53 protein-coding genes (1 of these 53 cut by a window edge) are annotated in these 55,358 nt (G+C 65.4%); 20 read left to right on the plus strand and 33 right to left on the minus strand.

Annotated features, from left to right (window positions below; genetic code table 11):
- Both ACTUWL_RS23095 and ACTUWL_RS23100 read right to left on the minus strand, forming a co-directional pair.
- Positions 1–908: the 5' portion of an acyl-CoA dehydrogenase family protein gene (locus ACTUWL_RS23095; protein ID WP_021079733.1), read on the minus strand. Its footprint begins 238 nt before the window's first position; only the first 908 of its 1,146 coding nucleotides appear in the window; the start codon lies at positions 906–908; its stop codon lies off the left edge, out of view.
- 8 nt (positions 909–916) lie between these two features.
- Positions 917–1,705, minus strand: a complete 789-nt coding sequence (locus tag ACTUWL_RS23100) for an enoyl-CoA hydratase (RefSeq protein WP_448214193.1) — start codon at positions 1,703–1,705, stop codon at positions 917–919.
- A 224-nt stretch (positions 1,706–1,929) separates the two neighbouring features.
- On the opposite strand from ACTUWL_RS23100, the gene ACTUWL_RS23105 reads away from it, so the two are divergent.
- From ACTUWL_RS23105 to ACTUWL_RS23115, 3 genes are read left to right on the plus strand one after another with little or no spacing between them, the layout of a single operon-like run.
- Positions 1,930–2,550 carry a LemA family protein gene (locus tag ACTUWL_RS23105; protein ID WP_021079735.1) on the plus strand — a complete coding sequence of 207 codons (621 nt, stop codon included), beginning with the start codon at positions 1,930–1,932 and terminating at the stop codon, positions 2,548–2,550.
- A gap of 21 nt (positions 2,551–2,571) precedes the next feature.
- A complete protein-coding gene (locus ACTUWL_RS23110) occupies positions 2,572–3,465 on the plus strand; it encodes a TPM domain-containing protein (RefSeq protein WP_021079736.1) in 894 nt (297 codons plus the stop codon).
- A 4-nt stretch (positions 3,466–3,469) separates the two neighbouring features.
- A complete protein-coding gene (locus ACTUWL_RS23115) occupies positions 3,470–3,967 on the plus strand; it encodes a TPM domain-containing protein (protein ID WP_021079737.1) in 498 nt (165 codons plus the stop codon).
- Positions 3,968–4,382: 415 nt separating this feature from the next.
- Here ACTUWL_RS23115 and ACTUWL_RS23120 read toward each other — a convergent pair whose 3' ends face one another.
- From ACTUWL_RS23120 to ACTUWL_RS23130, 3 genes are all read right to left on the minus strand, one after another.
- Entirely contained in the window at positions 4,383–4,997 is a 615-nt protein-coding gene (locus ACTUWL_RS23120; protein ID WP_021079738.1) for a glutathione S-transferase family protein, read from the minus strand.
- Between the two features lie 84 nt (positions 4,998–5,081).
- Entirely contained in the window at positions 5,082–5,891 is an 810-nt protein-coding gene (locus ACTUWL_RS23125) for an MBL fold metallo-hydrolase (RefSeq protein ID WP_021079739.1), read from the minus strand.
- Positions 5,884–6,357, minus strand: coding sequence for a Crp/Fnr family transcriptional regulator (locus ACTUWL_RS23130; RefSeq protein WP_291732856.1), 474 nt, complete (start codon positions 6,355–6,357; stop codon positions 5,884–5,886). The genes ACTUWL_RS23125 and ACTUWL_RS23130 overlap by 8 nt, the downstream gene beginning before the upstream one ends.
- A gap of 108 nt (positions 6,358–6,465) precedes the next feature.
- On the opposite strand from ACTUWL_RS23130, the gene ACTUWL_RS23135 reads away from it, so the two are divergent.
- The 3 genes from ACTUWL_RS23135 to ACTUWL_RS23145 all read left to right on the plus strand — a co-directional run bounded on the left by ACTUWL_RS23135 (position 6,466) and on the right by ACTUWL_RS23145 (position 9,418).
- The gene (locus tag ACTUWL_RS23135) at positions 6,466–7,521 is read left to right on the plus strand and encodes a hypothetical protein (RefSeq protein WP_035651870.1); all 1,056 of its coding nucleotides are present in this window, start codon (positions 6,466–6,468) and stop codon (positions 7,519–7,521) included.
- Positions 7,522–7,612: 91 nt separating this feature from the next.
- Positions 7,613–9,160 (plus strand): hypothetical protein, encoded by a 1,548-nt coding sequence (locus tag ACTUWL_RS23140; RefSeq protein ID WP_021079742.1) that lies wholly within the window; start codon positions 7,613–7,615, stop codon positions 9,158–9,160.
- 93 nt (positions 9,161–9,253) lie between these two features.
- Positions 9,254–9,418, plus strand: a complete 165-nt coding sequence (locus ACTUWL_RS23145; protein ID WP_021079743.1) for a hypothetical protein — start codon at positions 9,254–9,256, stop codon at positions 9,416–9,418.
- A gap of 51 nt (positions 9,419–9,469) precedes the next feature.
- On the opposite strand, the gene ACTUWL_RS23150 is transcribed toward ACTUWL_RS23145, so the two are convergent.
- Together ACTUWL_RS23150 and putA are read right to left on the minus strand one after the other, a co-directional pair.
- Positions 9,470–10,675, minus strand: a complete 1,206-nt coding sequence (locus tag ACTUWL_RS23150; protein WP_035651874.1) for a CaiB/BaiF CoA transferase family protein — start codon at positions 10,673–10,675, stop codon at positions 9,470–9,472.
- 210 nt (positions 10,676–10,885) lie between these two features.
- Entirely contained in the window at positions 10,886–13,891 is a 3,006-nt protein-coding gene (putA, locus tag ACTUWL_RS23155; protein WP_021079745.1) for a bifunctional proline dehydrogenase/L-glutamate gamma-semialdehyde dehydrogenase PutA, read from the minus strand.
- Positions 13,892–14,016: 125 nt separating this feature from the next.
- Between putA and ACTUWL_RS23160 the strand changes: the two genes are divergently transcribed.
- Together ACTUWL_RS23160 and ACTUWL_RS23165 are read left to right on the plus strand one after the other, a co-directional pair.
- A complete protein-coding gene (locus tag ACTUWL_RS23160; RefSeq protein ID WP_021079746.1) occupies positions 14,017–14,481 on the plus strand; it encodes an Lrp/AsnC ligand binding domain-containing protein in 465 nt (154 codons plus the stop codon).
- Between the two features lie 80 nt (positions 14,482–14,561).
- Positions 14,562–15,212, plus strand: a complete 651-nt coding sequence (locus ACTUWL_RS23165) for a hypothetical protein (protein ID WP_021079747.1) — start codon at positions 14,562–14,564, stop codon at positions 15,210–15,212.
- Positions 15,213–15,626: 414 nt separating this feature from the next.
- Here the strand turns inward: ACTUWL_RS23165 and ACTUWL_RS23170 are convergent, their stop codons facing one another.
- From ACTUWL_RS23170 to ACTUWL_RS23190, 5 genes are all read right to left on the minus strand, one after another.
- On the minus strand, positions 15,627–15,827 hold the full coding sequence (locus ACTUWL_RS23170; RefSeq protein ID WP_021079749.1) for a cold-shock protein: 201 nt from the start codon (positions 15,825–15,827) through the stop codon (positions 15,627–15,629).
- Positions 15,828–16,110: 283 nt separating this feature from the next.
- On the minus strand, positions 16,111–16,422 hold the full coding sequence (sorB, locus tag ACTUWL_RS23175; RefSeq protein WP_021079750.1) for a SorB family sulfite dehydrogenase c-type cytochrome subunit: 312 nt from the start codon (positions 16,420–16,422) through the stop codon (positions 16,111–16,113).
- 11 nt (positions 16,423–16,433) lie between these two features.
- The gene (sorA, locus tag ACTUWL_RS23180) at positions 16,434–17,633 is read right to left on the minus strand and encodes a SorA family sulfite dehydrogenase catalytic subunit (protein ID WP_021079751.1); all 1,200 of its coding nucleotides are present in this window, start codon (positions 17,631–17,633) and stop codon (positions 16,434–16,436) included.
- A gap of 209 nt (positions 17,634–17,842) precedes the next feature.
- The gene (locus tag ACTUWL_RS23185; RefSeq protein ID WP_021079752.1) at positions 17,843–18,070 is read right to left on the minus strand and encodes a hypothetical protein; all 228 of its coding nucleotides are present in this window, start codon (positions 18,068–18,070) and stop codon (positions 17,843–17,845) included.
- Positions 18,071–18,230: 160 nt separating this feature from the next.
- Positions 18,231–19,967 carry an adenylate/guanylate cyclase domain-containing protein gene (locus ACTUWL_RS23190; RefSeq protein ID WP_035651876.1) on the minus strand — a complete coding sequence of 579 codons (1,737 nt, stop codon included), beginning with the start codon at positions 19,965–19,967 and terminating at the stop codon, positions 18,231–18,233.
- Positions 19,968–20,198: 231 nt separating this feature from the next.
- Here ACTUWL_RS23190 and ACTUWL_RS23195 point away from each other — a divergent pair, with 231 nt between their 5' ends.
- The gene (locus ACTUWL_RS23195) at positions 20,199–21,749 is read left to right on the plus strand and encodes a glycosyltransferase family 39 protein (protein ID WP_021079754.1); all 1,551 of its coding nucleotides are present in this window, start codon (positions 20,199–20,201) and stop codon (positions 21,747–21,749) included.
- 140 nt (positions 21,750–21,889) lie between these two features.
- On the opposite strand, the gene ACTUWL_RS23200 is transcribed toward ACTUWL_RS23195, so the two are convergent.
- Entirely contained in the window at positions 21,890–22,921 is a 1,032-nt protein-coding gene (locus tag ACTUWL_RS23200) for a YcjF family protein (protein ID WP_021079755.1), read from the minus strand.
- A complete protein-coding gene (locus tag ACTUWL_RS23205; protein ID WP_021079756.1) occupies positions 22,918–24,381 on the minus strand; it encodes a YcjX family GTP-binding protein in 1,464 nt (487 codons plus the stop codon). Before ACTUWL_RS23205 ends, ACTUWL_RS23200 begins: the two co-directional genes overlap by 4 nt.
- Before the next feature lie 176 nt (positions 24,382–24,557).
- Here ACTUWL_RS23205 and trhA point away from each other — a divergent pair, with 176 nt between their 5' ends.
- Positions 24,558–25,253 carry a PAQR family membrane homeostasis protein TrhA gene (gene trhA, locus ACTUWL_RS23210; RefSeq protein ID WP_021079757.1) on the plus strand — a complete coding sequence of 232 codons (696 nt, stop codon included), beginning with the start codon at positions 24,558–24,560 and terminating at the stop codon, positions 25,251–25,253.
- A 138-nt stretch (positions 25,254–25,391) separates the two neighbouring features.
- The gene (locus ACTUWL_RS23215; protein ID WP_021079758.1) at positions 25,392–26,186 is read left to right on the plus strand and encodes an SDR family oxidoreductase; all 795 of its coding nucleotides are present in this window, start codon (positions 25,392–25,394) and stop codon (positions 26,184–26,186) included.
- 129 nt (positions 26,187–26,315) lie between these two features.
- Here the strand turns inward: ACTUWL_RS23215 and mdlC are convergent, their stop codons facing one another.
- The 4 genes from mdlC to ACTUWL_RS23235 all read right to left on the minus strand — a co-directional run bounded on the left by mdlC (position 26,316) and on the right by ACTUWL_RS23235 (position 30,105).
- Positions 26,316–27,944, minus strand: coding sequence for a benzoylformate decarboxylase (gene mdlC / locus ACTUWL_RS23220; protein ID WP_021079759.1), 1,629 nt, complete (start codon positions 27,942–27,944; stop codon positions 26,316–26,318).
- Positions 27,945–28,088: 144 nt separating this feature from the next.
- On the minus strand, positions 28,089–28,976 hold the full coding sequence (gene blaBJP, locus ACTUWL_RS23225; RefSeq protein WP_021079760.1) for a BJP family subclass B3 metallo-beta-lactamase: 888 nt from the start codon (positions 28,974–28,976) through the stop codon (positions 28,089–28,091).
- A gap of 127 nt (positions 28,977–29,103) precedes the next feature.
- Positions 29,104–29,487 carry a tautomerase family protein gene (locus ACTUWL_RS23230; protein WP_021079761.1) on the minus strand — a complete coding sequence of 128 codons (384 nt, stop codon included), beginning with the start codon at positions 29,485–29,487 and terminating at the stop codon, positions 29,104–29,106.
- A 111-nt stretch (positions 29,488–29,598) separates the two neighbouring features.
- Positions 29,599–30,105, minus strand: a complete 507-nt coding sequence (locus tag ACTUWL_RS23235; RefSeq protein ID WP_021079762.1) for a winged helix-turn-helix transcriptional regulator — start codon at positions 30,103–30,105, stop codon at positions 29,599–29,601.
- Between the two features lie 113 nt (positions 30,106–30,218).
- Here ACTUWL_RS23235 and ACTUWL_RS23240 point away from each other — a divergent pair, with 113 nt between their 5' ends.
- Genes ACTUWL_RS23240 through ACTUWL_RS23255 form a run of 4 tightly spaced genes read left to right on the plus strand, consistent with a single transcriptional unit; the run spans position 30,219 to position 33,211 of the window.
- Positions 30,219–30,824 carry a VOC family protein gene (locus ACTUWL_RS23240; protein WP_021079763.1) on the plus strand — a complete coding sequence of 202 codons (606 nt, stop codon included), beginning with the start codon at positions 30,219–30,221 and terminating at the stop codon, positions 30,822–30,824.
- Between the two features lie 51 nt (positions 30,825–30,875).
- The gene (locus ACTUWL_RS23245; RefSeq protein ID WP_021079764.1) at positions 30,876–31,526 is read left to right on the plus strand and encodes an isochorismatase family cysteine hydrolase; all 651 of its coding nucleotides are present in this window, start codon (positions 30,876–30,878) and stop codon (positions 31,524–31,526) included.
- On the plus strand, positions 31,523–32,896 hold the full coding sequence (locus ACTUWL_RS23250) for an epoxide hydrolase family protein (RefSeq protein WP_021079765.1): 1,374 nt from the start codon (positions 31,523–31,525) through the stop codon (positions 32,894–32,896). Before ACTUWL_RS23245 ends, ACTUWL_RS23250 begins: the two co-directional genes overlap by 4 nt.
- Before the next feature lie 21 nt (positions 32,897–32,917).
- Positions 32,918–33,211: a putative quinol monooxygenase gene (locus ACTUWL_RS23255; RefSeq protein ID WP_021079766.1), complete on the plus strand. Its 294-nt coding sequence runs from the start codon at positions 32,918–32,920 to the stop codon at positions 33,209–33,211.
- A gap of 22 nt (positions 33,212–33,233) precedes the next feature.
- Here ACTUWL_RS23255 and hisC read toward each other — a convergent pair whose 3' ends face one another.
- The 5 genes from hisC to ACTUWL_RS23280 form a co-directional block, all read right to left on the minus strand.
- Positions 33,234–34,286: a histidinol-phosphate transaminase gene (gene hisC, locus ACTUWL_RS23260; RefSeq protein ID WP_021079767.1), complete on the minus strand. Its 1,053-nt coding sequence runs from the start codon at positions 34,284–34,286 to the stop codon at positions 33,234–33,236.
- A 152-nt stretch (positions 34,287–34,438) separates the two neighbouring features.
- On the minus strand, positions 34,439–36,349 hold the full coding sequence (locus ACTUWL_RS23265; RefSeq protein ID WP_021079768.1) for a potassium transporter Kup: 1,911 nt from the start codon (positions 36,347–36,349) through the stop codon (positions 34,439–34,441).
- A 229-nt stretch (positions 36,350–36,578) separates the two neighbouring features.
- Entirely contained in the window at positions 36,579–37,430 is an 852-nt protein-coding gene (locus ACTUWL_RS23270) for an FAS1-like dehydratase domain-containing protein (RefSeq protein ID WP_021079769.1), read from the minus strand.
- Between the two features lie 27 nt (positions 37,431–37,457).
- Complete coding sequence (locus tag ACTUWL_RS23275) at positions 37,458–38,558, minus strand: CaiB/BaiF CoA transferase family protein (RefSeq protein ID WP_021079770.1); 1,101 nt, start codon at positions 38,556–38,558, stop codon at positions 37,458–37,460.
- 11 nt (positions 38,559–38,569) lie between these two features.
- Positions 38,570–39,739 carry an acyl-CoA dehydrogenase family protein gene (locus ACTUWL_RS23280; RefSeq protein ID WP_021079771.1) on the minus strand — a complete coding sequence of 390 codons (1,170 nt, stop codon included), beginning with the start codon at positions 39,737–39,739 and terminating at the stop codon, positions 38,570–38,572.
- Positions 39,740–39,861: 122 nt separating this feature from the next.
- Between ACTUWL_RS23280 and ACTUWL_RS23285 the strand changes: the two genes are divergently transcribed.
- The gene (locus ACTUWL_RS23285; RefSeq protein ID WP_021079772.1) at positions 39,862–40,785 is read left to right on the plus strand and encodes a LysR family transcriptional regulator; all 924 of its coding nucleotides are present in this window, start codon (positions 39,862–39,864) and stop codon (positions 40,783–40,785) included.
- A gap of 13 nt (positions 40,786–40,798) precedes the next feature.
- Here the strand turns inward: ACTUWL_RS23285 and ACTUWL_RS23290 are convergent, their stop codons facing one another.
- From ACTUWL_RS23290 to ACTUWL_RS23315, 6 genes are all read right to left on the minus strand, one after another.
- On the minus strand, positions 40,799–41,392 hold the full coding sequence (locus tag ACTUWL_RS23290) for a thiamine pyrophosphate-dependent enzyme (RefSeq protein ID WP_021079773.1): 594 nt from the start codon (positions 41,390–41,392) through the stop codon (positions 40,799–40,801).
- On the minus strand, positions 41,392–41,952 hold the full coding sequence (locus ACTUWL_RS23295) for a thiamine pyrophosphate-binding protein (protein WP_106940091.1): 561 nt from the start codon (positions 41,950–41,952) through the stop codon (positions 41,392–41,394). The genes ACTUWL_RS23290 and ACTUWL_RS23295 overlap by 1 nt, the downstream gene beginning before the upstream one ends.
- A 150-nt stretch (positions 41,953–42,102) precedes the next feature.
- Entirely contained in the window at positions 42,103–43,944 is a 1,842-nt protein-coding gene (locus ACTUWL_RS23300) for a class I SAM-dependent methyltransferase (RefSeq protein ID WP_021079775.1), read from the minus strand.
- Positions 43,945–44,016: 72 nt separating this feature from the next.
- A complete protein-coding gene (locus tag ACTUWL_RS23305) occupies positions 44,017–45,291 on the minus strand; it encodes a cytochrome P450 (protein ID WP_021079776.1) in 1,275 nt (424 codons plus the stop codon).
- A gap of 222 nt (positions 45,292–45,513) precedes the next feature.
- Complete coding sequence (locus tag ACTUWL_RS23310) at positions 45,514–46,785, minus strand: cytochrome P450 (protein ID WP_021079777.1); 1,272 nt, start codon at positions 46,783–46,785, stop codon at positions 45,514–45,516.
- A gap of 241 nt (positions 46,786–47,026) precedes the next feature.
- Positions 47,027–47,386 (minus strand): hypothetical protein, encoded by a 360-nt coding sequence (locus ACTUWL_RS23315; protein WP_021079778.1) that lies wholly within the window; start codon positions 47,384–47,386, stop codon positions 47,027–47,029.
- A 244-nt stretch (positions 47,387–47,630) separates the two neighbouring features.
- Here ACTUWL_RS23315 and ACTUWL_RS23320 point away from each other — a divergent pair, with 244 nt between their 5' ends.
- The 3 genes from ACTUWL_RS23320 (at position 47,631) to ACTUWL_RS23330 (ending at position 50,265) form a co-directional block, all read left to right on the plus strand.
- Positions 47,631–48,770 (plus strand): DUF898 family protein, encoded by a 1,140-nt coding sequence (locus ACTUWL_RS23320; RefSeq protein WP_106940092.1) that lies wholly within the window; start codon positions 47,631–47,633, stop codon positions 48,768–48,770.
- A gap of 105 nt (positions 48,771–48,875) precedes the next feature.
- The gene (locus tag ACTUWL_RS23325) at positions 48,876–49,988 is read left to right on the plus strand and encodes a M48 family metallopeptidase (protein WP_021079780.1); all 1,113 of its coding nucleotides are present in this window, start codon (positions 48,876–48,878) and stop codon (positions 49,986–49,988) included.
- Positions 49,989–50,019: 31 nt separating this feature from the next.
- Positions 50,020–50,265 (plus strand): hypothetical protein, encoded by a 246-nt coding sequence (locus tag ACTUWL_RS23330; protein ID WP_021079781.1) that lies wholly within the window; start codon positions 50,020–50,022, stop codon positions 50,263–50,265.
- 15 nt (positions 50,266–50,280) lie between these two features.
- On the opposite strand, the gene ACTUWL_RS23335 is transcribed toward ACTUWL_RS23330, so the two are convergent.
- Entirely contained in the window at positions 50,281–51,429 is a 1,149-nt protein-coding gene (locus ACTUWL_RS23335) for an ABC transporter substrate-binding protein (protein WP_021079782.1), read from the minus strand.
- A gap of 363 nt (positions 51,430–51,792) precedes the next feature.
- On the opposite strand from ACTUWL_RS23335, the gene ACTUWL_RS23340 reads away from it, so the two are divergent.
- Positions 51,793–52,005, plus strand: a complete 213-nt coding sequence (locus ACTUWL_RS23340) for a hypothetical protein (RefSeq protein WP_021079784.1) — start codon at positions 51,793–51,795, stop codon at positions 52,003–52,005.
- 148 nt (positions 52,006–52,153) lie between these two features.
- Here ACTUWL_RS23340 and ACTUWL_RS23345 read toward each other — a convergent pair whose 3' ends face one another.
- From ACTUWL_RS23345 to ACTUWL_RS23355, 3 genes are all read right to left on the minus strand, one after another.
- Complete coding sequence (locus ACTUWL_RS23345) at positions 52,154–53,149, minus strand: LysR family transcriptional regulator (protein WP_021079785.1); 996 nt, start codon at positions 53,147–53,149, stop codon at positions 52,154–52,156.
- A gap of 87 nt (positions 53,150–53,236) precedes the next feature.
- Positions 53,237–54,268, minus strand: a complete 1,032-nt coding sequence (locus ACTUWL_RS23350) for a MerR family transcriptional regulator (protein WP_021079786.1) — start codon at positions 54,266–54,268, stop codon at positions 53,237–53,239.
- A gap of 227 nt (positions 54,269–54,495) precedes the next feature.
- Positions 54,496–55,293, minus strand: coding sequence for a DUF2927 domain-containing protein (locus ACTUWL_RS23355; protein WP_035651885.1), 798 nt, complete (start codon positions 55,291–55,293; stop codon positions 54,496–54,498).
- Between the last annotated feature and the right edge of the window lie 65 nt (positions 55,294–55,358).

Below are 55,358 nucleotides of genomic sequence, written 5' to 3' on the forward strand. Positions count from 1 at the left end.
ATCAGCGCCGCGCGGAGCGCCATCGAGCGCGCCTCGTCGACCTGCATCGCCACGTCGGCAAGGCGATGGCGGATCACCTGGTTGGCCGACAGCGGACGGCCGAACTGTTTTCGAATCTTGGTGTATTCGAGCGTGGTGTCGAGCAGCGTCTGCATGATGCCGACCGCCTCCGCGCCGAGCGCCGCCATCGCATGGTCGACCACGGTTTCGATCGCGGGCAGCGCGTCGCTGCCGTCGCCGAGCAACGCATCGGCGGGCAGTTGCACGTCCCTGAGATCGAGATTGCAGCCGCGCCCGCCGCCGAGCCGCGCATAGTCGCGCAGAGTGAGGCCGGGCGCACCGGTCGGCACCAGGAACAGGGCGAGCTTGCCGGATGCGCCATTGGCGTTGGCAACGCGGGCGGACACGATGATCTGGCCGGCGGCCGCGCCGTCGAGCACGGCGATCTTGCTGCCGTTCAGCCGCCAGCCGCCGGCGGTCTTGGTGGCTGTCGTGTCGACATGGGCGAGGTCGAAGCGCGCAGCGCGTTCCGAATGTGCAAAGGCGAGCGTCAGCGCACCTTCGGCGACCCTGGGCAGGATCGCCTGCTGCTGTGCCTCGGTGCCGCATTCGGCGACCAGGGCTGCGCCGATCACCACCGTGGAGAGGAACGGCTCGGACACGAGCCCGCGGCCGAACGCTTCCATCAACAGCCCGATCTCGATCGCGCCGCCGCCGAGCCCGCCATGGGCCTCGCTGATCGGCAGCGCCAGCCAGCCGAGCTCGGCGAATTGCTTCCAGATGTCGGGCGAATAGCCCAGCGGATCGTTCACCGCCTTCTTGCGATGCTCCGATGTGAAGGTTTCCGCCACGAAGCGGTCGGCACTTTCGCGCAGCAGGCGCTGCTCGTCACTGAGGGTGAGGTCCATCTGGCTTTCTACACGTTGGCGGTTTTCTTGACGGAGGGATGCAGACCCGCGGGGTCTACCACCATGCCGAATTCCTGAAGGTTGTGGGCGTGGCAGAGCTGATGCAGCGCGAAGGCCTGATCGATCGCGGCCGGCTGCCCCATGATGTCGATCGAGCGGTTCACCGCCTCCTTGCTCAGCTTCAGCGCAAAAGCGGGTTTTGCGGCGATCCTGCGCGCCAGCGCCAGCGTGAACGACGAGAGATCGCCGCGCGGCACCACATGGTTGACCATGCCGAGGCGATGTGCCTCGTCGGCGCTCCAGACATCGGCAGTGAACAGCATCTCCTTGGCCTTGCGCGCACCGAGTTCCCAGGGATGCACGAACCATTCGACGCCGCAGACGCCCATCGTCACAACGGGATCGCAGAACTCGGCGTCATGGCTCGCGACGATCAGGTCGCAGGCCCAGGCCAGCATCAGCCCGCCGGCAATGCACTTGCCGTGGATTTCCGCGATCGTCGGTTTTGCCAAATTGCGCCAGCGCCGTGTGATCTGCAGGTAGATCTCCTGCTCGCGCGCGAAACGGCCGTGGGCATTGGGTTCGGCGAAGCCGCCCCAATTTCCGACTGGCGGGAAATCGACGCCCGCCTCGTTCTTGCCGGCCGGCCGCAGATCGTGACCGGCCGAGAAATGCGGGCCATTGCCGGCGAGGATGATGACCTTGACCGCATCGTCCTGCACCGCCTTGTCGAAGGCGGCGTTGAGGTCGTAGGTCATCTGCAGGTTCTGGGCGTTGCGCGCCTCAGGGCGGTTCATCACGATCCGCGTAACCGCAGGGTCGGGCCGCTCGACAACGATCGTCTCGAATTGTTCAGATACCAATGGATCCTCCCGGGATCGATTTTTCCGCCATGATGAACGGCGCGGGGAGGGATAGGCAAGGGCCATCATCCGCAAAACAAGGCGCGAAATCCGCACCACGGGATTATCGGGCGAAAATCTGTTACCGTGTTGGGGAATCCACCGGGAGGACCATCTTCATGCGCAAGCTTTGGACCGTGCTGGCAGCGCTGGCGACCTTGAGCCTGACCAACTGCGGCTACAACGCGATCCAGACCAATGACGAGCAGGTCAAGTCGAGCTGGTCGGAAGTGGTGAATCAGTACCAGCGGCGTGCCGACCTGGTGCCGAACCTGGTCAACTCGGTGAAGGGTTTTGCGCAGCAGGAGAAGGACGTGCTGCTCGGCGTCACCAACGCGCGCGCCAAGGTCGGCAGCATCCAGGCCACGCCCGAGGTGCTCAACGACCCCGCGGCATTCCAGAAGTTCACGCAGGCGCAGGGCGAATTGACCAGCGCGCTGTCGCGGCTGCTGGTCGTCACCGAGAATTACCCGCAGCTGAAATCGGATGCGCTGTTCCGCGACCTGATGGCGCAGCTCGAGGGCACCGAGAACCGCATCACGGTGGCGCGCAATCGCTATATCAAGGCGGTGCAGGACTATAACGTCGGCATCCGCACCTTCCCGAACAATCTGACGGCGATGGCGTTCGGCTACAAGGAGAAGCCGAACTTCTCGGTCGAGAATGAGAAGGAGATTTCGACCGCGCCGAAGGTCGATTTCAATCCGCCGCCATCTCCCGCGGCTGCGCCGTCGAAATAGCGCCGTCGGGCGCCCGTCGCGATGATCGCCGCACGCGTCATCCTGTTCGCCTTCCTGCTGGGCATCATCTGCCCGGCATGGGCCGAGGTCGCGGTGCCTCAGCTCACGGGCCGCGTCGTCGACCAGACCGGCACGCTATCTGCAGGCGATATCGCGTCACTGAACGACAAACTCAGGGATCTGGAGACCCGCAAGGGCAGCCAGATCGCAGTGCTGATCGTGCCGACGACGGCTGAGGAGACCATCGAGCAGTTCTCGATCCGCGTCGCCGAGGCCTGGAAGATCGGGCGCAAGAAGGTCGACGATGGCGCGCTGTTCGTCGTCGCCAAGAACGACCGGCATTTGCGCATCGAGGTCGGCTACGGCCTCGAAGGCGTGCTGAGCGACGTCGTCACCCACCGCATCATCGACGAGGACATCACGCCGAAATTCAAGGCCGGCGATTTCGCCGCGGGCATCTCGGCCGGCGTCGACCGGATGATCCGCCTCGTCAATGGCGAGCAATTGCCGGCGCCGGAGCCCGAGCATTGGCAGGGGCCCAATCTCGTCGATCTCGCCAATCCGGTGACGATCTTCATCGTCATCATCGTGGCCAGCGTACTGCGCGCGATACTGGGGCGGCTGTTGGGCTCGGTCGCGACCGGCGGCATCGTCGGCGCGTTCGCCTGGATGGTTGCCGGCTCGCTCGCCACCGCGGTCGTCGTCGGGCTGTTCGCCGCCGTCGCGGCGCTGATCTTCGGCGGCTTGAACTTCGGCGGCCCCGCGGCGGGCTCGGGACCCTACCGGCGCGGCGGCGGTTATTCCGGCGGCTGGTCCGGCGGCGGTGGCTGGGGTGGCGGCGGCTCGAGTTCGAGCGGCGGCTTCAGCGGCGGAGGCGGCGGCTTCGGTGGCGGCGGCGCCTCGGGGAGCTGGTAGGGATATGGGCATCAAGCGTATCGGCAAGCATCTGCTCGAACATCGTTGGCGCGTTCGGCGCGAGTTTCCACCGCGCGTGCTCGACGCCATCGAGCAGGCGATCAAGGCCGGCGAGGCCACCCATTCCGGGCAGATCCGCTTCGTCGTCGAGGGCGCGCTCGACGGTGTGCCGTTGTTCCGCGATCAGCCGGCGCGGGAGCGGGCGCTCGACGTGTTCTCGCATTTGCGGATCTGGGACACCCATCACAACAATGGTGTGCTGATCTATCTGTTGCTCGCCGACCGCGACGTCGAGATCGTTGCTGACCGCGGTATCGACGCCAAGGTCGGCCAGGCCGGTTGGAGCGCGATCTGCCGCGCGATGGAAGCCGATTTTCGCGCAGGCCGGTTCGAGCAGGGCGTGGTCAACGGCATCGCCGCGGTGTCGCGCGAGCTGGCTAAGTATTTCCCGCATGCGGAGGGCGGCCCGAACGAGCTGCCTGACAAGCCGGTGGTGATTTAGCGCACTGCTCCTCTGGAGGGGCAGGGCAATCGCAGATGCAAAGTTCAGTGTCGTCCCGGCGAAGGCCGGGACCCATAACCACAGGGCCTTGTTGTTGAACAAGGCTGTGGCTCCAGCTCGCTTTTATCACCACGCCGTGTGGTTATGCGTCCCGGATCTGCGCTCCGCTTGTCCGGGACGACGAAGTTCTTGTGCCATATGCGATTCCCCTGTCCTGGAGGAGGCGCGCCGCACGCAATTTCCGAATAATAGAATTATGCCGCTGAGTTGCCCGACATGTCAAGAACCCCGTGTCGAATGCCGGCACGCCGCCGGCTACTTTGCATGGGGTTGTTTTCGATGTTTTGTCAGCGCGCCCCTCCGGGAGGCGGGCTATATGCGATAACCCTGCCCCCAAGGGAGGGTGAAGCTCGACCTACGCCTTCACCGACGGCCGCTCGCCGACGCGATTGAACCAGGCGACGATGTTGGCGTTCGATTGATCCAGCGGCTGGCCGACCTGGTTGCCGAAATCGATCCAGCAGTAGAGCAGCATGTCGGCCAGCGTGAAGCGTTCGCCGCAGATGTATTTGCGGCCGTCGGCCATCTGGTCATCGAGCCATTTGATGCGGTTGGCGGCGATCATCTTCAAGCCCGGCGAGGCTTCGGGCGCCACCGGAATCCGCTTCTCGAAGAATTTCAGCGCCTCGCCGAAGCGGTAGCCGTTGGCGAGCGGCTCGGCGATGTTGAGATCGACGCGGCGCGTCCACATCCGGCACTCCGCGCGCTCTTCGGGCGTGGTGCCGATCATCGCAGGCGAGGGGTGCTTCTCCTCGAGATATTCGCAGATCGCGGTGATCTCCGAGAGGTAGTTGCCGCAATCGAGCTCGAGCGCCGGCATCTGGCCGTGCGGATTGCGCCTCAGATGCGCCTCCTCGCGGTTCTCGCCCTTGCGCAGGTCGACGGTCTGCTTGGGGATCTCGATGCCCTTCTCGGCCATGAACATGCGCACGATGCGCGGATTGGGCCCGATCGAGTCGTAAAGCTTCATGGTCCTCTCTCCCTGTCTTCTTGCTTTGTTGTGACTGTTGAACAGGCCGCGAATGGATTTGTCAAATGTACGGGAGGGCGAAGATCAATCGTCGAGCTTGTTGAGGTCGCGCACCGACTGCATGATCGGCTCGAAGTTCGAGCGGGCATCGAGTGCGTCGAACAGCTGCGCGGTGTCCTCGAGCAGGGCGTGCGAGCGTTGCAGCGCGATCCGCACGTCGTCTTGCGGCGTATCGGACAGGCGGCCATGACCCGACAGCAGGATCTTGGAATTGAGGCCCTTCAGCCGTTCCAGCGACTGGATGTAATCGGCGATCGAGCCGGAGCCGAACACGCCGCCCATCACGCCACCCGGCATCAACGTGTCGGCGGCGAACAACAGGCCCTTGTCCTGATCGAACAGCGAGATGCAGGCCGAGGTGTGACCCGGCGTATACATCACGTTGAGGCGGAAATTGCCGAGGTCGATCAGATTGCCTTCCTCGAGCCAGATGTCGACGTCGATCGGCGCGTTCGGTTCGTTGAACATCTTGCGCAGCATCGAGAAGTCGTCGCGCAGCATGATCTTGTTGGCGGCGAGCCGGTGTGCGGCGATGTAAGCTGAGCCGTGGAAATGATAGGCCGCTCCGATGTGGTCGAGATGCTCGTGGCTCAGCACCACCATGTCGATCATCGCGGGCGTCACCCCGAGATGGTCGAGACAGGCGACGAGCGAGGGATAATTGGTCGACAGCCCGACGTCGATCATGATGGTCCGCTTGCTGCCGCGCACCAGATAGGCGTTCGCCGCGCGGTTCTTGAAGCGGATCTGGTAGACGTCGTCGGCTGCCTGGATCAGGGTGGCGACGTCGGCCTCGAACAGCGTTCTGAACGGGCTTGGTTTGCGCTCACTCATGTGCGGCCGCCGCCCGGTAAGTGACGGCGTTGGACGCGCGCAGGCGTTTCGAGAGCGCATCCATCACCATCAGCGCGAAGGCCGGCTGCTGGCTGACCAGGTAGACGAAGCGGGCGTGGTTGATCCGCATCACGCGCGTCGCGGGCGCGGAGGCGATGGCGGTTGCCGAGCGCGCCGAGCCGTCGATCACGGCCATCTCGCCGAAGAACTCGCCTTTGCCGAGGCTGACGATGACGGTCTTGTTTCCGCCATCGATCTTGGCGATGTCGACCGTGCCGTCGAGCACGACGAACAACTCGCGGCCGGTCGAGCCTTCCTCAAAAATGACGTCATCGACATCAAATTCCTTGATGCACTTCTCGATCGTCATGGCACTCCCCTGCCTTCTGGCTGGAAGATGGCGGTATGTTAATTGGGAAAGCGCCGCGCGCAAACGGAGCTGACGCAGATTGCCGCAGCGCCGCATCGCCCAAATCCGGCCCGGAAAACTCCCTAAAATTTAGGTAATGGCGCGACGGGGTAACCATTTCGCAAGCAATAAAAGTTACCGAATTGTCAACCTAGCCTGGAGACTTTGAACGTGAGTGAGCAGCAGAGCAAGCCGGTCAGCGGTCAGACCGGCGCCGAAATGGCGGCGAAGAGCGAGCCCGCAATGGCCGCGGCCGGTGTCGAGGCTCCGAGGCTCGCGCCCGAGCAGGAAGAGACGTCGCCAAAGGCCGACGCGCCCAGGATGGACGCGCCGAAGGTTGAATCCCCCAAGGTTGAGCCGTCCCGGCTCGATCCCATGATCGAGGCCAAGATCGACGCCAAGCTCGATGCCAAGATCGAGCCGACCAATATGGATGTGCCCAAGGTCGAGACCGGCAAGCGAGCAGAGCCGCGTTTCCCGGGCAAGCTGATGATCATGGCGCCCGGTGACCGGACCTGGGATCATGAGGCGACCGCCTCCAAGCCGGGCGCCGAGCAGGCTGCCAAACCGGCCGGCACCCGTCGGTTCGGGGCGATGGCCGCGGTGATCGCGCTGGCGACTGTGGCAGGCGCCATCGGTGGCGCGCTCGCGACCGCGGGCCTCGGCCATCTCACCAGCCCAGCCGCTGCCTCCGCCAAGGATACGGCTGCCAAGGAGACGGCCGCCAAGGACGCGCTCGACGCCTCGATCGCCAGGATCGATGGCGAAATCGCTGCCCTGAAGTCCAGCATCGACCAGACCGCCAGGAACGGGACCGTTCAGTTCAGCAAGGCCAGCGAGCGGATCGAGAAGGTCGAGAAGGCCCAGGCCGAGCCGATCGCCAGGCTCAACAAGCTCAGCGAGACCGTCGACAAGCTCCGCGCCCCGCAGACGACCGTCGCGGCGGCGACGCCCGCCCGCGAGGTCACGGGCTCGGTCACCCCGGCGGCTGCCGCGGCTGCACCGGCCGCGCCGAGGCCGGAGGTCGGCCGCCTGCCGGTGGTCGACGGCTGGGCGCTGCGCGACGTCGGCAATGGTGGCGCGCTGATCGAGGGCCGCGGCGGCATCTACGAGGTCTATGCTGGCGATCCCGTCCCAGGCCTTGGCCGCGTCGACGCCATCCGCAAGCAGGACGGCCGCTGGGTGGTGGTCACCAGCAAGGGTCTGATCGTTTCGCGTTGATTGCGGAAAGACGACGATACCAAGGCGCTTCACCGCGATGTGAAGCGCCTTTTTTCTTGAATAGGGTTTGCCGCGCGGTGTTAGTGGAGGCATGGGCCGCGCGCTGAAATGCCTCCTGATAATGTCCGTTCTGCTCGGTGCCGCCGTGCCTGCACGCGCCGCAGAGGATCGCGCGCTCGAGCGTGGCGTGGCGGTGATCGATCCCGCGATTCTGCGCGAGCTCGATCACAGCCGCTTCAGCCTCGGCCGGATGCTCGCGCCGGATCGCTCCGCCGACACGCCGTTGTCCAATCGCGACCTGTTCGCCTTGCCCGCTCTGGTGCCGGTGCGCGAGGCGCTCGACCACGAATTCGATCGATATGTATCGAAGCATCAGGCAAGCCTGCCGAACGAGAGCATCGGCGTCGGCGACGCTTTTGCGTTTCAGCTGTTCGACCGTGCGCTGCTGGGGTCACCTGATGTCCGCTTCGTGCTGGCTGGCATCGTCAACCGCATGGACCGCGCCTATGTGGCGCCGAAGGACTGCGGCGAGATCCGGCTGATCTATCGACTGACGCGCACCGATGTGCCGCTGATCGGCGAGAACGCGGTCTCGCAGCGGCTGCCGATGACGCTGAACCTGGTGCTGAAGGCGAAGGGCGACGGCAATGACGCGTCGCTCAGCTGCCGCGAGATCGCGCGGCGCTGGCTCGCGACCGCTAGCGCGCCGCCTGCGATGGATAAATTGTTCGGCAAGGACGGGCCGCTCGATTTGATCGATGCCCGGAATATCGATCGCATCGAGACCAATCTGCAGATTGCGCACGCGCCGAAATCCGCGGTGCGCGATTTCCGCACCGACTATCTGCTCAAGGTGTTCGACTATGACGGCGCGGCAAAACGCTTTGCCGAGGCGCCGCTGGAGAACCAGATCGATCGCGACCGCATCCTGGCAGACGAGGCGCTCAAGCGCGACTTCAAGGCCTGGCTGCTCGATCCCAAACATTTTGTCGAACTCGATCGCGGCACCTTGCTGATCCCGGATCGCTTCCTCGCAATCTCGGCGGTGGCGCCCACTCCGATCGGTTTCGATGTCAGCAACCTCGAGCCCGAATTCGGCCTGGTGCAGGGCGAGGGGACGTCCGGCGACGCGGTGTTCTCGGACAGCGATGTCGTCGGTGCCTTGCAGAAGGCCGCGTCGGACGGAACGCGGCTGCAAATCATCCAGTCGCTGGCCGGCTTCGAACGACGCCTCAACGACGTCACCTGCGCCGGTTGCCACCAGACCCGCGGCATCGGCGGTTTTCATTTCCCGGGCGTCGACTGGATGGCAGCAAAGCCGTCGAACTCCACCGTGGTGCCGGCCTCGCCGCACTTCTTCGGCGACCAGCCTCGCCGCCGCGATATCCTCTCAAGCTTCCGCGACGGCAAGACGCCGGATTTTTCCCGCGGCTTCTCCAACCGGCCGCAGCTGCGGGCCAGCGCCGAGCTTGCCGGCACTGAGTACAGCGACGGCTGGGGCGCGCATTGCTATCTGCCGGGCACCAAGCCGGCCGAGGCCGACCGCAGTTTCCGCGGCTGGACCTGTGCCGAGGGGCTAGCGTGCCAGGTCGCGGGGAAGACCTCGCGGATGGGGATGTGCTTCGTAAAGGGGAGGTAACTCCTCACTGGAACCGAAGCGTCTCCGCGTCATTATTTGATGCTACACTCGAGCTTGCCAAAGACCTGAAGCTCTTGACCGGAGACCGGCCTGATGAGTGCTTCCGAGGACAACAAGCAACGCAACCGCGAGATCGCGGCCAACGAGGCCGAGCGTCAGGCGGTCAGTGCCGTCCGCGTCAGCAGCTGGGCGATCGGGCTCGCGGTCATCATCGGCATCATCGTGGTAGCCATCGTCTGGGCCTGGATGAAACGTTGATCCCGGATTTCGTTTCGCTCCATCCGGGCCACTCACGACGTGGTCGATGTGCTATGCCACCGCGCCGGACGCACGCAGCTTCCGGATCGTGGCCTCGTCGTAGCCGGCCTGGCGCAGGATCTCGTCGGAATGCTCGCCGACCTCGGGCGGCTTGCGCGGCTGCACCTTCTTGGCGCCGTCGATGAAGATCGGGCTGTTGACGGTCAGCATGGTGTCGTTCTCGAAGCGCACCAGCACCTCGTTCTCGATCATCTGCTTGTCGTTCGGGATGTCGTCGAGGATGCCGACGACGCCGAACACCAGGCCGTTGCCGTCGAGGATCTTGCGCCATTCTGCGAGATCCTTGCTCGCGAACACCTCGTCGAAGATCTTGATCAGCTCGACCGAGCGCGCATGGCGGTCAGCTTTGGTCGCGAAGCGGGCATCGGCGACGAGGTCCTCGCGGCCCATGCAGCGCGCCAGCGTCGGCCATTGCCGGTCTTCGTTGAGCAGCGACAGGATCAGCCAGCGGCCGTCCCTGCACTTGTAGTGGTTGGTGACGGCGTTGAGCGCCTCTTCGCGCGGCTTGCGCTTCTTGAACTTGGCGCCGGCGAGCTTGGCCTGCGCCAGCACGCCATTGGCCCAGACGCCGTTGGCCATCAGATTGGTCGAGACGTGCGAGCCCTTGCCGGTCTTCTCGCGCTGGAACAGCGCGGTGACGATCGCGCCGTAGAACGCCATCGCGCAGGGGTGATCGCCCATGCCGGCGACCGAACGCGCCGGCGTGGTGTCCTCGTCGGCGCGCACCAGATCCATCAGGCCGGAGCGGGCCCAATAGGCGTTGGAATCGAAGCCGGGCTTGTTGGCCTCTTCACCCTTCTCGCCATAGCCGGTGAAGGACGCGTAGATCAGCCGGTCGTTGAGATGGCCGAGATGGTCGTGGGTGATGCCGAGCTTTTCGCGCACTTGCGGCGGCATGTTGGTGATGAACACGTCGGCCTCGGCGACGAGCTTGTAGAGCACCTCGCGCGCCTCGGGCTTGGTCAGATCGAGCGCGAGGCTCTTCTTGTTGCGGGCCTCCAGCATCCACGCGAAATTATGCTCGCTTGCGGGATAGCCGGGCAGATTGGGCAGGTTGCGGTAGGGATCGCCGGCGCCGGGCGGCTCGATCTTGATGACGTCGGCGCCGAAGTCGGACAGCACGGTGGCGGCCGCGGGCGCCGCGATGAAGCTCGCGCAGTCCAGGACCTTGAGCCCGTCAAAAATGCCTTTTTCCATCGTGCCCTCGCTCCCGTGGCGCTTGTTGGTGTTTTTCCGGTAGCTGGAATTATCGCGTGCGATCATTCCGATCGGATCGCCATTTGACCCATCTCGGGGGCACGATGCAACGGGTTGTTGGGGCGTCATTGCGAAAGGAGCGAAGCAATCCATACCTGACCTCGGGGATGGATTGCTTCGTGGCTTCGCTCCTCGCAATGACGCGTCCGACTACTCGACCCCTGCCATCAGCGCGGCGTTGCCGCCGGCGGCGGCGGTGTTGATCGTGATCGTCTGCTCGGTGGCGAACCGCGCAAGATAGTGCGGGCCGCCGGCCTTGGGGCCGGTGCCCGAGAGGCCACTGCCGCCGAACGGCTGCACGCCGACGACCGCGCCGATCATGTTGCGGTTGACATAGATGTTGCCGACCTGAAGGCGCTCGATCACGTGTTCGATGGTGTCGTCGATGCGGGAATGGATGCCGAGCGTCAGTCCGAAGCCGGTTGCCTCGATCGCGGCGAGCACCTCACCGAGCCGCTCGGCGCGATAGCGCACGACGTGCAGGATCGGGCCGAACACCTCTTCGCTGAGCTGGCTTGCCGACGACAGCTCGAAGATATGCGGCGCGACGAAATTGCCTAATGGCGCCTCGCCGGCGAGATGCACCCGCGCCTGCTGTTTCATCCGCGCGATATGCGCGTCGAGTCGTTGCTTGGCCTCAGCATCGATCACCGGTCCGACATGCGTCGATGGCTCGGAGGGATCGCCGATCTTCAATTCGCGCGCGGCGCCCGCGATCATCTCGATCATGCGGTCGGCGACGTCGTCCTGCACGAACAACAGTCTGAGCGCCGAGCAGCGCTGGCCGGCGGAACGGAACGCCGAGGTCACGACATCGTCGGCGACCTGCTCGGGCAGCGCGGTGGCATCGACGATCATGGCATTGATGCCGCCGGTCTCGGCGATCAGCGGTACGATCGGGCCGTCCTTGGCCGCGAGCGTCCGGTTGATCGAGCGCGCCACCTCCGTCGAGCCGGTGAAGACCACGCCGGCGATGGCGGGATGATTGACCAGCGCCGCGCCGGCCGCGCCGTCGCCTTGAACCAGATGCAGCGCCGACGTCGGCACGCCCGCCTGATGCAGCAGGGCGACGGCCTCGGCCGCAATGCGCGGCGTTTGCTCGGCCGGCTTTGCGATCACTGCATTGCCGGCCATCAGTGCCGCCGTCACCTGGCCGAGGAAGATCGCGAGCGGGAAATTCCATGGCGAGATCGCGACGAACGCGCCGCGGCCGTGCAACTCCAGCACGTTGCTCTCGCCGGTCGGCCCCGGCATCGTCTCGCCTTGCTCGAACAGCGTCCGGCCTTGTGCCGCATAGTAGCGGCAGAAGTCGATCGCCTCGCGCACCTCGGAGAGTGCGTCGTCGAGCGTCTTGCCTCCTTCGCTCTGCAGCAGTGCGAGGAAGTGGGCACGGCGCTGCGCGAGCAGATCGGCAGCCTTGTCCAGCATGGCCGCGCGCCGTGTGGCCGGCGTCGCGTTCCAGGCCTTGAAGCCGCTGCGTGCGGCGGCGACGGCGGCATTCGCCTGTTCGTTCGTCGATGCCGCGACCGCACCAGACGCCGCCTTGGGTTCGACTGTTATCGCCGACGTCAACGCATCGAGCGCCTTTCGCTCGCCGAACTCGATGCCGTGCGAATTCTCGCGCTGCGGCCGGTAAAGATCGGCCGGCAGCGGAATTCCGGAATACGCCGCGTTGTCATCGGCGCCGATGATCTCGGCAGGGCGGCGCAACAGGTCCACGATGGAGACGCGATTGTCCGCGGCCAGCGCCACAAACGACGAATTGGCGCCGTTCTCGAGCAGGCGCCGCACCAGATAGGCGAGCAGGTCGCGGTGGCTGCCGACCGGCGCATAAGTGCGGTGGGCGATCTCAGGACGATCCTGGCCGAGCTGCGCGTAGAGCGCCTCGCCCATGCCATGCAGCCGCTGGAATTCGAAGCTTGAGGGATCGTCCGACAGTTCGAGGATGGTCGCGACGGTCAACGCGTTGTGGGTGGCAAATTGCGGAAACAGCTGCGGCCGCAGCGCCAGCAGCTTGCGCGCACAGGTGATGTAGTTCAGGTCGGTCATCGCCTTGCGGGTGAACACCGGATAGCCGTCGAGCCCACGCTCCTGCGCGCGCTTGATCTCGGTGTCCCAATAGGCGCCCTTGACGAGGCGCACCATCATCCTGCGGTCGAGTGCGCGCGTCAGCGCGTCGATATAGTCGATCACGTCGGTGGCGCGCTTCTGATAGGCCTGGATCGCAAGCCCGAAGCCGCTCCAGCCGGCGAGCGACGGATCGGCGAAGGCAGCCGCGATGACGTCGAGCGACAGCTCCAGCCGGTCGGCCTCCTCGGCATCGACGGTGAAGTTGAGGTCGTACGCCTTGGCGCGGCGCGCCAGGTCGATCAGCTGCGGCACCAGCTCGCCCATCACCCGCGCATGGCTCACCGCCTCGAACCGCGGATGCAGTGCGGACAGCTTGACCGAGATGCCGGGCCGATCGGGCAGGGCCTGATCGCCGGCCGCCTTGCCGATCGCCTCGATCGCGCGGGCGTAGGATTCGAAATAGCGGCTTGCGTCGTCGGCGGTGCGCGCGCCCTCGCCGAGCATGTCGAACGAATAGCGCGAGCCGCGCGCCGTGTGCGATTGCGCCCGCGCCAGCGCCGCCTCGATGGTTTCGCCGAGCACGAAATGGCTGCCCATCAGCCGCATCGCCTGCCGCGTCGCCGCGCGCACCGCCGGCGCGCCGAGCCGCTTGGTCAGCCGGCCGATCGTGCCCTGCGGCGTCTCGCCGGGCTGGATCACGCGCGCCGACATGCCGAGCGCCCAGGCCGAGGCGTTGACCAGGAATGCGCTGGATTTGGTCTCGTGGTTGACGAAGTCGCCCTGGCCGAGCTTGTCCTCGATGAACTGGTCGGCGGTGCGCGCGTCGGGCACGCGGAGCAGCGCCTCCGCCAGCACCATCAGCGCCAACCCCTCTTTGGTCGACAGCGCGAACTCCCGCAGCATGTCCTCGACCCCGCCGAGCGGATCGTCATTGGCCCTGATCGCTTCGATCAGGCGGGTCGCGCTGCGGTCGATCCTGGCCTCCTTGTCCGCGCCCAGCCCGGCGTTCTGACGCAGGCGGCTGGCGATCGCCGTGTCATCGGGGGCGTAGGGCGCGCTGAACGGGGGCGGGAGCTGGTCTGGCATGGCGGTTTCTCGGCGGTTCCTCGGGGTTGCACGGGAACACCTACGCGTCCGTGGACCGTAGTTCGATAGACAAATTAGCAGATTTGCCTTAGAAAATCTGGATAGTTGATGGTTTGGCCGTGGATATGACAGAAATCGACAAGACAGACCGCAAAATCCTCTCGATCCTGCAAGGGGATGGCCGGATTGCCAATGTGGAACTGGCCGAGAGGATCGGCCTGTCGCCGACCTCCGTCGGTGAACGGCTGAAGCGGCTGCAGCGCGACGGCTTCGTCGAGGGCTATGGCGCGCGACTCAATCCGCACCGGCTGGGCCTTGGCCTCCTGGTGTTCGTCGAGGTGCTGCTCGACAAGACCACGCCCGACGTGTTCGAGCGCTTCGCCAGGGCGGTGCAGACCGCGCCGGAAGTGCTGGAGTGTCACATGGTGGCCGGCGGCTTCGACTATCTGGTCAAGGCGCGCGTCGCCAACATGACCGCCTATCGCCGGTTTCTCGGCGAGACGCTGCTGGCGCTGCCGGGTGTGCGCGAGACGCGAACCTATGCGGTGATGGAGGAAGTCAAGCGCGACGCGCCGCTGCCGGTCGGCTGATCTGATCCACAGCCATGCGCCGGATACCTTGGCATCGCGCCGCACCCGCGATAATTCTCCCTCCAGTTGGGGGCCGCGACATGGACGATACCAATCAGCCGATACGTGCGAAGCGAACCGGGGTTGCCGGCGCGTTATGCGTCGCGACGTTGTCCCTGTTCGCGATGACGCCGGCCCCTGCGGCCGAGCTCAGCTCCGGCATCATGCAGCTCTACACATCGGTGTCGATCTATCCGCCGTCGGCCTCGGTGATGACGGTGTGCTACGGCTTCGTCTGCCGGCGCCGTGAGATGCTCGACTTCAGCGCGGCCGACAGAGCCGCGTTGACCCGGATCATGGCCACCGGCCGTGCCAACGCCGCCGCCGAACGCGCCGCCGTGCAAAAGGCCGTGATCTGGTTCGATCGCCGGATGGGGCCGATCCTCGGCACCAACAAGCGTGTCGCGAAAGCGGACTTCCGCGCCAACGATGATCAGCACAATTACGACTGCTGGGACACCACCCGCAACACGACCAGCCTGATGCTGGTGATGCAGACCTGGAACCTGTTCAAGTTCCACGATGTGGGGGATCCTCATTATCGCGGCTTTCAGTTGATGCAGACGCCGCACAATACCGCCGTGCTGGTGGAACGCGCCACCAAGGTGGAATGGGCCGTCGATCTCTGGCCCCGCGGTTATCTGCAACCGCCTGATGTCATGACCGTCGCCAAGTGGGTGACGGAAGACTGAACGGCTGAATGGAGGCCGGGTGGCGGCAGCAGCGTGATGAACTGGTCGCGATGATATCGCCAATAGCTGTCATGCCCCGGACGCCGCGCCCATTCGATCCATCGGCCGGATTCGGCGTCCCAGCTGTCGGCGAGATTCATGCGCGGCCCCTCGTCCCTGACGCCGTTGCGATGTTGAGCTGCGCAATCGGGTGGTCGCGCGATAGCGGATTGGCGCGTCGGCAATAGGGCGATGCCCCGATGTAACGGGCAAATGGCCAATAGCGGCACGTGGTCGATGACGGCTGGGAAAAATTCGATGCCGTGGCGCGCGGGCACCGTGCCCGCTCCGCCGAACGTCACGCGTGTGATGTTGGATTCGGCCCTCACTCCCGGATGGCGTCCGAGAGTGCGCCGCTCGATCTTGCGCGGTGCGCTAGACCTTGAGGTTCTCGGCTGACGTCTTGCCGCGATTTGCGATCTCTTCGTATTCAACCGATTGGCCTTCGTTCAGGGACTGCAGACCAGCCTTCTGAACCGCCGAAATATGCACGAAAATGTCCTTACCGCCCGTTGCGGGCTGGATGAATCCATAACCCTTGGTCGGGTTGAACCACTTCACTGTACCTTTGGGCATTCCAGTCGTCTCCGCGGAATCAATCGAAAACAGACCAGCTGGTCCCCGCACAAACCGGCTTGTCCGCACCGCACAGGATAGCAGTTTGGAAAAAGCTGGGTAGATCAAACCACGGTGTGTTTTTGCCCGGAAACAACCCGCTTTGTGGGGTTTTGGTGCCGGATTGCCTGTTTCGTGGTCAATTGATGCGCTGCAAAAACAGATCAGTTCCTCTGAGCCGAATTGGATAGGTCAACCCACGCGCGGCCTGTCGGCCAGCGCGCGGGGATGGATCGACCGCGTCTCAATAGGTCGCGGAAAGATACTCGACGATCTTGCCGACGTCGGCCTGATCGATCGGCGCACCGTAGACCTTGATCATCTTGGTCACCTCGGCCTGCCAGAAGTCTTTCTTGAACTTCTCGCCCTGCGGCTGGGTCTTGATGTAGTCCGCCGAGTGGCAGCCGGTGCAGTTGCTCTGGACCACGTCGAGGTTCGGACCCGGCTTGAACGAAGCGGTCTCCTCGGGAAGCGTGTAGTTGACGGGCGTGGCGATCGCAGCCCCGATCGAGAGGGCCGCGCCCGCGGCGAGGGAAGCAAGCAGCTTGCTGGTCATGATGCTTCTCCTCACGCCGCGGTGACGCGCACGGTTTCGACGACGTTGCGCAGATAGCCGGCGGGATTCCACAACGGATCCATCGGCTGGGTGTCGCCGGCATTGTTGGTGGCGCGCACCTTCAGCTCCGACGGGCCGGGGGGAAGCGTGACTTTCAGCTTCCATTCGCGGAAGGCGTATTTGCCGAGGTCCTTGCCGAGCTTGGCCGGTGTCCAGATCTTGCCGCCGTCGGTCGAGACCACGACCTCCTTGATGCCCTTGCCGCCGTCGAAGGCGATGCCGCGCAGCGTGGTGAGGCCGGCCTTCAGCCTGGCGCCGTCGGCAATGCTGGTCATGAACGAGCGTACCGTGAAGCGGTTGATCGGGATCGTCGCCTTCGGCGCGGTGCCGGGCTCGACCGCGTTGTTCGGCGTATCCGGAATCCGGTAGGCGGACTTCATCCAGAAGCCGTCGAACACGTTGTCGATCACCGTGATCTCGTTGAGGTGCTTCACCCAATAGGTGCCGTAATAGCCGGGCACCACGAGGCGGAGCGGAAATCCGTTGAGGAACGGCAGGTCCTCGCCGTTCATGCCCCAGGCCAGCATCACCTCGCCATCGCGCGCATGGTCGATGTCGAGCGCTTTCACGAAATCGGGCGTCGTCTCCATGACAGGGCCGTCCATGCCATTGAAGGTGACCTGCTTGGCGCCGGCCTGCACGCCGGCCATGTCGAGCACGGTCTTCAGCGGCACGCCGTGCCAGCGCGCACAGCCCATCGCGCCGTTGCCGAGCTGGCCGCCGGCGACGCGCGGATTGAAGAAGCCGCGGCTGTTGCCGGAGCACTGGTTGACGGCGACCAGCTCGATCGGCTTCAGCTTGCGGATATCCTTCAGCGACAGCCTCAGCGGCTTGTCGACCTTGCCCTTGATCTCGAGCGTGAACTTGTCCGGATCGAGGTCGTAGGGGATGCCGGCGAGGTGATAGCGGACGAAGAACGCGTTGTTCGGCGTCAGCGGACCGTCGTTGAAGATTGCAAACGGGGTTTCGAGCTGCGGCGGCCGGCTGGTCAGGCCGATCATCGGGCGCTTCTGGGGGTAGCGCACCAGCGGCCGTTCGCCGTTGTCGAAGGGCAGTGTCACGGTGTCGAGGGCGAGCGCGCCCCTTGATCCCAGCCCCGTCACCAAAGCCGCCAACCCGGCGCGCCTCATCAAGTCTCGTCGATCGAGCATTCCGCTTCCTCCGAAGCTGTTCTGTCGTGAGCTGGTCATCACCAGGCTCACCTTGGCCTGCGCGCCTTCGCATCATGGACTGCGCGCGGCGACAAATGTCGCATCGGGGAACCGCGAGTCAATTGAGCTTTCGCAGCGTTGCGTCGCAACAACGAGAAGCCCCGGTCGCGCGGGCGACCGGGGCATTTCCAGCGACGTCGAAGGTTCGATCAGTAGCAGACGTTGACGGTGCGATAGCGATAGCCGTAGGGCGTCATTACCAGGCGGGTGACGTAGCAGCCGGAGTCGACGAAGCCGACGGAGATGCCCGGGCCACCCCAGAAGTGATGGTGGTACGGATGCCAGAAGAACGGCTTGGCGGACGCCGAGGTCGGCGCCAGCGCGGCGGCGCCGAGGGTTGCGGCAGTAGCGAGAGCAAGCGTGACTTTGCGAAGCATGGTCGTCTCCTTCAGATGCGCGTTGAGCTCTGTCGCGGCGCGGTTGCAGTGTTACCCATCGCCAGTCAGTCGCATCCGGCACGGGACGCGTTCGAGCATCGCGGCTGAACGCTCCGCTGGATGTGCGGCAGGTCACACTCGGTGAAGGGGGATGAAGCGGTCAGGCCGCGACGGCGCGCCGGTCGTCGACCAGCGCGGACAGGATGCGCGTCGCCTCGACGGTGCGCACCGTCATCGGCTCGTTGCGGCCGCGGATCGCGACCTCCTGCGCCGGCAGGGCATCGTCGGCGAGGCCCGCGGTGACGCGCACCTCGTCGGAAATGACGGCCTCGCAGGCCAGCGCCTTGGTCATGTCCTGGAGCCGTGCGGCGACGTTGACGGCATCACCGAGCGCGGTGAACACCATATGGTCGCGATAGCCGATATCGCCGACGATCACCTCGCCGCCATGGATGCCGATGCCGAAGCGGATCGGCTCGCGCAGATCGTGGCTGAGAAATTGGTTCAGTTCGTCGATATTGGTTGCGATCAATGCCGCCGCGCGCAGCGCCTGGCGGCAGGCCTCGTGCCGGTCGGAGGAGAGCCCGAACAGCGCCAGCATGCCGTCGCCGATGAACTGGTTGGGCCGCCCGCCGGCTTCCAGCACCGCTTGCGATACAGCGCCGAGGAAGCGGTTGACGATGAACACGGTGTCGAACGGCAGCCGCTTCTCGGCCAGCTGAGTCGAGCCGCGCATGTCGACGAACATGCTGACGAGATAACGCTCCTGGCCGACCCGCGTCGGATTGCCGGCATGCGCGTTGGCCGACATCGTGCTCGGCAGGAACAGCTGGAAGAAGGTCAGGTCGCCGGTCGGCCGCAACTGGCAGGCCAGCCGGATCGACGGATCGTCGGTGCCGACCCGGTGCAGCACGAAGGCTTCGCGCGGCGAAGGCTCGGGCAGGGCGGCGTGATCGCCGATGACGCGGATGCGGCAGGTCGAGCAGCGTGCGCGGCCGCCGCAGACGCTCGCATGAGGCACGTTGTAGCGCAGGCTCGCTTCCAGCACGCTCAAGCCCTTCGGCACCCGCAGCGTGCGGCCGTTGCCGTAGGACAATGCGATCATGCCGCCGCGGCGTTCGAGCAGGGTCCGCGCGCCGCGCGCGAGCAGCACGAGGCCGAGCAGGCCGAGATAGCCGATCGTCAGGTCATCGGTGATCTTCTCGAGCATGGCCCCCTGCGCCGCCGTGCCGAGCTTCTGCACCGACAGCTCCTCGCGCCGCCAGTCGGGATCCTGGTAGTCGGCGATCGTGGCGCGGCCGGCCTGATAGATGCCGAGCATCGCCAGCGTCGGGATCAACACGGCTCCGGCGAGCAGGAACGGCGCCGCACGCTTGAAGAACGGGCGCATCCGCAGCCAGAAATACAGGCCGATGCAGCCATGCACCCAGGCGACCACCAGCACCGCCAGCATCTGCCACAGCCGGTTCGGCGACGCGATGAAGAACGTATACAGCTCCTGCGGATAGAGCTTCTCGTGCCCATACAGGGCTTGCCCGAGCCGGACGCCGACGACATGCACGATGACCAGCATCGGAACGCTGAGGCCGAGCGCAAGCTGCAGCGGCTCGATCGCCTTCCAGTGGAACTCGCGCCGCTCGAACAACGCCCAGATGCCTAGCGCGGTGTGCACCAGGCAGGCCGAGTAGAACACGATGGCGACCGGCAGGAACCGCCAGAATTCGGTGTGGTAGTACACCCCGATCGCGAGCGCCTCGGTCGAGATATTGCCCAGCGCATGGTTGAGGAAATGGCTGATCAGGTAGGCGAACATGATCGTCCCGGTCACCAGGCGGACCTGCCGCTGGCCGATGCCGCGGGCCATGTCCTGCAGGTGCTCGCGCGAGGGGGAGGTCATGTGATTCATGATCTGCAAGTCTAATGTTTAATTCCCGCGCTGAACACCACCACCGCGGGCCGGTTGGGCCGCGGCAGCCGGAGGTGCGTTGACACTCCGTTAAGAGTCGAACAAAAAGCCGCCGTGACGATAGCCCAAGCCGAACCTAAACCCGGAGCCGGTAGCATCAGCGTTAAGCCGGCCCGTTCGCGGGCGCCGGATTGGCGGGGCGTCATCGCCGCGATCGTTGCCATGACCGCGATGCGGCTGGTCTATGCCCATGCGCTCGATTTGCGCACCGACGAGGCCTATTACTGGACCTGGTCGAAGGAAAACGTGCTGTCGTTCCTCGACCATCCGCCGATGGTCGCCTGGTTCATCCGCTTCGGCACCGCTGTTCTCGGCGACACCAATCTCGGCGTCCGCCTCGGTGGCATTGTGGCGATGCTGGTGACCCAGCTGCTGCTCGCCGACATCGTCCGTCGCGTCACGTCAAACAATGTCCGCGCGGTTATGCTGGCGTTGCTGCTGCCGGAAGCCGCACTCTACTACGGGTTGTTGATGGCCAAGGTGGCGCCCGACACGGCGCTGATCCCGTTCTCGGTGGCGATGCTGTGGTCGCTGGTGCGGCTCGCGCAGAGCCATGATGGGCGCTGGTGGCTCGCCGCCGGGCTGTTCGCAGGGCTTGCGCTGCTGTCGAAATTCACCGCGATCATGTTCGCGCCGGCGGTGCTCGCCTTTGCGCTGGTGCCGGACTGGCGCTGGCGCTGGCTGCGCAGCCCGTATCCCTACCTCGCCGCGCTGATCGCGATCGTCGTGTTCTCGCCGGTGCTGATCTGGAATGCGGAGCATGACTGGGCCTCGTTTCGCTTCCAGGCGGTGCGCGCCACCGTCGAACGCGATCTGACGCTGCGCACCCTCGGCGAATTCATCGGCATGCAGTTCGGCCTGGTCGGTTTCGTGCTGCTGCCGGTGACGCTGTTCGCAACAGGGCTGACGGCCTGGCGCGGCTATCGCAAGCGCGAGCCGGTGGCGATCCTGCTGGCGACGGCGGTGCTGGTGCCGCTCGTCTATTTCCTCTGGAAGTCGCTGACCTTGCGGGTCGGCGACACCTGGCCGATGTTCTTGTGGCCGGCCGGCTTTGCTGCGGTCGCCATCAATCTGACGCGGATGCCGTTCGAGGGCTGGTCGACCGGTCTCGCCAAATCGACGATCTATTGGGCTCGGACCGCGATCTCGACAGGCATCGCCTTCGTCGTCTGCGTGTTCCTGTATTACATGTTCGCGCCGTGGAATCTGATCGGCCCTACCGATCCGATCGGCACCGAGGCAGGCTACGACGCGGTGGCCGCGCATACCCTGGCGCAGGTTGAGGCGACCGGCGCGACCTGGGTCGCGACCACGGACTACCGCACCTATGCGATGCTGAGGTGGATGCTGCGCGGTCGGGTGCCGGTGGTCGAGATCAACGAGCGCGGCCGCTTCCAGGGCTTTGCCGATCCCGGCATGGACAAGATCCGCGATCACACAGGCATCTACGTCGGGCGCGAACCCGAGAACAATCTGCCGCTGTGGAATGAAACCACTGCGGTGCGTCAGCCGCTGGAGCGCGTGACGCGAAGCTGGCGCGGCATGGTGATGGACACCTACGCGCTGGAGAAGATCTCAGGCTGGACGCCCGATCTGTCGCCGCCGCCGGACACCACATTCTTCCGCTGGCGCGTGCTGGCGATGCTCTCAGAGCCTTGCGAGATCACCTTCTCCCCTTGTGGGAGAAGGTGGCAGCCAAAGGCTGCCGGATGAGGGGCCCCTCTCCGCAGGCGCGGTGTGTAAGGATGGATACCCCTCACCCAAGCGAGCCTTTGACGGCTGCCTGAGCTGCCCTCTCCCACAAGGGAGAGGGCGCAGCGATGGGCGCCGTTCCGCGTCGAAACGACGAAGCGCTATTCCTCTTCGTCGCGCTTGCGGATCAAATCCTTCGCCAGATCGGTCAGCGCGGGGCGGGGCAAAGCGTTGAAGGGAAGCGGGCGGGTGACGTCGATCGCGGCGAGGCCGAGGCGGGCGGTCAACAGGCCGTTGAGCATGCCTTCGCCGAGCCGCTGCGAGAGTTTTGCCGCGATGCCGTGGCCGAGCATCTGCTGGATCAGGCTGTCGCTCGCGGCCATGCCGCCGGTGATCGCGAGATGCGCGATCACGTGGCGCAGCAGGCGGATCATGCCGAGCGCGCCGGGCCGGCCGCCATAGAGCCGCGCCAGCTGCCGGATCATCCGCAAGCTCGCCACGAACACGAACAGCACGTCGAACAGCGCGCGCGGGCTGACCGCGGTGACGACAGAGACGCGCTGCGCCGCCGACGACACCAGCCGCCGCGCCTCCTCGTCGAGCGGCGTCATCAATTCGCGCTCGGCGAGGCGGATCATGTCGGCACCGTCGATGATATCATCGGTGTGGCTCTGCAGCGCGCTGCGCGCGCGGGCGAGTTGCGGGGTGTGGTGCGCGAGTTTGAGCAGGTCGGCGACGACGGCCCGGCTCGCGGCGCGGTCGTCGCTGATCAGCACCTCGGCGGCGCGCAGATGCAGCTTCTCGATGGTCGCAAGCCGCGCCAGGCCGACCAGCTCGCGCATGGTGACGACCGCCAGCGCCACCGCAGCGACCACGGCGAGCGCCAGCCCGAGGAAGCCGAGGCCTTCGTTGCGCGCGAACAGATCCTCGATCAGGTTGAGGACGCCAAGCCCGCTGCCGAGCACGACGAGGCCCGCGACCGCGCTCCAGAACAGCGTGCCCCAGCGGAAGCCGCGGCGCGCGGGCAGCAGCGGCGTATCTGCCGGCACCGGCAGCTGTGCCGGCTCAGCCTCGGGCACGATCTGGATCGTGCCGCGCGTGAGACGGCCGCTATCCTCCGGATCCATCACGACCACGCCGGGATCGTCGAGCTTGAACGTCGCCGGCCGCCGCGGGGGCGTCTTCTCGTTCATTGCAGTTTGTCTCCGATCAGGAACTGGAGGGCGCGGTCAAGGCGGATGTGAGGCAGCGCCGGCTCCGCATCGCCGTTTCGTTCCAGCTTCGGCGGCCGGAAGCGCAGGAAACGATAATCGGCCGCCTCGGCGCCCGAGCTGGAGAGGCCGCGGAATCCTCCATTGAACAGCTCCTCCGGATTGTCGGGCAGGTCGCCCGGAAAGGTCGCGACCTCGGTCTCGCCATCCAGCGTCTCGCCGTTGGCGACCTCGCCCGGTGCCGGCGTGCCGAGGATCGACGGCAGTCTGTCCCGGCCGCGCTGGACCTGCGCCTCGCGGGTGGCGCGCACCGCGGCGAGCGCGACGACGTCGATTTCGGCGCCGGCATATTCGGCGCGCGCGGCGGCCCTGGCCACGATCCGCCGCAGCACGGCTTCGAGCCGGTCGTGGCTCTGGTGGTGCAGGTGGTCGGCCTTGGTCGCCGCGAACAGGATGCGGTCGATGCGCGGCCGGAACAGCGCGCTCAGGATCGTGCTGCGGCCGATCCGGAAGCAGTCGAGGATGCCGGCGAGCGCAGCCTCGAGGTCGTGCAAGGCCTCGGGGCCGGCATTGAACGCGGCGAGCGCATCGGCGAGCACGATCTGGCGATCGAGCCGCGCGAAATGGTCGCGGAAGAACGGCCGCACCACGACGTCCTTGTAGGCCTCGTATCGTCGCCGCATCATCGCCCATAGCGAGTGATCGGGCGCGCTGCCGTCCATGGGCACGTCGAGCGGCGCGAAGGTCAGCGCCGGCGTGTCGGCGAGATTGCCCGGCATCAGGAAGCGGCCCGGCGGCAGCAGGCTCATCGCGAAACGCTCGTCGCGGCAGGCGCGAAGATAATCGGTGAACAGGCGCGCCTCGGTGAGCGCGGCCTGCTCGTCCTCTCTCGCTTCGGGCTTCAGCGTGGCCAGATGGGCGTGCCAGGGCGCCGCGAGTTTCGCGCGCAGCGGCTCGCGCGACAACGCAAGGCTTTCCGCCGACCATTGCTCGTAGCTCTTGCTCAGCAGCGGCAGGTCGAGCAGCCATTCGCCGGGATAATCGACGATATCGAGGGTGAGCGTGCGGTCCGCGCCATTTTGCCGCTGATACTCGATCACGAGCCGGAGTTCGGAGATGTCGGTGGTCGAGCTCGGCCAAAGCCGTTCCTCGACCAATGTCCGGACATGGTTCTCATAGGCGAAGCGCGGCACCGCATCGTCGGGCTGCGGAGCGAGGTAGGCGCGCGCGATCCGTCCCGAGGCATAGGCCTCGAATACCGGGAAGCGGCCGCCGCGGGTCAGGCCGTGCACCAGCGCAGTGATGAACACGGTCTTGCCGGCGCGCGACAGGCCGGTGACGCCGAGCCGCACCGTCGGGTTGAACAAGCCCTCGCCATAGTCGAGCAGCGCCCGCGCCGAGAGACGGGCTTCCTCGACGATATCAGAGAAACTCGGGGGCATGGAGGGTTAACGACAAACCCGGCAGGAGGGACCAAAAGGGCGGGCGATCACCCGCAAGGTGGCGATTATCGGGCCAAAATCAAGCTTCACATTTCCGGCGCCTTTACAGGCGAGGGGAATTGAACGCATCACGCCACCCGCGTTACCCATATCCATCGGCCCACAGGAAAGCCTGCATGACGGTCTTCCGCCTGAAGCAACTCGCCTCGACCTCGATCCACGCGGCTGGTACCGCGCTGTGGGACTACGACCGGGCCGAGCTGATCGCCGACGGCGTCGTTCATCTGGTCGGCGTCGCTTTCGGGCTGGTTGCAGCCACCGCGCTGATCGTGCTGACCGCGGTCTATGCCGGCCCGTTCGATGTCGCCGTGGTGTCGGTCTATGTCGCGGGCCTGCTCGCGATGCTGACGCTGTCGGCGACCTATAATCTCTGGCCGGTGTCGCGCGCCAAATGGGTGCTGCGGCGCTTCGATCACTCCGCGATCTATCTGTTGATCGCCGCGACCTACACGCCGTTCATCGTGGAATTGAAGGACAGCTATTTTGCGATCGCGCTCCTGGTCGGCGTGTGGTGCGTGGCGATCGTCGGCATCTGGCTCAAGCTGCGTTATCCCGGCCGCTTCGACCGGCTCTCGGTCGGGCTCTATCTCGCGATGGGCTGGAGCGGCATCATGCTCTACGACCGCGTCGTCAAGGCGCTGCCGGCGATGGCGCTCGGCTTCGTGCTGGCGGGCGGCATTCTTTACAGCCTCGGCGTGATCTTCCACTCCTGGCGGCGGCTGCGCTTCCAGAATGCGATCTGGCACGGCTTCGTGCTGCTCGGAGCCGCCTGCCACTATACGGCGGTGTTCGACGTGGTGCTGGCGAGCTAGCGCGGACTTCAGAAGGCCGGGCCGGCCTCTCGAAAAGATCATGCATCGGCAAAAGATGCGCTATCATGGTCGCTCTTCGTTGAGCATGAGACCGGCTTCCGGATCATGCCCTGAAATCAAGATATCGGGAGGATGGCCATGCAGGTGGCAGGTAAGGTCGTGGTGGTCACCGGCGGTGGCAATGGCATCGGTAAGGCGCTGTGCGAGGCGTTCCACGCCGCCGGTGCCTCCAAGGTCGTGGTGGTCGATCTCGATCATGCGGCCGCCGAGAAGGTCGCCGCCTCGGTCGGCGGCGCCGCCTTCAAATGCGACGTCGGTCAGGAGAAGAACGTCCTGCATGTGATCGAGGAGACCGAGCGCATGTTCGGCCCGATCGCGCTGTTCTGCTCCAATGCCGGCATCGGCGGCGGCTTCGATCCGCTGTCGAAGAATGCCGGCGGCACCTCGGACGAGCCGTGGTCGCGGAGCTGGGCGATCCACGTGATGGCGCATGTCTATGCCGCGCGGCATCTGGTGCCGCGCATGAAGGCGCGCGGCGAGGGCTACTTTCTCAACACGATCTCGGCCGCGGGCCTCTTGTCCCAGGTCGGCAGTCCCGCTTACTCGACCACCAAGCACGCCGCGGTCGGCTTCGCCGAAAACCTCGCGATCTCGCACCGCGCCGACAACATCAAGGTCTCGATCCTCTGCCCGCAGGGCGTCGACACCAACATGCTGCGCTCGATCCCGAAGGGCCCGCAATCCGGCGACGGCGATCTCACGGCGGAGCAGGTCGCGCAGGACGCGCTGAGGGGTATCGAGCAGGAGACCTTCCTGATCCTGCCGCACCCGCAGGTGCTTGGCTACATGCGCAAGAAGACCGAGAACTACGACCGCTGGATCGGCGGCATGGCCAAGATCCAGGCCAAGATGCGCGAGAGCTACGGGACGTGACTCGCGGCGCGTGTGCCCAAGTCCGTCGCCGTGAGGTGAGCACCCTGGTCAGGCTCCCTCTCCTGCAAGGGGGAGGGAACTCTTCCGCCGGTGCCTTCCTGACGAGAGCGTAGAAATTGCGTCTGCCGCTCAGCCCTTCTGCGTGTAGAGCAGCGGCACCGCGGAATCGACCATCACCTCGATCAGGCTGGCGCCGGTTGCCGACAAGCCACGCTTGTAGGCGTCCGCGAGTTCGGCCGACTTCGTCACCCGCACCGCGTCGCAGCCCATGCCCTCGGCGAGCTTGACGAAATCGATGCCGGGCAGGTCGAGGCCCGGCACATTGCGCACCTGCATCACCTGGCTGAACGAGCGCATTGCGCCGTAGCCGGAATTGTTCATCACCACGACCGTCAGCGGCAGCTTGCGCTGCGCCGCAGTCCACAGCGCCTGGATCGAATACATCGCCGAGCCGTCGCCGATCAGGCAAACCGTGCGCCCCGTGCTGCGGCCGAGTGCCATGCCGACCGCGGCTGGCAGGCTGTAGCCAAGGCCGCCGCTCGCCATGGTGTAGAAACTGTCCTGGCCGCGCATCGGCATCGCCTTCTGCATCAGCGGGCGATGCGACGGCACCTCCTCGACCAGCGCATCGTGCGGCCCCATCGCCGCCGAGAGCGCGTGTAGCGCATATTCGGCGGGGATCGGGTCGCCGGCTGCGGGCGCTGGTGGCAGGATGCGGCCGGCCGGTGCCGCACGCTTCGTTTCGGGCAGCAACTCGAGCAGCGCCGACAGCGCCGGCTTCATGGTGGCGACGATGCTGTGGCCGGTCGGGGTCATCGCGGCGGCATCGGGATCGTCGGTGATCTGGAAGATCGTGGTCGCGCCGTCGAAGATCGCGGCATGGCCCTCGACGTGGAAGGTGAAGACGGGCGCGCCGACCACGACGACAAGATCGTGCTCGCGCAGCGCGTCGGAGAGCTGGCCCGGCGCTGCGTGAAGGAAGCCGGCAAATTGCGGATGCCGTTCGGGGAACGAGCAGCGCGCCGAGAACGGGCTCGCCCAGACCGTAGCCTTGGTCTTCTCGGCGACCTTCACCATGAGGTCGACCGCCTCGGCGCGATCGACGGCGGGGCCGACGACGAGGGCAGGGCGCTTGGCCTCGCCGAGCGCGGCCGCCAGCGCCTGCATCGCGGCCGCATCCGGGCCGATCTCGCGGCTGACCTGGCGCGCATCGAGCGGCTGCGTCGCATGCGCCCAATCGTCGATCGGGACCGAGACGAAGGTCGGCCCGCAGGGCGGCTGCATCGCGACATAATAGGCGCGCGCGATCGCGGCGGGTACGTCCTCGGCGCGCGCCGGTTCGACCGCGAATTTCACGTAAGGCCGCGGGAATTCGGAGGCGCGCTCGGCGTAGAGGAACGCCTGCAACGGCATGATCGAGCGCGCCTGCTGGCCGGCGGTGATCACCATCGGGGTCTGGTTACGATAGGCGTTGTAGATGTTGCCGAGCGCGTTGCCGACGCCGGCCGCCGAATGCAGATTGACGAAGCCGGCATTGCGGGTCGCCAGCGCATAGCCGTCGGCCATGCCGACCACTGAAGCCTCCTGCAGGCCGAGCACGTAGTCGATGTCGTCGGGCCAGTCGCTCAGGAAAGGCAGCTCGGTCGAACCGGGATTGCCGAAAACCTTCTTGATGCCCCACGCGCGCAGCAGGCCGAAGGTGGCGTCCTTGACGGTGACGGTCTTGCCTTTGCTGGCGGCGGGTTTGCGCGACGACATCGGGCGGCTCCCATTTCGTGTCTTGTTACGTTCCCGTCATTGCGCGCGGCAAAAGCGGAAAGGCAATCCACCTGTCGATGGATTGCCCGACGATGTCAAGCCGCGGCACCCATGGTTGCCGCGGCAACGGCTGAAAATTGAGCGCTAGTTGTCCTTCTGCAGCGCAGCGGTCTGCTTGGCGAGCTGCTTGTCGAAATCCTGCTCCAGCCCCGCCACATAGGTGGCGTTTTCGCCCGGCTTGACGAACGGGTTCGGCGCGCCATCCTTCATCTCGGCGCGCTTGGCCTGCATGTCGTAGACCTCCGGATGCGGCCCGAGCAGCACGTCGACCTTCATCGCCTTGACCTTGGCGAAGGTCGAACGGTAGTCGTCGACGATGCCGGGATAGGTCGGACGGCCGACCAGCCGGTTCAGGGCAACGGTTCCGCTGCAGAAGAACAGCACGTCGCGCTTCTCGGTGCCGTCCTTCACGGTCATCTCCCAGCTGGTGCAGCCCGGCGAATGGCCGGGCGTGGCGTGCGCGGTCAGCGTGGTGTCGCCGAGCGTGACCTTGTCGCCTTCCTTCACGGCGCGGTCGACCTTGACGGGCGTGAAGGCCAGATCGGCGTTGCTCTCGTCGCCCGGATAGTAGCCGCCCTCGAGCAGGGGCTTGTCGCGCTCGCCGGCGATCATTTGCGCGCCGGTCTCCTGCTTGATCTCGGCAAAGCCGCCGGTGTGATCGAGATGGGCGTGGCTGTTGAGGATGATCTTGATGTCGGCGACCTTGAAGCCGAGCTTCGTGATGTTGTCCTTGATCATGCCGGTCGATTGCTGCATCGCCGTGTCGATCAGGATCAGGCCTTGCGAGGTCTTGATGACGTAGACCGCGATCCCGTCGGTGCCGACATAGTAGATGTTGTCGATCAGCTGGTACGGCTCGAACGGTGCGGTCCATTTCTTCATGACCGTGGCCATGAAATCCTTCAGCGTCTGTGCCTGCGCACCGGTTGCGATCAGCGCAAGCGCGCACAGCGCGGCTGCGATCGTCCTCATGGTTGCCTCCCTGCTTGTTGTTCGTGCACGGGGCACACTATGCGTGCTGGCAACGGCCGCCGCAAGCGGCGGACGGCAGGCCGCCGGTCAGGGCGCCCCGCCGTCCCGCGCATGACTGTTCCGCTGATCAGCTCGCGTACTGCGCAATGCCGTGGCCGAACGACCAGTTCTCCTTGACGACCTCGACCAGGTTGATGACGACATCGTCGGGCCGTCCCTGCAACTGGCTCTGATAGTCGTCCACGATGCGCTTGTAGAACGCCTTCTTCATCTCGACCGTACGCCCGGCATTCATGGTGATCTGGATGAAGATCAGATCGTCGCTGTAGCTGTTGCCGAGATAGCTGTCGGCGTAGTTCAGGTCGCCGCGCTCATGCTCGGTGATGACCTGAAACTTGTCGTTCTCGGGCACGTTGATGGTCTCGCGCATCGCCTTGTAGACGATCTCGCCCAGCGTCTTGCGATACTCGGCGGACTTGCCGCGCTTCAGGTCGATACGAACGAATGGCATGGTGGTCTCCTGTGTTGCGCGGGGCCCGGCCATAAGAGACCCGCGTGGTCGAAATGATTCACTGGTCTGACGGCGATTGCGTTGTCCGCATCGTCGTTGGTCCCAAAGGGGTCAACGACTGGCCTTGAAGGCTTCCCATCGCGCGTTGCGCTCTTTTTGATATTTGGGCGTCCGCTCTCCAACCATGTCGTCGCGACGGACCGGCTCGCCGCAGGATTCGCAGACCGGGCCGAGCCCCGCCGGCTTGCCGCAGGTGACGTGCGTGTAATTCATGGCGCGGGCTTCCCTGGGTGACTTGCACCAGGTCTCGCCCCAGGCGCGCAGCGCCATCAGCACTGGAAAGAACGCCTCGCCCTTCTCGGTGAGATGATACTCGTGCCGGAGCGGACGCTTGTTGTAGACCTGCCGCGTCACCAGACCGTCCGCTTCCAGCTTCTTCAGCCGTGCGGTGATCATCTGCGGCGTGCCACCGGTCTGCGCCTGGATTTCCTCGAAGCGATAACTGCCCGCGAACAGTTCGCGCAAAACCAGTACAGTCCAGCGGTCGCCTACGACGGTTTCGGCGCGGGCGACAGGGCACAGCGTTTGGTCAGTCGTATTGTCCTTGATTTTCGTCATCACGATTTCTTCATCGGGCTTGTTACTATGATTTTCATAGCAATATGGCCCGGCATCGTCGCAAATGCAATGGGCCGCTTTGGGCCCAGGTCTTCATCGCCAGGGAGCCAGCCATGACCACCGAACAGGCGCCGGCAGCGGCCAAAGTCGATCTGAAGCTCGAGGTCGTCGTCATTCCCGTCGCCGACGTCGATCGCGCCAAGCGCTTCTACCAGGACCTCGGCTGGCGGCTCGATGCCGACTTCGTCAGGCCCGACGGTTCGCGCGCCGTGCAACTCACGCCGCCGGGTTCACCGACCTCGATCCATCTCGGCTCGGGAGCCGGGCTGCCGCGCTACCTGATCGTCAACGATATCGAAGCAGCACGCGCCGAGCTGATCGCGCGCGGCGCCGACGTCAGCGAGGTGTTTCATCGCGGCGCGGAAGGCCGCATCAAGGGACCGGATCCGGAGCGCCCGAGCTACGGTTCGCTCGCAACATTCAATGATCCCGACGGCAATGTCTGGCTGCTGCAGCAGGTCACGCAGCGGCTGCCGGGTCGCGTCGACGGCAACAGCACGAACTTCTCCTCGTCGGCTGATCTCGCCGCCGCGCTCCGCCGAGCGGCGATGGCTCATGGCGAGCATGAGAAGAGGACCGGTGGGCATGATGCGAACTGGCCGGACTGGTATGCCGAACACATCGCCCGCGAGCAGGCGGGCAAGCCGCTGCCCGAATAGTCGAAACCGCAACCCGTGCAACAGGCCGCTTGGCAGTCAAGGAGACAGTCGATGCCCGAGACCATTTATCCACGCGGAAGAACCGCGCTGCTGCTCGTTGATCCCTACAACGATTTTCTCTCCGAGCGTGGCAAGGTGTTTCCGCGCATCAAGCCGATCGTCGACGAGGTCGGCCTGCTCGACAATCTGCGCCGGCTCGATGGCGCGGTGCGCGCCGCGGGCATCCAGGTGGTGATCGTCCCGCACCGTCGCTGGGAGCCGGGCGACTATGAGGATTGGGATCACCCCAACCCGAGCCAGCGACTGATCATGCAGCGTCACAGCTTCGCGCGCGGCGAATGGGGCGGCGAATGGCATCCGGACTTCGCGCCGAAACCGGGCGATCTGATCGCCGGAGAGCATTGGGGGCAGAGCGGCTTTGCCGGCACTAATCTCGATTTCCTGCTCAAGCAAAAAGGGATCACGCATGTGATCGTGGTCGGTCTGCTGGCCAACACCTGCATCGAATCCACCGCCCGCTTCGCCATGGAGCTCGGTTACCACGTGACGCTGGTGCGTGATGCCACGGCCGCGTTCTCGCACGAGATGATGCATGCCGCCCACGAGCTGAACGGCCCGACTTACGCGCATTCCATCCAGACAACCGCCGAGGTGATCGCGGCATTGCCGGCGGCACCTCGTTCAAAGGAGCCAGTGCAATGACCAGGACATCGAAGACACTAGTTGCAATTGCCGCAAGCCAATCCAACCCGGAAGCCATCGACCAGGACAGACGCAGGCTGCTCACCGGCGCGGCGCTGGGCCTCGCTGCCGCGGGCGCCGCCAGCCTGTTTCCGGCGCGCCCGGTTGCGGCAGCCGCTGATGATGCGATCCGCCCGTTCCACATCGATATTCCCGAGGCAGACCTCGTTGACCTTCGCCGCCGCCTGGCCGCAACCCGATGGTCCGACAAGGAGACCGTCAACGACGACTCGCAGGGCGTTCCGCAGGCGATGCTGCGCGATCTCGTCCGCTACTGGCAGACGGACTACGACTGGCGCAAGGTCGAGGCGCGGCTCAACGCGCTGCCACAGTTCATCACCGAGATCGACGGGCTGGACATTCACTTCATCCACGTTCGCTCGAAGCACGGAGATGCACTGCCGATGATCGTCACACATGGCTGGCCGGGGTCGGTGATCGAGCAGATGAAGATCATCGAGCCTCTGACCAATCCCACCTCCCATGGCGGCAGTGCATCGGATGCGTTTCATCTCGTGATCCCGTCGATGCCGGGCTACGGCTTCTCCGGCAAGCCGACCACGGTCGGCTGGGATTCGCAGCGCATCGCGCGGGCCTGGGTCCAACTGATGAAGCGCCTCGGCTACAGCAAGTTCGTAGCGCAGGGCGGCGACTGGGGTTCGCCGGTCTCCAATGAAATGGCTAAGCTGGGTGCGCCGGAGCTGCTCGGCATCCACGTCAACCTGCCCGGCGTCGTTCCGCCCGAGGTGTTCAAGGCCGTCTCCTCCGGAGGTCCCGCGCCGGACGATCTGTCGGCGGAGGAGCAGCACGCCTTCGAGCAGATCAAGCTTCAATTCGCGAAGCGGCGTGCCTATGCGCAGATCATGGGCACACGCCCGCAGTCCCTTGCGGCGTTCGCGGATTCGCCGGCGGGCCTTGCCGCCTGGCTGCTCGATCACGGCGACGGCTACGCCCAGCCGGCCTCCGCGATGCAATCAGCCGTGCTCGGACGTGCCGTCAACGGCCATTCGGCCGGCGCGCTCACCCGCGATGACGTGCTCGACAACATCACGCTGTACTGGCTCACCAACAGCGCGATCTCCTCAGGCCGCCTGTACTGGGAAAACAAGACCAATCTCTATCTGCCCGCCAATGTCACGATCCCCGCCGCCGTCACCGCGTTCCCCGGCGAGAGTTTCGTGGCACCGCGGAGCTGGGTGGAAAAAGCCTATCACAAGCTGATCTACTTCCATCAGGCCGAGGCCGGCGGCCATTTCGCGGCATGGGAGCAGCCCGACATCTTCAGCAGGGAAGTTCGGGACGCGTTTCGGCCGCTCCGCAAGCTGATCTGAGAATTGAAAGGCACATCCGTCATGACCAAACTTGCCCTCATCGCCACCGTCGAGGTCGCGCCCGAGAAGCGGGACCAAGTGTTGTCGCAGCTCGCGGCGCATGGCGCCCGCTCGCTCAGGGATGAGCCGGGCACGTTGCATTTCGACATCCTGGTGCCGCGCGAGGACGCCTCGAAGCTGTTGATCTACGAAGTCTACCAGGATGACGCCGCGTTCGAGGCGCATCGCAATGCGCGCTCGATCGCACAGTTTCGCGAGGAGAGCGCAGGGCTCGGCATCAAGATTTCGGCAACGCGGTGCACGCCCGCCGCATAGAGCTCCGGCGGCGAGCGAAAGATCAGACGGTCTGACGCAGCAGGCCGATCAGGCGGCCGCATTCATCGTCCGTACCGACCGTGATGCGCAGGAAATCCTCGATCCGCGGTTTCTGGAAGTGCCGCACCAGGACGCCGCGCTCGCGCAGCTTCGCTGCGAGATCGGCGCCGCGATGGCCGGCATGGCGCGCGAACACGAAGTTCGCCAGCGACGGCAGCACGTCGAAGCCGAGCTCGGTGAGGCCGCGGACCAGCGCCTCGCGGCTCCTCATGATGCGCTGCCGGGTCTCCTCGAACCAGATGTCGTCCCCGATCGCGGCGACCGCGCCCGCGATCGCGAAGCAGTCGAGCGGATAGGAGTTGAAGCTGTCCTTGACGCGCTCCAGCGCCTCGATCAGCGGACGCTGGCCGATGGCGAAGCCGACCCGCAATCCCGCCAGCGCGCGCGACTTGGACAGGGTCTGGATCACCAGCAGATTGTCATGGCGCGCGACCAGCGGCACCGCGCTCTCGGCGCCGAAGTCGACATAGGCCTCGTCGACCACAACGAGACGGTCCGGGTGCCCGGTGACCAGCGCCTCGATCGCTGCACGCGGCAGCGCGACGCCGGTCGGCGCGTTTGGATTGCACAAGAGGATGGCGCTGCCCGGTCGCCGGTAGTCGGCAACATTGATCCGCATCGCGGCGTCGAGCGGCACCACCTCATAGCGGACGCCGTAGAGGCGACAGTAGACCGGGTAGAAGCTGTAGGTGATGTCGGGGAACAGCAGCGGCGCATCGTGCTTGAGCAGCGCCGGGAAGGCGTGGGCCAGCACCTCGTCCGAACCGTTGCCGACGAACACCTCATCTGATGAGACGCCATAGCGCGTTGCGATCGCCTCGCGCAAGGCGGTTGCGCGCGGATCCGGATAGAGCCGCAGCCGATCCGCGGTCGCCGCGATTGCGGCCAGCGCGCGCGGCGACGGCGGGTAGGGATTCTCGTTGGTGTTGAGCTTGATGAGGCCATCGATCTTCGGCTGCTCGCCGGGCACATATGGCGACAGATTGTGGACGACCGAACTCCAGAAGCGACTCATGATCCGTGATCCAGGGATTGATCTCATCACAGTAGGGGATGCCGCGCTTCGGTGGAAGCCGGCTCTTCACCTCGCCAGGATATCGAGAGGAGGCCGGCAGCGGCCGCCGGCGCAGCACCGCCGCGATCTGCTGACAGTGCAGGTCACGCGGCTCAGATTTCCGTCTGGCTGCCCAACTCGACCACGCGATTTGGCGGGATCCGGAAGAAGTCGGTCGCCGGCAGCGCATTGCGGTGCATGATCTCGAAAATTCTGGAGCGAAAGCGGCCGAACTTCGAGTGTTCCGCCGGCACGATCTTGACGCGACCGACGAAGAACGAAGTGTCCATCAAGTTGAATTCAAGCCCCATCGTACCGCACCGGTCGAGCAGCCGCGGCACGTTCGGATGCTGCATGAAGCCGTATTGGGCCACCAAGGTATGGAAATTGCCGTCGAGGTCCGTGCGGATGAGACGGTGATCAGATGCGACGCGGGGAATATTGAGCGTAGCCACGCGCAGCAGGACGATGCGTTCATGCAGCACCTTGTTGTGCTTCAGATTGTGAAGCAGCGGCACCGGCACCATGTCGAGCCGGCTCGTCACATAGACGGCGGTTCCCGGAACACGCGGCTTGTTCCGGACCTGCTGGATGAACTCGCTGAGTGGCAGCGTATCGCGCTCGAGCTGGGCTTCGAGCGCCCTGCGGCCGCGGCGCCAGGTCGACATCAGGAAAAACAGGATAGCTCCGACCGCAAGCGGGACCCAGCCACCCTCCATCACCTTCATCATGTTCGCGGCCACGAACGACAGGTCGACCAGGATGAACGCGCCGGCAACCAGCGCACTCGACCAGAAGGGCCAGCCCCAGACTTCGCGCATGGCAAGAAACATCAGCATCGACGTCAGGAGCATCGTCAATGCGACGGCGATGCCGAAGGCGGAAGCAAGATTGTCGGACGAGCGGAAGCTCAGGGTCAGCGCCAGTGTCAGCACCATCAGCGTCCAATTGACGAAGCCGACATAGATTTGCCCGTAACCCTCCGAGGAGGTCTGGGTGATGTTGAGGCGCGGGCATAGTCCAAGCTGAATGGCTTGCCGGGTCATCGAGAACGTGCCGGAGATGATCGCCTGGCTTGCAATGATGGTGGCAACGGTCGCGAGCGCGACCAGCGGCAGTTGCAGGCTGGACGGGCATAGCGCGAAGAACGGATTTGATCCGGCCGCCAGATCGCCTTGCACCAGCATCGCGGTCTGGCCGGCATAGTTCAGCAGCAGGGTCGGCAGCACCAGCCCGTACCAGGTCAGGCGGATCGGCCCGGCGCCGAAATGCCCCATGTCGGCGTACAGCGCCTCGGCGCCGGTGGCGCACAGGAACACGCCGCCGAGCACCAGGAAGCCGGTGAAGCCATGCCCGAAGAGGTAGCTGAGGCCGACGCGGGGATCGAGCGCAGCAAGCACGGCGGGATTTCGCAAGATACCGAGGATACCGAGCACGCCAATCGTCACGAACCAGACCGTCATGATCGGGCCGAACAGAGCGCCGATGCGGGCCGTGCCTTGCGGTTGAATCGCGAACACGGCGATCAGCACGAGCACGGAAAGGGGCAGCACGTACGGGCTGAAGGACGGCAGCGGATCCTTCAATCCCTCCAGCGCGCTCAACACGGAGATCGCGGGGGTGATGGCGCCATCGCCATAGAGCATTGCCGCCCCGATGATGCCGAGCGCGATCACGAATGGGCGATCGCCATGCTTGATTCCGATCAGCGACATCAGTGCAAGGATTCCGCCCTCGCCGTCGTTGTCCGCGCGCATGACGATTGCGACATATTTGATCGACGTGGTGATCAGCAGGGTCCACACCACGAGCGACAGGATGCCCAGTGCCACCTCCGGCGTCGCCTTTCCTCCCGCCCACTCGATCGCGGTCTTGAAGGTGTAGAGCGGACTGGTGCCGATATCGCCGTAAACGACGCCGAGGGCGCCGATCGCCATCGCGCCGATCGCGCCGTGCGCTGGAGGTGTCTCGGCCGGAATCGCTTCGGCGCTCGAGGTCAAGGTCTCGGGTTCGGCGGCAGTCATCGTCCGCTCCTGTCTGCAGGCGAATTGGCCGCTCGGGCGGCGGGCTATGCTCTAGCTTGCGATGGACTTTGACTTTGTCGAAGCCGCCGGAACCTTTGCCTCAAGACTATGACAGATTTTTTGAGGCACCGCTGCGATGAGCTGTCATTCGCCAGGGCAAACGTCAGGCTCATGTAAGGAATTCGCCAATCGGCACATGCAGGTCCAGGTAGGAACTGCGGAGCGCCGCCTACCAGGTCGCCGTGCCCTTCATGGTCGGCTGGCCTTCGGCGTTCGCTGTCCACAGCTCCATGCCGCCGTCCTTGTCGTTGGCATTGATCGAGAACTCGCTGCCTTCGAACAGCGGCTGCACGCCGCGATAGGACAGCTTCTTCGGCGGCTTGCCGCCGCGCAGCCTCGCGGCGAGTTCGACGATGAACGAGGCCTGCAGCGGGCCGTGGAAGATCAGGCCGGGATAGCCCTCGACCTTGGTGACATAGTCGCGATCGTAATGGATGCGATGGCCGTTGAAGGTCAGCGCCGAGTAACGGAACAGCAGCACGGGATCGGAGACATGGCTCTCGCGGTGCTGCGCGACCGGAGGCGGCGGCGCCTTGGCCGGCGCTGCGGCCAGGGTGGTCGTCATCTCGCGATAGACGATGTCCTGCCGCTCGCGAACCGCAAGACCGCGCGAGGTCGTCACCTCGTGATTGACCGAGACGAAGCACAGCGTGCCGGTCGAGCCAGATTTCACGGTGACGTCCGCAATCCTGGAAGCGCGCTTGGCCTCGTCGCCGATCCGCAGTGCATCGAAAAATTCGAGCTCGCCGCCGGCCCACATCCGGCGCGGCAGCGGCACCGGCGGCAGGAAGCCGCCGCGGGTCGGATGACCGTCCGGGCCGAGCTGCGACATCGGAAACACCGGCTGCGCCAGGCACCAATGCGTGGTCCACGGCGCGGCATCGCCCGTCTTCGGCTCGCCGATCTCCTGGAACAGCGTCGCGCGCAGCCCCATGACCAGGTATTTGGTGACGACGTCGGAAGCCTCGGCGGTCTTGCCGATCCACTGGCGGAGATGATCGAGGTCGAGTTTGTCGGTCATGACTGTCTTGCCCGGGCAGGAGGGATTTCAGGAACCTTTGGTGCGCTCGCCGATCGCCGGCACCTTGCCGTAGTGCCTGTCCTCGCCGACCACGATCGCGGCCGGCGCCGGATAGCTGACCTTGCCGTTCGGCGTGTCGACCTCGATGCGGCGCAGATGCGGATGCTTCGCAAGGTCATCCATGCTGTTGACCTCGGCGAAAGCGATGTCGGCCTCGGCGAGCTTGGCCAGCAATTCCTCGCGCGTGAGCTTGCCAAAACTGTCGCTGACGATCTGGTCGGTCACCGTGCGGTTACGGACGCGTTCGACCATGTTGGCAAAGCGCGGATCGTCGGGCAGGCCGGGCTGGCCCAGCACCTTGGCGCACAGCGTCTTCCACTCGCGCTCGCTCTGGATCGAGATCAGGATCTCCTTGCCGTCCTTCGAGCGGAACACGCCGTAGGGCGCGATCGAGGGATGGGCGAGGCCGATGCGTTTGGGCGACTTGCCGTCCTCGGCATTGAGCAGCGGCACGGTGAGCCAGTCGGCCATCACGTCGAACATCGAAATCCGGATGTCGGCGCCTTGGCCGGTGCGGCTGCGGCCGATCAGCGCTTCGAGAATGGACGCGTGCGCGGTGGCGCCGGTCGCGACGTCGACGATCGACATGCCGACGCGCGAGGCGCCCTCGGGTCCGCCGGTGATCGAGGCGAGGCCGCTCTCGGCCTGGATCAGCAGGTCATAGGCCTTGCGGTCGGCATAGGGGCCGGTGTCGCCATATCCGGTGATCGTGCACATGATCAACTTCGGATAGTCCTTGCGCAGCCGCTCGCGCGAGAAGCCGAGTTTGTCCATCGAGCCGGGCTTCAAATTCTGCAACAGAACGTCGGCGCCCGCGATCAGCCGTTCCAGCTCTGCGCGGCCGTCCTTGGTGGCGAGGTCGACCACGGCGGAATCCTTGCCGCGGTTGAGCCAGACGAAATAGCTGCTCTGGCCCTTTGCCGCGGCGTCGTAGCCACGGGCGAAATCGCCCTCGGGCCGCTCGATCTTGATGACATGGGCGCCCGCATCGGCCAGGCGTGACGAGCAGAACGGCGCGGCAACCGCCTGTTCGACGGCGATGACGGTCAATCCCTCAAGCGGCAACATGGTCAAGCAACTCAGTAGGAGCGGGGCATGCCGAGCACGTGCTCGGCGACGAAGGACAGGATCAGGTTGGTAGAGATCGGCGCCACCTGGTAGAGCCGGGTCTCGCGGAACTTACGCTCGACATCGTATTCCTCGGCGAAGCCGAAGCCGCCATGGGTCTGCACGCAGGCATTGGCCGCCTCCCAGGACGCATCGGCCGCCAGCATCTTGGCCATGTTGGCCTCGGCACCGCAGTCGAGCCCGGCCTCGTATTTGCGGGTAGCTTCCTTCACCATCAATTCCGCCGCGCGCATCGAGGCGTAGGCCTTTGCAATCGGAAACTGGATGCCCTGGTTCTGGCCGATCGGCCGACCGAACACGCTGCGCTCCTTGGCGTAGTTGGTGGCCTTGGCGATGAACCATTTGGCGTCACCGATGCATTCAGCGGCGATCAGGATGCGCTCGGCATTCATGCCGGAGAGAATGTAGCGGAAGCCCTTGCCTTCCTCGCCGATCAGGTTTTCCGCCGGCACTTTCATGTCAGTGAAGAACACTTCGGTGGTGGCGTGATTCATCATGGTTCTGATCGGGCGGATCTCCAGCCCCTTGCCCTTCACCTCACGCATGTCGACGATGAACACCGAAAGGCCGTCGGTGCGCTTCTTGGACTGCTCCTTCGGCGTGGTGCGTGCCAGCAGGACCATCAGGTCGGAATATTCGGCGCGACTGGTCCAGATCTTCTGGCCGTTGACGACGTAGTGATCGCCCTCGCGGCGCGCGAAGGTCTTCAGCGACGAGGTATCGGTGCCGCTGGTCGGCTCGGTGACGCCGAACGCCTGCAACCGCAATTCGCCGGTCGCGACCTTCGGCAGATACTTCGCCTTCTGCGCGTCGTTGCCGTGCCGCAGCACGGTGCCCATCGTGTACATCTGGGCGTGGCAACCGCCGCCGTTGCAGCCGGCGCGCTGGATCTCTTCCAGGATCGCCGCCGCGGCCGACAGCTTCAGCCCCGCGCCGCCATATTCCTCGGGGATCAGCACCGAGAGATAGCCGGCCTCCGTCAACGCATCGACGAACTCCTTCGGGTAGGCCATCTGGCGGTCGAGCTTGCGCCAGTATTCGCCGGGAAACTGTGCGCAGAGCTTTGCGACGGCGTCGCGGATGTCTGAGTGGTCGTCGGTGTGTTGTTCGTGTGCGGTCATTGTTTCGTCTTGCCGAGAGGTTGCACGTGATACGGGCAATGCGCCCGCTGTTGTGGGGTCCCGGTAAACTCCCTATGCTGTTTTGTTATAGCGTATGAACCTGCCTTCCAGGATTGGCAAGTATGGATTTCCGGCAGCTTAGGACCTTTGCGTGCGTCGCGGAACTCGGGAGTCTGAGCAAGGCATCCGATACCTTGCGGGTCGCGCAGCCGGCGCTGAGCCGGCAGATCAAGCTCCTGGAGCACGAGCTGCGCACCGAGTTGTTCACGCGCAATGGCCGCGGCATGGTGCTGACCGATGCCGGCCGGCTGCTGCTGGCGCGCACCAGCGGTATCGTGCGGCAGATCGACCAGATCCGCGACGACATCCAGTCCGCCGGCGGCGCACCGTCCGGCCGCGTCGTGCTCGGCCTCGTGCCGACGGTGAGCTGCGTGCTGTCGGCGCGGCTGGCGCGGCGCACGGTGGAGCGCTATCCCGGCATCTCGCTCTGCATCGTCGAGAGCTATAGCGGCCATTTGATCGAGTGGCTGCATCGCGGCGAGATGGACCTTGCGGTGATCTACGGCCCGTCGGTCGACCTGCATCTGGCGGTGCAGAGCCTCGGCCGCGACAGCATCGTCGCCGTCGGCCCGCGCGGCAGCGGGCTGAAGCAGAAGAAGCAGGTGGATTTCGGCTGGCTGATGCGCCAGCGCCTGGTGCTGCCCAGTCATTCGCACGGCCTCCGTGCGCTGCTCGAACATGCCGCGGCCAGAAAGAAGATCGATCTCGACGTCAAGCTCGAGGCGGATTCGTTCCGGGTGCTGACGAGCCTGGTCGAGGAGGGGCTCGGATACACCATGCTGCCGCCGTCCTCGGTGCGCAGCGAGGTCGCGGAGGGCCGGCTTGAGACCGCGCCGATCGCGCGGCCGGCGCCGCGGCGCGAGCTGACCTTGGCCTCGCCGGTCGAGCATCCCGGCTCCAATGCGATGACACTGATCGCAAAGCTGTTGCGCGATGAGGTCGCTGCGCTGCGCGCCGAGGGGCTCTGGGATATCCAGCTCGCCTGAGCGCGGCTTCGCATCACTTCACCACGAAGCCGAGATGGCCGCGGAAGCGGGTCTTGAGGTAGGTGCCGTCGCGCGGCGGCAGCGCGCGCTCGACTTCGCCGGACGCGATACGGATTCGTGCCAGCCGCGGGCCGCCGCCGAGATCGCGCAGGCTGTTGCGGAAATTCTCGATGCCGGCCATGTCCGCGATGTCGGAAACATTGCCGATGCCGGCGCCGCTCGCGATCACCTCGAGCTTCGCACCCAGGCCGGAGTGGCTGGGCTGCATGCCGGTCTCGCCGAAATGGCCGTTGTCGAGCACCGCAATCGAGAGATTACCGGGCTGCTTGGTGGCGATGGTCAGCAGGCTGCCGATCCCCATCAGCTGCTCGCCATCGCCGGTGACGACCAGCACCGGGCGCTTCGGCTGCGCCAGCGCCAGCCCGAGCCCGACCATCGCGGCGCCGCCCATGGCACCCCAAAGATAGAAATTGCCCGCATGGTCGCCGGCATCGAACACATCGTAGGACGAGGAGCCGAGCCCGGAGATCACCAGAAGGCCGCCGCGGTCGGCAAGCAGCGCCTTCACCGCGGCGCGGCGGTCGAGTGTGCCTGTTGCTGCCGACATCAGTGCGTCTCCTTGGTCCACTTCTTGCGGCCGATCATCCGCTGCGAGATCAGCACGGCGACCTGTTGGTCTCCGTCATAGGCGAGCGAGGCGGCGGCCGAGATGACTTCCTCGGCGTCGTCGGGGTTCTCGAGCCGCAGCACTGTCGTGCCCATGATCTCGAAGGCCTGCGGCGTCGCGCGGCCCATCGGGATCTGCCACGGATTGAACTCGGCCCATTCGCCGCGCATCGTCACCAGGGTCAGCAGCGGGAAGCGGCAGCTTGCCATCAGCGACAGCATGTTGACGCAATTGCCGACGCCGCTCGATTGCATCAACAGGACCGCGCGCTCGCCGCCGAGCCAGGCGCCGGCGGACAGCGCCACGCCTTCCTCCTCGGTGGTCAGAACCGTAGTCTTGATGCCGGTATCGGCGTGCGACAGCTTGATCAGCTTGGAATGTCCCGCATCGGGAACATAGGACACCTGCGCCACGCCAAAGCTCTTCAGCGTGCGGTAGATCGCAACTGGCCAGTCCTGGCTGGTCGCGCTGTCCTGGTGAACGGCAATCTGGTCCATCATGGCCTCGGCTAGGGCGCGCGTTGGAGCGCCGTCATGCCGGGAGGCTTAGGGCAGGCGAGAGCCTTATTCTCTTCGCATCTGGCTCGCCCAGCTATGCCGGAATTTTATAGGGGGCAGCGCGACCCTTTCCGGCCGGGCCGAAAGGAGGCCTCAGCGCGCGTCCTTCCTCACCATGAACACGTACATGTCCCAGAACGTCTCGGGGTGATCGACCTCGAAGCGGTGCCACTGATCGAGGTTGATCTCGTCGGCTGCGGCCGCAAACTGCTTGCGGAATTTTTCCAGCACCGCCGGATCGTCGAACGGCTCGAAGCCCTGAAACGACAGGTCATGTTCGTTCAGGAACGCCGCGATCTCGGGAATGGTGAGGCGGTGCTCCATGACGTTGAACAGCAGGTCGCGGCAGCCGCTCATGCTGTAGAAATCCTTGGCGCCGATCAGCGTCCGCCATTGGTCGGCCTCGCGGAAAATCTCCTGCCGGCACCGCCGGATGTCGTCGGCGGTGGCGCGATAGTTGCGCGCGGCGATGCGATCGCGGGCCTCGACGATGACGCGGCGCGCCAGCTCGCTGTACAGGCCGATGCGCATCGTGCCGCCCGGCCGCAGCAGCGAGACCAGCACGCGCCAGCCGGTCATCGGCTCGGCGAGATGGTGCAGGACCCCGACCGACTCGATGCTGTCGAAGCTGCGATCGATCGAGCCCAGCTCCAGGATATCCGCCTGCGCATACTCGACATTGCGCAAGCCGAGCTCGCGCGTCTTGCGGCGCGCATAGGCGAGGCTGGTCATGCTGATGTCGACCGCGAGCAGGCGGGCGTTCGGACAGACCTGCGCGATCTGGATCGCGTGCGAACCGGTGCCGCAACCGGCGATCAGGATATCCCGTTCGGCCTGCTGCTCCGCGGTCGCGGCCGTCTTTCCTCGCGCCCGATCGGCGACGAATGCCGTCAGCGGGTTCACGGTCCAGCGCGGATAGGGATTTTCCTCGTACTGACGCATCACCTCGACCGATACGTCGTTCCTGATCGGCGTGAGCGTCACAATGGCGCGGCGCTCTTCCATCTCTTCGCGCGGCTCGCGAAGCTGCACTCGCAACAGGCCGGCGACGGTTGGAGGCCATTCCCGGCGCAGCAGCGCGTCCGCCGCCGGCAGAGTATGAAGCGGGAAATACGCCGCGACGACGGCCAGCGTCAGCGGCGTGAACGCGGCGTTGGATGCCAGGTCGTGCAGCAATCGATCGCGCAGTGCAGCCGCCCGTTCGGCTTCCGCCTCGGTCTGTCCATAGACATATTCGTTGATGAAGCATTGCCGGGCGAGCGCGCAGGCAAAGGCAATGAGATCGTCGTCATCGCCATCCCTGCGTTGCTCGCCGGCGAGCCGCAGCAATTCGGCTCGCACGTGCCCGAGCAGCACTTCGAGCTGCATGCCCGCCAGCGTCGTCGCTTCCATCGCGCAGCGCAGGAACAGATCGCTGGCCAGCGCGGCAACGCCTTCGCCGCCGAACAAGTCCGCGCTCGTCACCGGCAGCGGCCACTTGCCGGCAATCCGCCCGACATAGCGGGTGACGGTCGGGCTCTGGAGGATGAAGCCCACGGCCTTCGCGTCCATGCCGAGCGCGAGCGCCTTGCTGAAATGCGCGGCGGCCTTGGCGCGATTGCCCAACGCCTGGTACGAATTGCCGGCATTGTAGTGACACGCGGCGTTCACGTCATCGGCAGCAATCGCTTTCGCGAACGCCTTCACCGCGGAGCGGTGATCGCCGGCCGCCTGCGCCATCAGGCCGAGAAGGTTCAGGCTCTGCGCATGGCTGGGCTCGCGCGCGAGAATGTGCCGGCAGACCTCCTGCGCCTCGTTGAAGCGGCGCATTCCGTAGAACCGGCTGGCCTCCGCGGCGAGGTCGGCAATGCTGATGCCCGCGGAGCCGAAGGCAGGTACGTTCTTGCCGGCCGCGTCCCGTCGCTTACCGGCCGCGCGCCGTTCTTTTCGGTTCATGATCCGTCAACTGGCCCAAGCTGCAAGACGCGGCGAGACATAGGGCCGAACGCAATTGCAGCCAAGGATTATTCAGCCCGGGATCCGCACCGGCAGGTTCTCGATGCCGCGGACGAAGCTGGAATAGACCCGCTTCGGCTCGCCGACCACCTCGATGCGGTCGAAACGCTTCAGCATCTCCTGCCACACGATCTTGAGCTGCAGTTCGGCGAGCCGCATGCCGACGCAGCGGTGGATGCCGAAGCCGAACGACAGATGGATCCGCGGCCGGGCGCGGTCGATGATGAACTCGTCGGGCCGGTCGATCACCTCGTCGTCGCGATTGCCGGAGACGTACCACATCACGACGCGGTCGCCCTTCCGGATGGTCTTGCCGCCGATCTCGGTGTCCTGCAGCGCGGTGCGCCGCATGTGAGCCAGCGGCGTCTGCCAGCGAATCACCTCCGGCACCATGGTGTCGATCAGGGCCGGGTTCTCCTTCAGTTTCTGGAACTGGTCGGGATGCTCGTGCAGCGCCAGCACCGAGCCGCTCATGGTGTTGCGGGTGGTGTCGTTGCCGCCGACGATCAGCAGGATGATGTTGCCCATCAGATTGTCGGGGTCCATGTGCCGCGTGGCGTCGCTATGCGCCATCATCGACAGCAGATCGTTGCGCGGGGCCAAGTTGACCCGCTCGTTCCAGAGTTTCGAGAAATAGCCATAGCACTCGTCCATCTCCCGCCGCCGCTCTTCCGGCGAGTTGACGATGCCACTCTTCGGCAGCGCGGTGGAGACGTCGGACCAGCGCGTCAGCTTGCGCCGTTCCTCCCAGGGGAAGTCGAACAGCGTCGCCAGCATCTGGGTGGTCAATTCGATCGAGACGCGCTCGACGAAATTGAACGTCTCGTTGCGCGGCAGGTTGTCGAGCACGCTGGCCGAGCGCTGGCGGATCAGCTTGGCCAGCTCGTCGAGATGATCAGGCGTGAACATCGGCGACACGGTCTTGCGCTGATGGGCGTGCTTCGGCTGATCCATCGCGATGAAGCTCGGATAGTCGTAGCCGGGCGGCACGTCGCGGATCGAGATGCCGCCGAGCGTGGAATCCGAGGAGAAGATGCCGTGGCTGGTGTCGACATGCATGATGTCGTTGTACTTGACCACGGACCAATAGGGCTCGATCGGCGCGTTGGTGCAGTAATGCACCGGCTCTTCCTTGCGCAGCCGCTCGAACCATGGCCACAGCGTGTCGTTCTGGAACAGTTTTGGCGCGCCGGGATGAAAATCCCTGAGCGGAGTCGCATAGGCTTCCTCACGCGCCTGGCGCTGTAGCTCGGCCCGGTCGGCACGGATGGCGGTCTGGACGTTCATGATCTCTCTCTGCACAATTTTCGAAGGCCGCACGGGAGGTGGTTGGGCTCTCTCCCCCCCTTGCGGGGGAGAGTTGGAGAGAGGGGTGAGCCGCGACCACCGCCCGTACGGCTTACCCCTCTCCCTAACCCTCCCCCGCAAGGGGGGAGGGAACCCATCCGCTGTGCCCGCCTAACTCAGGTCAAGCGACGCAAATGTTTCAACACGACTGCGGATGCAGCTTCACGCGGCGATACGCACGGGCAGCGTCTCGTAGCCCTTGATGAAGCTGGAATACACCCGCTGCGGCTCCTCCACCACCTCGATCGTGTCGAAGCGCTTGAGGATCTCCTCCCAGATGATCTTGAGTTGCAGCTCGGCAAGCCGCAGGCCCACGCAGCGGTGGATGCCGAAGCCGAACGAGATGTGGGTGCGCGGCCGGGCACGTTGGATGTCGAACACGTAAGGCCGCTCGATGGCCTCTTCGTCGCGGTTGCCCGAGACGTACCACATCACGACCTTGTCGCCCTTCTTGATCTGGCGGCCGCGGAATTCGAAGTCGGTGAGTGCGGTCCGCCGCATGTGGGCGAGCGGCGTCTGCCAACGGATCACCTCGGGCACGAAACTGTCGATCAGCGCCGGGTTCTCGCGCAGCTTGCGGTATTGCTCGGGATGCTTGCTCAGCGCATAGATGCTGCCGGACAGCGTGTTGCGCGTGGTGTCGTTGCCGCCGACGATCAACAGGATCAGATTGCCGAGGAAGTTCTTCGGATCCATGTTCCGCGTGGCGTCGCTGTGCGCCATCATCGAGAGCAGATCGCTCTTCGGCGGCTGGCTCGAGCGCTCCTTCCAGAGCCGGGCGAAATAACCGGCGCATTCCATCAGCTCGGCCTGCCGCTCGTCCTCGGTGGCGACGAGGCCGCCGGCGCCGGGCAGGGTGGTTGCGACGTCGGACCAGCGCGTCAGCTTGCGGCGGTCCTCCCAGGGGAAGTCGAACAGCACGGCTAGCATCTGCGTGGTCAGCTCGATCGAAACCTTGTCGACCCAGTCGAACACCTCGCCGCGCGGCAGATTGTCGAGGCACTCGGTCGAGCGCTTGCGGATGTTGATCGCGAGCTCGTCGAGATGGGTCGGCGTGAACATCGGCGCCACGGTCTTGCGTTGCGCCGAGTGGCGCGGCTGGTCCATCGCGATGAAGCTCTCGCGGCGCAGATCCGGCGGCACGTCGCGGATCGTGATGCCGCCGAGCGATGCGGCCGAGGAGAACACCGAATGGTTGGTCTCGATGTCCATGATGTCGTTGTAGCGGGTGACCGACCAGTACGGCCCGAACATCGAGTCCTTGCAGTAATGCACCGGATCCTCGCGGCGCAGCCGGTCGAAATACGGCCAGAAGGTATCGGTCTTGAACAGCTCGGGATGGCCGGGATCGTAGTCCGACAGCGCCAGTGTGTTGGCGCGTTCGCGTGCGGCGTCCAGATGGGCGGTGTCGACGAGATCGATGGTCCCGTGCATGAGCGGCTCCTCAACCGTTGCAGCAGCCGGGGCATCGCCGGCGCGCCATGTTTTACCGAATTACATTCTCATTCCGCGGTTTGCGCAAGAGCTGACAGCGCGCTTTTGGCCGCATTGGTAGCCGGCCAAAACGGCCGAATCCGGGCCTTTCCAACGACGGACCGGCGTCGGCGGCGACCACGCCCGTTTCAAACGGCGTTTGATTTGCTCAGGCGGCGCATGCGGGCGGTGCAGGGACTGTCTATCGGCTGGCCGGCTTTTCGCAGGGGTACGTGTCCTGCATGCCCCAGAGCAGCAGGAGGGCGACCATCATCTCGCCTTTCGCGGACCGCTTGTCGGCCGACTTGAGCATGATCTCTTCGGTTTGCTCGGTGGACAATACGAGGGTGTCGGGCATGCAGAACAGCAATTGGCCGCCGTGCCGTTTCAACCAGGCATTGGAAGCCATCAGGCCGCCCCTGACGCCGTCCAGATACATATGATTGAAGATGCGGAAGTTCTCGTTGGCCGGATTGCGATAGGATTCCAGGCGCACATCGGCGGCCCCAGCGGGAGCTGCGGCAAGCGCCAGCACGCACGCCGGCAATATCCACTTGTTCATTGCTCGGTTCCTTGCGGCCGCGCCCATTCGGTAAGTCCGTCGTTCCTTCCGCCGGGTTCGAAGCACGCGGGGCGGTGGACGGCGGCCGGTTTCCGGGGGGCCATTAAGGCATAGCCAACCGCACCCGCCGAATCCCGCGGCGGCACTCTCGACCGTGTATGAAACCTGGATCACACTCGCAGCGACAAACCTGTGCTTTTGATGCGCAGAGATTGTCCTGTCCTGGAGTTTTTCCGTGAACGACATGAGCTGGGCCCCGCCGGGGCCGCCGCCGCAACCGGTTCCGCCGCCGATGCCGGTGGCGTTTTCGGGGAGCCGGACGCAGTTCTTCCGTCTGGTCGCGCGCGGCGCCGGGCTCGAGCTCTTCACGGTCGGCTTCTACCGGTTCTGGCTCACCACCGACATCCGCCGTCACCTCTGGTCGAACACCCTGATCGACGGCGATGGGGCGGAATATACCGGCCGCGGCAAGGAGCTCCTGATCGGCTTTCTGGTCGCACTCGCGATCCTGGTTCCGGTCTATCTCGGCTACGCCCTGCTCGTGATCGAGGCCGAGCACGGCCAGACATTCTCCTCGTTGCCGATGGTCGCCTTCTTTTATGTGTTCGGCCAGTTCGCGATCTATCGCGCGCGGCGTTACCGGCTCACCCGCACGGTGTGGCGCGGCGTCCGCTTCTGGATGAGCGGCTCGGGCTGGATCTATGCGCTGAAGGCCTCGCTATGGGGCCTCCTGGTCGTGATCACGCTTGGCTTTGCGCTGTCATGGCGCGAGGCGGCGCTCGAACGCTACAAGATGCGGCATTCGTATTACGGCGATCTGCAGGGCTCCTTCGAAGGCCGCGGCTGGGATTTCTTCAAACGCGGCTGGTGGCTCTGGCTACTGATGCCGTTCGCGCTGGTGACGATCTTCGGCCCGTTCGCCTATGCCGCGTTCAAGGCGATCGAGTGGCGCTGGTGGCTGTCGGGCATCCGGTTCGGCGAGGTCAGACTGGAATCGACCATGAGTCGCGGCGCCCTGATCGGCCTGTACTGGAAGGTGATCGGCTGGGCCATGCTGCTCGGCACGGTGTTCCTGGCCTATCTCGTGCTCTGCATCTTCCTGGCGGCCAGCATCGACGGCTCCTCGATCGAGACCTTCTTCAAGACTGAGGCGTTCGCCAAGAGCATTCCGCTGATGGTCCTGCTCGGCATCGGCTATCTCGCCCTTGCGCTGGCGATGAACGTCGTGATGCGGGTCTATCTGATGCGCGATCTCTGGGTCCGGGTGCTGTCGTCGACCATCGTGCACAACATTGGGGCGGCCGCCAACGTCACCGCGCGCGGCGAGCTCGCCAATGCGCTCGGTGAAGGTTTTGCCGACGGCCTCGACGTCGCGGGGTTCTAAAGCATGATCCGGAAAAGTGCGAAGCGGTTTTCCGAAAAGATCATGCGCAAACAAGGAGCTAAAGCCCGATGACGATTCAACCCAATCTCATCGCGCTTTAGCGTCATGGAAGCCGATCTCAACCAGGCCAATGCCGCGGCGGCGCCGGTCCCGGGTGCGGTGTTCTTCGACGGCGCATCGAGCCGCCGGCGCGTCGTCGCGCTCAAGCTGTCCGACGCGCTGGAGATCAGGGAAGATGGCGAACGGCTGGCGCGCTGGGCGTTTGCTGACATCCGCCGTGCCGACAGTCCGTCCGGCCTGCTGCGGCTGAGCTGCCTGACTGCGCCGGCACTGGCGCGGCTCGAGGTCCGCGACGCCGGGCTGATCGCCGAGCTGGTCGCGCGCTGCGACAGGCTCGAGCAGGACCTGCCGAACCGCAAGGGCGTCGCCGGCATTGTCGGCTGGTCGCTCGCGGCCGCGGTATCGATCGTGCTGGTGGTGCTGTTCGGCGTGCCGCTCGCCGCCGAGCGGTTGACGCCGCTGGTGCCGGATTCCTTCGAGCGGCGCCTCGGCGACGTCGCGGAAGCGCAGGTCAGGGTGGTGTTCGACGGCAAGCCGTGCAGCAGTGCGGCCGGACAAGCGGCATTCGAGAAGCTGGTCGGCAAGCTGCGGGACACCGCAGGCCTCGACAATTCGGTGCAGTCGGGCGTGCTGGCGACGCCGGTGCCGAACGCCTTCGCGCTGCCGGGCGGCAAGGTCTATCTGTTCGACGGACTGCTGGAGAAAGCGGAAAGCCCCGACGAGATCGCAGGCGTCCTGGCCCATGAGCTCGGCCATCTCCGGCACCGCGACAGCATGCGCGAGCTGATCCACAATGGCGGCACCTCGTTCCTGATCGGGCTGTTGTTCGGCGACATCACCGGCTCCGGCGCGCTGATCTTCGCCTCGCGCTCGCTGGTGACGTCGTCCTATTCGCGCGACGCCGAGACCAATGCCGACACCTTTGCGATCGAGACCATGCACAAGCTTGGCCGTCCGGCGAAGCCGATGGGCGAACTGATGTTCCGCGTCACCGGCAAGGAAGGCGGCAACGGGCTCTCGCTCGTCGCCAGCCATCCACTGACCGAGGATCGCCTCGAACGGATGGCCAAGGCCGACGCCAGCAACAAGCTCGCGGGCAAGCCGCTGCTGTCGCCGGCCGAATGGCATGCGCTGAAGGGCATCTGCGGCAAGACGTGAGGCAAGCGGATTTCGGCACTGGAGCAATCCCATGCAGCGTAATGACAAATACTGGTTTCCCGCCAAGCGCTACGGCTGGGGCTGGGGACCGCCGAACAACTGGCAGGGCTGGGTGGTGCTCGCGGGCTTAGTGGCGCTGATTGCCGTCGGCGCAGCGATCAACCTCCCGCACTCCCCGGCGCGCTTCATCGGCTACGTGGCCGTGCTGAGCGTTCTGCTCACCGCCGTCTGCTGGTGGAAGGGCGAGCCGCCGCGCTGGCGCTGGGGCGGCGACTAGACCATTGCTGGGCGCCTACTTCACCAGCCTGAACTTGCCGCCCTCGACCTTGATCAGGAACGCCGAGCGCTCGTCATAGCCGTTATGGTCGGTCGGGCTCATGGTCGAGAGGCCGTTGTTCAGGTAGACGTCCTTGCCGCGCTCCAGTTCGTCGCGCAGCGCGGCGCGGAATTCCGGCGTGCCGGGCTTGGCGGTCTTCAGCGCAATCGCCGCCGCCCGCTTGAACAGCGTCACGGCGTCCCACAGATGCGCGCCGAAGATGTTCGGCTTTTGCCCGTTGGCCTTCTCGTAGGACGACACGAACTCGTCGCGCGCCTGGCGGAACGGATCGTCGGCCGGCAGATCGTCGGCGATGGTGAAAGCCTCGCCGGTGAAGATTGCGCCCTCGACATTGGCGCCGCCGAGCTTGATGAACTCCTCCGAGGCGACGCCGTGGGTCTGGAAGATCTTGCCGGCGTAACCGCGGCTGCGCAGCGCCTCCTGCGGCAGCACGGCCGGCGTGCCGGCCGAGGCGATGAACACCGCATCGGGGTTGGTCGCGATCACCTTCAGCGCCTGGCCGGTGGCGCTGGTGTCGGAGCGCGCGTAGACCTCATGCGTCGTCACGGTGAGGCCGAGCCCGGGGGCGAGCCGCGACACCTCCTTGTAATAGCCCTCGCCATAGCCGTCCGACACGCCGATATAGCCGAGCGTCTTGATGCCGGATTTCGCGATGTATTTCAGGATCGCCGTCGCCATCAGGTCGTCATTGGGCACCACCTTGAACGCCCAGCGGCGGTGCTCGTCCATCGGCTGCACGATCGCGGTCGCCGCGGCGAGCGAGATGATCGGGGTCTTGGCTTCGAAGGCGACGTCGAGCATCGGCATGGTCACCGGGGTGAGCGAGGAGCCGATCAGGATGTCGACGCCGTCCTGGATGACGAGGCGGCGGGCGTTCTGCGTGCCCTTGGTCGGATCGGACTCGTCGTCGAGCGCGATATAGACCACCTTCTCGCCGCCGATCTCCTTCGGCAGCGCCGCGATGGTGCGCATCTGCGGCTGGCCGAGCGCTGAGCCCGGCCCGGATCCCGACACCACGACGCCGACCTTGATGTCCGCCCGCACGTGCGGCGCAACCAGCGTCACGCCTGCGAGTACCCAGAGTCCGGCCACGGCCAGCTTCATCGCAAATCCTCCCAGCAGGTTCTTTTTATGCGCGGCCGATGATAGCCGGCCGGTGTCCGGTTTCGCATGATATCGATTTCGCCGCGGCGGTCTGTCCCCCTGATTGGGGACAGCCGGACGGACAGCACCGGCGTTTCCCCAGGCTGCCGTGAACCTCGCGTTTACCACTCCCCTAAAGGCCGCGGGAACCAGTTTCCCTAATCGGGCGGCAATCTCCGCCTGTTATCCAGGGATCGGAAAAGGGAGTACGAACCATGTTCAGCATTGTTCGGATCCTCGTCTTGATCGCATCTGCGTATGCGGGATCCGTGGTAGCGGAAGTGCAGTTTGGCGGCGCGCCGCCGTCGCAAGCGGTCGACGTCCATGAGTGAGCCTCATCCGATCGCGCCCGAGCACGTGCGCGCCATCTGCGACGAGATCGGCGAGAGACTGCGTTATGCCCTGCGCGGCGATTACGCCGATCTGCCGCCAAGGCTGCGCGAGCTCATGGACGAGCTCGTCTTGCAGGATTGCGAGGCGCCGTCGCTGGTGCCTGCGATGGCGGACATGACGCAGCCGCTGATCGTTGCTGCCTAGATCTTGGTGCAAAGCTTACGGGCGGTCAGCCAACGACCGCTCCGCGATAATCGGCCGCTCGTCGCCGTGATTGCTGTCGCCCGCTGCCTCAGATCCGAGCTATGCGAGACTGGGGCGGGAGAACGCCGTCGGGCATCAGCGCGCAGCGTCACACGTTCTTCGCGACCTTGCGCGTCCGCGTCGGTCCGGCGCCGGCGATCGCCGGCTTGATATTCCACACCGCGCGTACGGCCGCGAAGGCGTGGGCGATCACCGGCTCGTGGCGGCGGGCGGTGAGGCTGACGAAGGAGAGATCGCAGGTCAGCTTCACCTTGTCGGCCACCACGAACTGATGCGGGCGCGCCATCCGCGGCGCCAGCACATTGTCGCGCGCGAGGCTGAGACAGAGGCCGGATTCGACGAAGTCGATCATCGCCTCTTCCTGGTCGGTGTAGCCGACGCGCTTCGGCAGGGCGCCGAGCGGGCGGAAGATGTCGTCGAGCATCCGGCGGTGGCCCGAATGCGGCGGCGTTGCGAGCCAGGGCAGCTCGGCAAGCTCCGCCCAGCCTTTGCCGATCACCCGGTCCCGCCAGCCGATCGGCGCGATCACGCGGTAGTCGTAGCTGAGCAGTGGCGCCAGCTGGTAGCGGCCGTCGGCGATGGTCCGTTCGGTGAAGCTGTGATGGACCAGGTGCTCCTGCGGCGTGGCGTCGACGTAATAGCCGACGTCGAGCTCGCCCCGGCCGATCTGCGCCAGCACGTCGTCGCTGACGCCGTGGCGCAGGAAGACTTCGGTGCGTTGCGACGACATCGCAAGGCTGCGCACGAACGGTCCGAGCCGGGTGAATTCGGGGTCGAGGATGGTGCCGACGCGCAGCGTGCCGCGCTGCGCCTCGTTGAGCGAATCCGCCATCGCCTTGAAGTCGGATGCCGCCGCCACCGCCCGGTGCGCCAGCGGCAGCAGCGAGGCGCCGGCCTCGGTCAGCGTGAAGCCGCTGGGTGTGCGGTTGAACAGCTGCAACCCGGTGCTTTCCTCCAGCGCCTTGAGTTGCAAGCTGACCGCCGGCTGGGTCAGTTTCAGCATCGCTGCGGCGCGCGATACAGTGCCCTCACGGGCAACCGTGATGAAGCAACGCAAGGCCTGGGTACGGGGAAGCTCGGTCATCGCGTGTGCTTATAGCACACTTTTTCGAAGTGCATCCGACCTGCGTCGTGCATTGTCATATAATGATAATACAACCAATACGAGAAATCAGGATGGCAGCCAGGCCACCATGCCTTCAGTGCGCGTGCGCACCTCCGGAGAGGCGAGGCAGGTCGCAACCGCTTCATAGCCCACTGCGCCGGGAATCGGCCTGACGCAGATCGGCAGGCTGTGATTGGCAGGACACAGGATGATCGCTTCATCGTCGCCGACGGCATCGAGGTCGAGGATCGCGTTGGAGCGCGTGAGGAAGAACAGCGGCCGCGCCTCCGGTCCGCGACGGCGCAGATGCGCGATCACGGCCTCCTGGCTGGCCGCATCGAGCCCTTGTTCGAGCATGTCGATCACCGGGATCGCGCCGTCATCGGCCTCGAGAACTGCGAGCAGGGTGATGAGCGCGGGTGAGTCTACGGCGCCATCGGCCAGCAGGACGGCAAGGCTCGCCTCGACCCTCGCCTTGTGGGCGGGGTCGGCGTCGAGCCGCGCGCGAACGGCCGCGCCGCCGTCGGCTGCACGGTCCAGTCCGACAAAGCTGGCACCGGGCAGCGCTTCGGCAAGCCGCTGCGCGAGGCGCGTCTTGCCGCTGCCGAGCGGGCCGACGATGTAGTTCAGCGATTTGATATCGCGCAGTTCGAAGCGCTCGCCGCCCCACGGCCACGGCAGATCGAATGCGACGCCGATCGCCGGCCGCGCCCTGACCGCACCGATCAGGTCGTGCGTCGCGGGCATTTTGCCGCAGCCGAGGTCGTTGCGCAGCCGACGCACCCTGGCGATGCTGTCGGTGCATTGGCGGATGCGTGCTTCGAGCGTGGCCTCGTGCGCAGCCAGCACGCGGCCGAGGATGGCGGTGTCGCCGTTCAGGATCCGCGCCACTTCACCGACGCTGAGGCCGAGGGCGCGCAGCGCGACGATCTCGGCGCAGCGCGCCATCTCGACCGGGCCATAGGCGCGCCATCCCGCCGGCGTGCGGGCGGGCGCGACCAGGCCGCGCTCCTCGTAGAGGCGCAGCGCTTTCGCCGAGATGCCGAGCTGCCTTGCAGCTTCGGACGGGCTGAGGAAACGGGCAGCAGGAGCATTCATCGAATCACCTCGTGTCGTCTGACCGCATTTCTATGGAGGCGGCCGCTGGGGCCAGGTCAAGCGGGAGGTGCGGCACCAGCGTCTCCGGAATACTGGATCACCCGTTTGCGGGTGATGACATCCTGCTGTTTGACATCTTGAATCGAGTCATCTCCAGCGACGTCCTGGCTTGCGCCAGGACGTCGGCGGTGTTTCTGGCGAGCGCCGTGCACCGGTTGCACCCACCCTCACTCCAGATGGTTCACCTTCGCCACCCAGGCGCGGACGTCTCTGAGCACGTCGGGCAGCGCGGCCTTGACCTCCTGCACGGTCATGCCGGGCTTGATGCGCGGGTCGTAGAGCAGATTGAGCAGATACTGGTCGTAGACGTCGAAGAAACCCATCGAGACGCTGTCGTTGAACATCGTCCATGGCACGGTCGCGGTGTCGTTGATGGGGCCGAGCGATTGCAGCAGTTCCTCATAGGCGCAGTCGAGGAAGACGAAATCGCCATTGTCGACGGTGAGGATGACGTCGGAATGCTCGATCTCGTAGTTTTCGTTCTTGCGGAAGCCGGACAGGCATTGCGGGTCGAGCGAGGAGCGGATTTCCTTGGCGCGCTCCTGGCCGTAGAAGGTCGCGATCGTGCGGTAGAGCTCGCGGTCGCGCACCAGCTTGACCACGACATTGGCCGCGTCGTGGGTGTCGCTCATCGCGATGTCGAGATGCTGCACCTTGCCCCGGATGTCGGCGACGACCTTGGCCAGCTGCGCCTTGCGGTCGGCGCGGTTGCCGTCGGCGAACACGCGCACCGCCCGGTCGTATTTGCGGATGCGGTCGACCCTTCCGGCGAGATGAAATTCGGCGCCGAACGCGGTCTTCAGAAAACCTTCGACGATCTCGGCGTCGGTGAAGACCTTCTTCTCGTGACGCTGGCGCGCGATGATGGCCGGCACCTCGGCGGCGGCAGGCGCGGTGGCATCAGTGAGGCAAGCGGCGAGCGTTGCGGCGAGAAGGAGCAGGATCGAAGGACGGTGCTGGGACATCATGACAACGCTGCCGCAAGCTTTGCGGCAGCGCAAGACGGGATCGGCGAGCTTGCCGGATGGCG

The organism is Bradyrhizobium sp. WCU1 (assembly GCF_053474805.1).

Excerpts from the sequence above, each read along its gene's own strand:
- ACTUWL_RS23105 (WP_021079735.1), top strand. The coding sequence starts at position 1,930 with ATGCGCAAGCTTTGGACCGTGCTGGCAGCGCTGGCGACCTTGAGCCTG.
- ACTUWL_RS23280 (WP_021079771.1), bottom strand. The coding sequence starts at position 39,739 with ATGACCGCACACGAACAACACACCGACGACCACTCAGACATCCGCGAC.
- ACTUWL_RS23330 (WP_021079781.1), top strand. The coding sequence starts at position 50,020 with ATGCAGCGTAATGACAAATACTGGTTTCCCGCCAAGCGCTACGGCTGG.
- ACTUWL_RS23355 (WP_035651885.1), bottom strand. The coding sequence starts at position 55,293 with ATGTCCCAGCACCGTCCTTCGATCCTGCTCCTTCTCGCCGCAACGCTC.
- ACTUWL_RS23150 (WP_035651874.1), bottom strand. The coding sequence starts at position 10,675 with ATGGAAAAAGGCATTTTTGACGGGCTCAAGGTCCTGGACTGCGCGAGC.
- ACTUWL_RS23315 (WP_021079778.1), bottom strand. The coding sequence starts at position 47,386 with ATGAACAAGTGGATATTGCCGGCGTGCGTGCTGGCGCTTGCCGCAGCT.
- ACTUWL_RS23340 (WP_021079784.1), top strand. The coding sequence starts at position 51,793 with ATGAGTGAGCCTCATCCGATCGCGCCCGAGCACGTGCGCGCCATCTGC.
- ACTUWL_RS23345 (WP_021079785.1), bottom strand. The coding sequence starts at position 53,149 with ATGACCGAGCTTCCCCGTACCCAGGCCTTGCGTTGCTTCATCACGGTT.
- ACTUWL_RS23160 (WP_021079746.1), top strand. The coding sequence starts at position 14,017 with ATGACAGAAATCGACAAGACAGACCGCAAAATCCTCTCGATCCTGCAA.
- ACTUWL_RS23215 (WP_021079758.1), top strand. The coding sequence starts at position 25,392 with ATGCAGGTGGCAGGTAAGGTCGTGGTGGTCACCGGCGGTGGCAATGGC.
- mdlC (WP_021079759.1), bottom strand. The coding sequence starts at position 27,944 with ATGTCGTCGCGCAAACCCGCCGCCAGCAAAGGCAAGACCGTCACCGTC.
- ACTUWL_RS23235 (WP_021079762.1), bottom strand. The coding sequence starts at position 30,105 with ATGACGAAAATCAAGGACAATACGACTGACCAAACGCTGTGCCCTGTC.
- putA (WP_021079745.1), bottom strand. The coding sequence starts at position 13,891 with ATGCCAGACCAGCTCCCGCCCCCGTTCAGCGCGCCCTACGCCCCCGAT.
- ACTUWL_RS23230 (WP_021079761.1), bottom strand. The coding sequence starts at position 29,487 with ATGCCATTCGTTCGTATCGACCTGAAGCGCGGCAAGTCCGCCGAGTAT.
- ACTUWL_RS23110 (WP_021079736.1), top strand. The coding sequence starts at position 2,572 with ATGATCGCCGCACGCGTCATCCTGTTCGCCTTCCTGCTGGGCATCATC.
- trhA (WP_021079757.1), top strand. The coding sequence starts at position 24,558 with ATGACGGTCTTCCGCCTGAAGCAACTCGCCTCGACCTCGATCCACGCG.
- ACTUWL_RS23130 (WP_291732856.1), bottom strand. The coding sequence starts at position 6,357 with ATGCGGCGCTGCGGCAATCTGCGTCAGCTCCGTTTGCGCGCGGCGCTT.
- ACTUWL_RS23165 (WP_021079747.1), top strand. The coding sequence starts at position 14,562 with ATGGACGATACCAATCAGCCGATACGTGCGAAGCGAACCGGGGTTGCC.
- ACTUWL_RS23200 (WP_021079755.1), bottom strand. The coding sequence starts at position 22,921 with ATGAACGAGAAGACGCCCCCGCGGCGGCCGGCGACGTTCAAGCTCGAC.
- ACTUWL_RS23195 (WP_021079754.1), top strand. The coding sequence starts at position 20,199 with ATGACCGCGATGCGGCTGGTCTATGCCCATGCGCTCGATTTGCGCACC.
- ACTUWL_RS23300 (WP_021079775.1), bottom strand. The coding sequence starts at position 43,944 with ATGAACCGAAAAGAACGGCGCGCGGCCGGTAAGCGACGGGACGCGGCC.
- ACTUWL_RS23140 (WP_021079742.1), top strand. The coding sequence starts at position 7,613 with ATGGGCCGCGCGCTGAAATGCCTCCTGATAATGTCCGTTCTGCTCGGT.
- ACTUWL_RS23275 (WP_021079770.1), bottom strand. The coding sequence starts at position 38,558 with ATGTTGCCGCTTGAGGGATTGACCGTCATCGCCGTCGAACAGGCGGTT.
- ACTUWL_RS23335 (WP_021079782.1), bottom strand. The coding sequence starts at position 51,429 with ATGAAGCTGGCCGTGGCCGGACTCTGGGTACTCGCAGGCGTGACGCTG.
- ACTUWL_RS23115 (WP_021079737.1), top strand. The coding sequence starts at position 3,470 with ATGGGCATCAAGCGTATCGGCAAGCATCTGCTCGAACATCGTTGGCGC.
- ACTUWL_RS23190 (WP_035651876.1), bottom strand. The coding sequence starts at position 19,967 with ATGACCTCCCCCTCGCGCGAGCACCTGCAGGACATGGCCCGCGGCATC.
- sorB (WP_021079750.1), bottom strand. The coding sequence starts at position 16,422 with ATGACCAGCAAGCTGCTTGCTTCCCTCGCCGCGGGCGCGGCCCTCTCG.
- sorA (WP_021079751.1), bottom strand. The coding sequence starts at position 17,633 with ATGCTCGATCGACGAGACTTGATGAGGCGCGCCGGGTTGGCGGCTTTG.
- ACTUWL_RS23255 (WP_021079766.1), top strand. The coding sequence starts at position 32,918 with ATGACCAAACTTGCCCTCATCGCCACCGTCGAGGTCGCGCCCGAGAAG.
- ACTUWL_RS23205 (WP_021079756.1), bottom strand. The coding sequence starts at position 24,381 with ATGCCCCCGAGTTTCTCTGATATCGTCGAGGAAGCCCGTCTCTCGGCG.
- ACTUWL_RS23265 (WP_021079768.1), bottom strand. The coding sequence starts at position 36,349 with ATGACTGCCGCCGAACCCGAGACCTTGACCTCGAGCGCCGAAGCGATT.
- ACTUWL_RS23170 (WP_021079749.1), bottom strand. The coding sequence starts at position 15,827 with ATGCCCAAAGGTACAGTGAAGTGGTTCAACCCGACCAAGGGTTATGGA.
- ACTUWL_RS23295 (WP_106940091.1), bottom strand. The coding sequence starts at position 41,952 with ATGATGGACCAGATTGCCGTTCACCAGGACAGCGCGACCAGCCAGGAC.
- ACTUWL_RS23285 (WP_021079772.1), top strand. The coding sequence starts at position 39,862 with ATGGATTTCCGGCAGCTTAGGACCTTTGCGTGCGTCGCGGAACTCGGG.
- ACTUWL_RS23270 (WP_021079769.1), bottom strand. The coding sequence starts at position 37,430 with ATGACCGACAAACTCGACCTCGATCATCTCCGCCAGTGGATCGGCAAG.
- ACTUWL_RS23250 (WP_021079765.1), top strand. The coding sequence starts at position 31,523 with ATGACCAGGACATCGAAGACACTAGTTGCAATTGCCGCAAGCCAATCC.
- ACTUWL_RS23125 (WP_021079739.1), bottom strand. The coding sequence starts at position 5,891 with ATGAGTGAGCGCAAACCAAGCCCGTTCAGAACGCTGTTCGAGGCCGAC.
- ACTUWL_RS23120 (WP_021079738.1), bottom strand. The coding sequence starts at position 4,997 with ATGAAGCTTTACGACTCGATCGGGCCCAATCCGCGCATCGTGCGCATG.
- blaBJP (WP_021079760.1), bottom strand. The coding sequence starts at position 28,976 with ATGAGGACGATCGCAGCCGCGCTGTGCGCGCTTGCGCTGATCGCAACC.
- ACTUWL_RS23320 (WP_106940092.1), top strand. The coding sequence starts at position 47,631 with ATGAGCTGGGCCCCGCCGGGGCCGCCGCCGCAACCGGTTCCGCCGCCG.
- ACTUWL_RS23350 (WP_021079786.1), bottom strand. The coding sequence starts at position 54,268 with ATGAATGCTCCTGCTGCCCGTTTCCTCAGCCCGTCCGAAGCTGCAAGG.
- ACTUWL_RS23240 (WP_021079763.1), top strand. The coding sequence starts at position 30,219 with ATGACCACCGAACAGGCGCCGGCAGCGGCCAAAGTCGATCTGAAGCTC.
- ACTUWL_RS23290 (WP_021079773.1), bottom strand. The coding sequence starts at position 41,392 with ATGTCGGCAGCAACAGGCACACTCGACCGCCGCGCCGCGGTGAAGGCG.
- ACTUWL_RS23305 (WP_021079776.1), bottom strand. The coding sequence starts at position 45,291 with ATGAACGTCCAGACCGCCATCCGTGCCGACCGGGCCGAGCTACAGCGC.
- ACTUWL_RS23310 (WP_021079777.1), bottom strand. The coding sequence starts at position 46,785 with ATGCACGGGACCATCGATCTCGTCGACACCGCCCATCTGGACGCCGCA.
- ACTUWL_RS23325 (WP_021079780.1), top strand. The coding sequence starts at position 48,876 with ATGGAAGCCGATCTCAACCAGGCCAATGCCGCGGCGGCGCCGGTCCCG.
- ACTUWL_RS23245 (WP_021079764.1), top strand. The coding sequence starts at position 30,876 with ATGCCCGAGACCATTTATCCACGCGGAAGAACCGCGCTGCTGCTCGTT.
- ACTUWL_RS23145 (WP_021079743.1), top strand. The coding sequence starts at position 9,254 with ATGAGTGCTTCCGAGGACAACAAGCAACGCAACCGCGAGATCGCGGCC.
- ACTUWL_RS23185 (WP_021079752.1), bottom strand. The coding sequence starts at position 18,070 with ATGCTTCGCAAAGTCACGCTTGCTCTCGCTACTGCCGCAACCCTCGGC.
- hisC (WP_021079767.1), bottom strand. The coding sequence starts at position 34,286 with ATGAGTCGCTTCTGGAGTTCGGTCGTCCACAATCTGTCGCCATATGTG.
- ACTUWL_RS23100 (WP_448214193.1), bottom strand. The coding sequence starts at position 1,705 with ATGAACCGCCCTGAGGCGCGCAACGCCCAGAACCTGCAGATGACCTAC.